Origin of the sequence: Parabacteroides faecis, from assembly GCF_014647375.1 — a bacterium.
Classification (GTDB): domain Bacteria; phylum Bacteroidota; class Bacteroidia; order Bacteroidales; family Tannerellaceae; genus Parabacteroides; species Parabacteroides faecis.
Genome location: NZ_BMPB01000024.1, coordinates 1 through 48,606, shown reverse-complemented (window position 1 = coordinate 48,606; position 48,606 = coordinate 1). Strand labels below are relative to the sequence as shown.

The following is a 48,606-nucleotide window of genomic DNA, read 5'->3' as shown; positions in this document are numbered from 1 at the left end:
CGACTATAAGAATACGATTGACTATGCCGAAGAAAGAGGGGTGGAAAAAGGACGGAAAGAAGGCATCTACTCCGTAGCAAAAGCCATGAAAGAGAAAGGTCTTCCTCTCCTGACAATTGCAGAGGTAACCGGCCTCAGCAAGACGGAGATAGAGACATTATAATTTCATAATAAATATGTAACGAAAACAAGGTGGCTTCATTCGAGACTACCTTGTTTTCGTTACATATTAGTTCTATTTTTTCCATATTCTAATCAAAAAGAGCAACAGTCATTCCCCTTAACTGAAGAGCCGACAGCAGTATAACCCCATAATCCCAGTACTACAGTCCTATCACAGTCAGCACTAGCATGCTGTTACGAGCAACACAGGTATGCTACGGATTCATTTAGTAGGTTTATTCAGCTTTCTGAATATACAAATGATCGGTCAGAACATTCGTATAAGTCTGAACCGGAATACCATCGTAATTATTCAGCTCGCCGACAAGGATCAACTCAGCCTCTTCCATCCATGGCTGGAAAGAAAATTCTTTTTTATAACTGACCTCCTGCAATAAGGTCGGATTGCTTTTCAAGACAACATAAGCATCTCCGTCCGCTACCTGCTTTCCTTCAAAAGCAACCATGCGTTCATACATTTTTTGCTTATTCGCCCCATTGATACGGATAGGAGCCAAACGAAACGAATTGTTCCCCTGACGCAATACCGGAGTCAGCAACAATGTCTGATAACGTCCGACGGACACGCCACTCAGTAAAAGATCCATATCCAACTTCAAACGGCCGTGCTCTACTTCAGCCTTGTTTTGTTTGATATTAACCAGGCCATTGTAAACTGTAGCCTGCGCTTGTGTCTGCGACTGCAACTGCATAGGGCACAACTGCATAATCAACAGAAAAAGGAATATATAGACCGGAGTTTTCATCGTTCACTTATTTAACTATATATACAATACTAACACCGAGCTTGGTCGGTCCGAAGTAGTTATTACGGTACTTATAAGCAGATTCGCCGTCTGCAGGGTAAGCCGATTTATCGTATTCAAAATGAACAAAACCGACTCCTGCTGAAAATTCGATGTTCCAATGCGGAGAAAGATACAACTGATATCCGTAAGAGAGACCACCGCCATATCCGTTACCGTCGTAGGCAAATTTCTTTTTCATCACCGACATGAAGTTCGAATTGGCAATGTCGTAATCGATATAAATACCATGAACCCCAAAGTAATGACCGTTAAACTTTTCGTGCAGCCAGTAGCGGGCTTCGGGTTGTACCATCCAATGCTTCCACGACTTGTCGCTCACGATATCCCATCCGTTATAGTTCCCGGAAATATCCAGCGACCAGTGTTGATTGAATCCCACTTCTACGCCCAGATTCACCGTTGCGGTTGCATCGTACAGGATATTGGACTTGACAGCTACAGTCTGCGCCTTTCCCTCCCAGCCCAGACAACACAAAAGCAATGCGATAAATAGTATTTTTTTCATATTAATTTCTTTTTCTCTACATGCTTTAAAATCAATTAGCACACAAAGATAGAAAAAAGAAATATAAATAATTAGATGCAAACAAATTATGCGTAACTTTGTTACGATAAAAAACAAGGCATGAAAATCAAATTTATCATTTATAGTTTCCTCTTTACTCTATTACTGGGTAGTTGTGACAAAGAAGAGATCAAGAGACCGACAGGAACGCCACAGCGTACAATTCTAGCCTATATGATTGCCAGCAATCTCGGAAGCGACATACGTGCTAACATCTCTCAAATGATGACAGTAGCATCCGATAAAGAACGGAATTGGGGGAATCTGGTCATATATTATTCAGAAAGCAAAAGCAGATCTTATCTGTTCCAGATAAAAGAAGATAAAAACGGGAATGTAGTAACAGATACTCTCCGTTTCTATGAGAATCAGAGTGCGATCCTACCAGAGACTATGCATAACGTGATAAAGGAAACGATCGAATTGTTTCCTGCAAAAAGTTATGGATTGATCTTATCCAGTCATGCAACCTCCTGGTTGCCGGGAAATTTTTCTTCTCTACGCTCTTTCGGGGCGGAGAATTACAAATATATGGAAATAACCGAACTGAATGAGGCTCTGGAAGGTTTCCATTTCGACTTTATGCTTTTCGATGCCTGCTATATGAGCGGTATTGAATGTGCTTACGAATTGAAAGACAAGACTGATTACCTTCTGGGATCACCAACAGAAGTACTCGCACGCGGATTTCCTTACGAAGACTTCTTACCAGCTCTGTTCAAAGAAAAAGCAGATCTGGAACAAGTTACCAAAAGTTTTTATGACTACTATAGTAACAATAGTTCTCCATACGGAACCGTGTCACTGATAAAGACAAGCGAATTGGACGAATTAGCCCTGATAGTCAATGAAATATTAAAAGACAAAACAGAAGAGGATATCTATGCTTTGCCTTTGTCTGATATGCAGATTCTGGAATATCTGACTACAAGCAAGCCGCATATGCTTTACGATTTCGATGATTTCATCCGGCATTTGGCAAGCAATGAACAGTACGAACGTTTCACCACCAGTATGGAAAAAGTTATTGTCAGTAAATATGCTACTCCATATTCGTTTTATGCAGCTATATATTCAGCTAAAAAAATCGATCACTATTCCGGCCTTTCGGTCTTCGTACCTCAACCTTCTCTGACCAGATTGTTTGATTGGTACAAGCGGCTTGCATGGTATAAGGCGGTTTATTAATAAAAAACAGAAGCCGCTATGACGAGACTTTTAGTTATAGTCTTTCATAGCGACTTTTATCCTATTTACAAACTTGCAATATTATTTATCTTTTTGTTTTAAATTCATCTTCATTCATAGGCATTACAATTATTTCGATTAAGGCTCTATGCCCATCGGAGACATACAAATGTAAAGCTTCCAAATATCTCCAACAAACATAAAGTGATATATTAATGAACGACTTATCCACACTTTTTACCGGGTCGGAAATATATGTTTATATCTTTTCACTGTGCCGGTAGTATGATATAACTCGGCATAGAAAATATAAATGCCTGTTTGCAGTTGCTTCCCGGATAAGGCATAGCCGTCCCAGGTCAACTGTCCTTTCATGCCTAACAGTTCGTGGTTGGCGATTTCGGCAACACGGATACCGGCCAGATTGAAGATAAAGACACGGCAGCTATATCCCGGCTGGTCGAGATAATAAGATATGGTATAATGACCGGAACTCTCATCCCACTGTGGAACCTCAATACCGGTAGGTTCATCCGGACTATCAGGATCATCCGGAGAAGAAATATCCGATTGAGAATTTTGATAACCGGGTGTTCCATAACCGGCTGTGGCCGAAGCAGAAGTCCAGTTTGCAGCCGATTGTGTTTCTGCCTCAGGGTCGATCCGTTCAAGAGCTACGCCTTTCTGGTCTTTCACAGAGGAAGCATGCCATTTGGAAGAATAAGAAACCTCATCGATCACAACTTCATCTTTCGTCCGAAATAACACGAGTGTAGAAGAAGTATTTGCCAGTATGGGGAGTTTGGGTACCTCAAACAGAGAAGAGGGGGACAAGATTGTATAAAAATCGGTGACACCCGACAGGTTCTTTGTCAGTAGTACATAACCGTCAGGTTCAATCATCGAGGCAACAGAAGATAGCGGATAACGGGTATTCAACGTTCCATCAGCCTTACGGACAGCAATCGATAAACCGGATACCGGCAAAGCATGTCCCGAACGGTTATACAGTTCGATATATTCACTACCACCGGTAAAAGGATTGGGAAGAAGTTCGTTGATAACAAACTCCCCCGGCTCGACAGTTATATCAGGGAGAGACGGCTCATCCGGAGTATCCGGTTCATCGGGTTCGTCAGGTGTAACAGGTTCATTTGGCTTTTCCTCTCCCTCGCCTGATGAATTAGCAGAGCCAGGAGTACCCCCACGCAGATCGGAAGAGAGATGCCAGCCGGAAGAAGAACGCTCCCAGGATTTGGCAGGGGTAGCTTTTTCATAGGTTACTTCATCGATGATAACACCGGATGGAGTTTTCAATGCTAAATGTTGCCCGGCATCATTTAAAGCATAAAATTTTTCTATTGGTATAACGACACCATCACCACTATAATCTATATTACTATTATATAACAACGCATATTCATGAGGTGGTAATACAACATCAGGTAATACCTTACGTTTATTCCCATTCCAAAGTTCTAATTCATTTAATGAAAATATACGATCTGTCGGATTATATAGCTCTACATATTCGAAGAAGGAACCGTCGCCAGGTTTAGCCATAATTTCATTAATGACAATTGCTTTTGAATCAGAAGGCTCCTCATCTCCTTCCCCTTCTTCCTCCACTGTTACTTTCTCTGAATAGCCGTCAAGTGTACTTCCTTTCTCATCCATTACGCCAGAATAGGAAATTGTATAAACCTCTCCTGTCTTCATTTCTTCCGGATAATGAGTATTTACAATCTTCCGACTTTCATCAGCATATGTAATACGGTCAGCATTCCCTATGTTGGAAACAGAAAATGTAGCCTGTTCCGTTTTAACCGGAAGATCAAACACAAATTGCAGATCAGAGAGAGTCAAAGGTTCTATTGACAACAGTTTAGGCAATGTGATATCGGGTTCTGAAGGATCATCAGGTTCTTCCGGATCTTCACTCGGTTCTGTAACTGTTGGGGTTATTTTATCTGAAACATAGATATTATCCAACAGAAAATGTTTGTTTCTACCTCCCGTATAAATAATATTAATAAGGAAATAACCAGAATCTTTAGCCGCTATTATTGGATAAGTACAGGAACCTTCTAGTTTATAATAAGTTTCATTTATTTGACGAGAGTACATTGTCCAGTACTTATTATCTTCCAACGTTACTTTAATGGCAAGATGTGTTTTATTACCCAAATTATTTTCTTGCCTTTCAAACATATCTTTCTGTTTACTCCTACGGAAACCGATTTTATTTTTTCCTGCAAAACCTATTTGTACATAATAGTAAATACCTCCTTCATCATAAAGAGCGATACGTACATTATTATTATCACTAGGATTTGTATTTATCTGCGCCTCAAACTCCCATTGCATATTTGAGGCATAAGGGATGATATGCTTCAATGAAGCAATGCCACTTTTCCCTCCAGGAGCATTTAATTTTAACTGTCCGCCTTCTATAAGGAAAGAATCACGACCACCTATCCAACCTGCATTAAGAATAGGCCCATCAAATGTTTCTGTAAACTGTGCAAATGCACAAACAGGAAGTAATACAAGGATAAATAGAATAAATTGTTTCATAGCTATATAGTTTTGTTATAAAATTATCTATCTTTGCACGCTAATAGTTTACAACTATCCACGTGTCTTGATTTTGGATGCTGTAAAGTTATAACATTTTTTTTAAATACAATTTTAATTAGTGCTCAAAATGAAAGTAGCAATTGTTGGTGTGAGTGGAGCTGTAGGACAAGAATTCCTGCGCGTACTCGACGAAAGAAACTTCCCAATGGATGAGCTTGTGCTTTTTGGCTCATCTCGCAGTGCCGGACGTGTTTATACCTTCCGTGGTAAACAGTACACCGTTAAGGAGCTTAAGCATAACGACGACTTTAAGGGAATCGATGTTGCTTTTGTTTCGGCCGGTGGCAGTACATCTGTCGAATTTGCAGAAACCATTACAAAACATGGTACTGTGATGATCGACAACTCCAGCGCATTCCGTATGGATAACGATGTACCTTTGGTAGTTCCTGAAGTGAACCCGGAAGATGCACTGAATCGTCCTCGCGGTATCATTGCCAATCCGAACTGTACTACCATCCAGATGGTCGTTGCATTGAAGGCAATCGAAAAGGTATCGCATATCAAGCGTGTACATGTATCCACTTATCAGGCAGCCAGCGGTGCAGGCGCAACAGCTATGGCAGAACTGATCAAACAGTACGAACAACTCTTGAAGGGCGAAGAACCTACAGTAGAAAAATTCGCTTATCAACTGGCATACAACGTGATCCCTCACGTAGATGTATTCACTGATAACGGTTATACGAAAGAAGAAATGAAGATGTATAACGAAACACGCAAGATCATGCACTCAGATATCGAAGTGAGCGCAACCTGTGTACGTGTTCCGGTTATGCGTGCTCATAGCGAAGCAACCTGGATCGAGACAGAGCGTCCGATCAGCGTGGAAGAAGCCCGCAAGGCTTTCGCTGAAGGCGAAGGTATCATCCTGCAGGATGATCCGGCAAACAAAGACTATCCGATGCCTTTGTTCGTAGCCGACAAAGAACCGGTTTACGTAGGCCGTATCCGTAAGGATATCAGCAACCCGAACGGTCTGACATTCTGGACTGTGAGCGACCAGATCAAGAAAGGTGCTGCCCTGAACGCTGTTCAGATCGCTGAATACCTGATCAAGGTAAAAAACATAGGATAACAACTTTATAATCTTTCTATATATGGAAAGGGACGGTCTTCAACAGATCGTCCCTTTTTGTTTAATATAAAACAAAAGTATCTTTTATAATCGATAAAACAGGAGCCTTTCTATCTTCTATAATCGATAAAATTGCACTATATTTGTCTTATATCAAAGATACAGCAGTATGGAAAAGAATGTAATTAAATCTCTAATCATTGAATATCAGCAATTCACCGAGAAGATAACATTGACTGAACGAGATATTCATTTATCAGATCAGCTAAATTACGTATTTGTTGGTCTTCGCCGCGCCGGTAAATCTTATCTGATGTATCAACAAATACAACATTTACTGAAAGAAGAAATATGAAGATGAACTTTACTTTTATCATCAGAATATTGAAGTCGACTTTTATATACCAACACAAAAATTGGCTGTGCAGGTATCATACAGTCTGAAAGATGAAACAACACGCAAACGGGAAGTGACTGCTTTATTAAAAATAGCCAAAGTCATGTACGTAGATAAATTATTCATTATCACTCGAGACGAAGAAGAAACGATTATGGAAGATGGAAAAAAGATCACCGTTATCCCCATCTGGAAATGGTTACTTGAATAGGACGGTCTGTCGGAGACCGTCCCTTTTCATTTCTATCCGGCTTTGTTGATTCCATTGTCAATGTTTTCATCGCATTCCTTCAGTAGTATCTTCTTTAGTTTTTCTACCTTTTCAGGATATTGCCCTGACAAGTCATGACGCTCCTGCGGATCGTCTTTCAGGTTGTACAATTCAAAGACATCTTTTGCCCGGTAATAACGCAGCTTCCAGCCTTCGCCGGTCAGAATGCCCGGACCGTAGTTGGAACCGAATACCACATATCGCCCGGCCGGTATTTTTTCTCCTTTTACCAGAGTAGGGAGGAAAGAAATGCCATCCTTCTTTACCGGAAGCGATACCTGAAGCATCTCTGCCATTGTCGGCAAAAAATCATAATTGGAAACCAGTTCCTGACTCTTTATCCCGGCAGGGATTATCCCTTCCCCATAAAAGATCAGCGGAATATGTACGCCGCCATCCAGATTACTCCGTTTCAGACCTGCCATACCGGCATTACCGTTAAAGATATCTCCTGCCAGGTCGCTGTAATATTTATCCGTATAGTCGTCGAACAGCGTTCCTGTTTGCATATTCCTGTATGGTTTCTCACACCGTCCTTTCTGCGAATAATACGTTTCATGGCCATTATCGGCAGCAAAAACAAGGATCGTATTCTTATCCAGTCCCAATCGGCGGAGTTCATTCATGATCGCTCCCACATTATCATCCAGCAATTTGACCATGGAAGCATATTCTTTCTCTATCGGTGTCAGTTCCGGATTATTCGCCAGTTCCGGATGCACCGCAGGGATAGCGACCGGTCCGTGCGGCAACTGTGTCGGGTGAAACAGGAAAAAAGGTTTATCCTTATTCGCACGGATAAAAGACAGTATCTTATCTAAAAAGAGATCCTGCGAATAAACCGCTTTCCCGTTCCTGTTCCATCGCTCCAGGTAAGCGGTTTCCGTTTCATTCTCTATACTCTTTCCACAATTCTTATGGGTATTTCCTTCGATCGTGACAATCTCTCCGTTGTCGAACAGGAACGGTGGATAGAATCCGTGACAGCGGACATGATCCAGATAACCATAATAATAATCCCAACCATGCTCCTTCATCTGTTTACGGGTAGCCGTAAACCCCCATTCCAGCTTACCGATCTCGGCAGTTACATAACCAGCCTGTTTAAACACCTGGGGAAGATAATAATCACCTTTACCCAACAGGATATCCTCAGCGTTTATCTCCTTTTCCACAGCAGGTATCGATGACAAATCATCCGTTGCCGGAATGAACTTACCTCCCCTCGATATCACCCACTTATCCGGATGACAATCATGGTAGCCTGTCAGCAATGAGGCTCTTGCCGGAGCCGACAACATACAACCATAGGCATTGTCGAAAGAGGTTCCTTTAGTAACCATTCGGTCAATATTGGGGGTCGTAAAATGACGTTGACCGTAGGCGGACAACATTCCTTTCCCCATATCGTCGGCATAGATATAAATCACATTCGGCTTTGCCGGAGCTTGGGCCTGACACGTCATAGATGAAATGCCAACAGACAATAATGCTATATTTGATAATGATAACTTTCTATTCATACTACATTTATTAAATATCTCCCACTCTATGAAATACAAATATATCAGATAAAAAACACATACAAACCGAGGTTGTACCAAAAGTTTGTGGAATGTCCCAACTTTCGATACAACCTCAGGGTACATGTCTAATCTATATAATTTAATCTAAGGTTTTCCTTACACCGATCAGTTCCATCCCGGATTCTGTTCCAGGTTCGTGTTCAGGATCAACTGTGTTTTAGGTATCGGATTCAGATAGAAATAATCTTTCCACCCTTTTCCTTGTGAAACATAATCTCCGACACAAACTACACGGCCTATATCATCGGAAGTAACAGATGCTGCCGCATTCACATCCGAAGCCTGTACAAAAACAGAACCGGCACCAAAATACTCACCTACCTCATCAGCAGCAACCCTGACACCCAGAGGACGCTGGTTAATAAAATAATCAGCCCGCTTCCAACGGCGGATATCATAGAAACCAAAGCCTTCACCCATCAGCTCGGCCATACGTTCACGACGGATTTCCCAGACAAGCGGTTCCACCTGCGGATCCCTGTCCGGATCGAATGACGCATTGATAGCAGAAACAACCATCGGGGCAACATTGGCACGGGTACGCAATTTATTGATCGTCAGATCGGCTATTGCCTGACTGAACTTATTCTGCTCATACATGACCTCGGCATAATTCAACATGATCTCTTCAATATGGAAGATCGGCATATCGGTAACCGCTTTTTGTCCGCCGGCCTGGATAGCCGCTTCATTGTAGGTAGTATAGAACATGTAAAAATAATAACCACCATAATTACGCATCGGTCCCCAGGAGTTGGGAGATGTTTGTATCATCGGAACACGAGACAGAAACTGAGGTTGCCAGGTGTACAACGGGAACTGATGGTCGGCATCATTGATCTTATTCATATAATCAATAAAATAACGGTCCTTTTCATCCATACCTTCTGTCCACCAGGAGTTCTTATTATCCTCCGTCACCGGATTTCCATTTGTCTTGTTGGTTCTGTAAGGCGGAATACAACGCCAGTATAAACGATGATCACGATTATAAAACTCATCATTTACAGTTGCATCCGCACCTTTTCCTTTATATAAACTACTGGTCGAGATCGGTTTGCCATCCTGGCAAAGATATCTTCCGACCGTACGGGCATGCATCCCATACTTCTGCGAACCACCTCGCTCCGCTCTCGGGAACGTAGTCATGATCAGGTCGTTTTCAAACTGTTTGTACAAGATGACTCCCGGAAAACCGGAAAGATTATCCGAAGACCACAAATCAACATAATTTGCGGCAATCGAAGGATAAGCATCGAGCAACGATTTCGAAACCCGTTCACATTCGGACAAATAGGTTTCACTGCCACCCAAAGCATGGTATTTGCGCCAGGTTCCTTCGAATAAGCAGAAACGGGATAATAAAGCCCTTACACAATCACGGTTGATCGTATTTGTATTCACTCCTTCCCCATTCTCTTTAATATGCCCCTCGGCATATTGCAGGTCGCGAAGGATATTCCCAGCCACTTCATCCCGGGATGAACGTTTACCATATAATATATCTTCGTCTTCGTCGCCAACCACATCTTCCAGCCAGGGCACACCTCCATAACGAGCCAGCAGATCGTAATAACGATATGCCCGGAAGAAAAGCCCTACCGAACGCCAATGTTCTTTATCGGTCTCATTCATTTCCGACTTATCGATATTTCGCAACATAATATTCACCCGACGGATATAATCGAAATTCCAACTGTCGTCCATATTCATCGTAGACGTGATATTATCCCATTGCCAGTTGTTATGCTGTGTATTCGTACTGTTACTGTTATACAGATAATTGGCATACACATCACCTTCCACAACCGTATTTACCGCAGCGTCCGGCTGCAGATATTGCCGCATCACTGAATTCTGGAATATACTATACAAACCCCACGTATATGTTTTGAAGTTCTCATAAGTGACAAAAGCCGTCTCTTCCGTCAACTCGGTTTTAGGGAAATATTCCAGATAGTCATTATTACACCCGGTAAAAGAAAGCAGAAAGGCAGAAGCCAGATATATAATATTCTTTTTCATAACTCTTTATAGATTAAAGTTGATACCAAATGAAATCGTTCTCGAATATGGATAATTCCAACTCAAATTCTCCGGATCGATACCTGTCGGTAAATGATCGAATGTAAACAGGTTCTCGCCACTCACAAAAGCTTTCAGGTTCTTCAGGCGGATCGCATGCAGATATTTATCCGGCACGGTATAGCTGAACGTAATATTCTTCACCCGCAGATAAGCTGCATTGTATAAGAATTTATCACTGATACGTTGATTCGCCCCCTGTGAACTACCGGCATTTTCATAGATACGCCCGTAAAAAGCATTCGGATTATCTTCTGTCCAGATCTGGCCTACCTGATGCTTATAAACCGTACCGTACTGATTAGACATCGGGAAAGTGATCTCGCCGCCAATCCAGGCATCCCTCTTCCCTACTCCCTGGAGAATAAACGAAAGGCCGAAACCTTTCCAGTTCGCATACCCGTTCAGGCCATACTGGAGACGTGCCTGGCTATTCCCGATAATCTTCCGGTCACCCGGATTATCTGCCGTATTGTCGCCTGTATCGATCACATTAACACTATTCTCGTCATCCCGCAAATTCTTATATTTGATATCGCCGACATGGGAAGTGACTCCGTTGATCCGGACCACACCTTCTTTCAAGGCCCCGTTATCCATAAAATCATCAGCGGTATAGAATCCGTCCGTCACATATCCCCAGATTTCTCCTATCTCCATACCGATCCGGTAACGTTTACCGTCCTGTGCTTCGTTACGGTCATAAAACAATCCCGTATCGTTTTTATAACGAGTGATATAAGAACGGGAATCATAAAGATTGAAAGCTACACCGTAATCCACCTTACCGATCCGGTCTCTCCAGGATAAAGACAACTCCCATCCTTTCGATTTAAGGTCAGCCGCATTCTGCAAAGGGGCTTTTGCACCTGCCACAGAAGGAAATTCTTCCGAAGGGCCTAACATACCGATCGTATTGCGGCGGTAGATATCGAACGATCCGGTCAACCGGTTATTCAGGAAACCGAAATCAAGCCCACCATTAACCGACTCCACTTTCTCCCAGGTAAAATTAGCACGGACCATACCCGGAGCCTCCAGTGTCTTCGGTACATTATTGCCGTATATCCAGGGAGCATTCGACACGCTCATTGTAGGATAATAACTGTAGGCACTGATGTTCTGGTTACCTAACGTCCCGTAAGAACCTCTTAATTTCAAGGCAGATAAGAAGGACGACGCTTTCTCCATAAAAGGCTCATTCACGATACTCCAGCCTGCAGAGACAGAAGGGAAAAATCCTCCCCGGTAATCCTTCGGGAATTTAGAAGAAAGGTCGTAACGCCCGTTCACTTCCACAAAATAACGTTGCATGTAATTATAACTTGCCCGGAAGAATCCGCTTCGCAATGCATATTCCGTATAATCGTCCTTTGTCTTCGGAGGCGTCACGCCATCCGAACCACTGAGCGAAGGCAATTCATTGCTGATCATGTTATAAGCCTGTGAATACAAATATCTGTAATCTGACTTTTCCTGGTTAAACCCGGCAAGAGCGGAAATGTTGTGGGTATTGATAAATGTCTTATTATAAGTGGCAAAAGCATTTATCGTCGTATATTTCGTTGTCTTTCTTTCCTGGGTAAAAGGAGTTGTGGAGGTGGAAGGTTTGATACTTTCTGCCAATCCCTGATGCATTTCGAAATAATTCGCATACGATTCAATATCCTGAAAACTTGCCTGATATGAATACTCGAGCACAGCTTCAAATCCATCGAACGGTTTCAACACCGAACGGGAAAGGATGCGGGTGTTATCCGTTACTGTCCGCTTTTTATCTGTTTGCCTGATTACATTCGCCGGAGTCATAACCAGATACTCTTCCCCATCCGTACCGTAAGGCAATGATCCTGTCGGATGATAAGATGGAAGATTTGTTTTCCATAAATTCCCCAACTCACTTGAACCATCCATGAACGGATATGTCTTATTTCCATTATTATAACTGATATCCAAAGAGGTAGTCAGCCATGAAGTTATATCACCACTCACATAACCGGTCACATTCGTTCGCGTAAACGCATCCTTATTAGTTACCAGAATCCCATTTTCATCGGTATATCCCAAAGACAAACGGTACTTGATTCTTTCGCTTCCTCCCTGGGCCGAAATATTATGTGTTTGTTTCCAAGCTGGTTCAAACATGTCTTTCATGACGGAGTTTTCCCGCAGGAAATACTTCGTACCGTTCACTTCTGTCCATCCTGCCGGATAAGCAGAAGGATTCCCGTTATATTCAGATAGTAACCCCATATACGTCTCCAGGTTTTGCCCCGACCAGATAGATGTGTAACCACCTTCCTGTAATGTCCTGATAAAATCGGCTGGAGATGCCGGTTCCAGTATATTCATGACTTTAGAGACAGCAAAATTGTTGTTATAATTGATCGTCAGCGTTTCGTTCTTCTTTGCCTTTTTGGTGGTGATCAGAATAACACCGAAAGAGGCACGCGCACCGTAAATGGCTGCGGAAGAGGCATCTTTCAAGACAGATACACTTTCAATATCTGCCGGATTAAGCAAATAGAGATCATTAAACACCACATTATCAACCAAAATAAGCGGAGCACCTCCGGTAATAGATTCCAACCCACGGATATTCCACTTGTTTTCTCCTCCCGGAGCTGCTGAAGTAGAGGCCGTAAATCCGGGTATCGCACCCTGCAAAGCCGACCCCAGTCCGGTAACGGGCCTATCACCCAAGACCTTATCCATATTCACAGAACCGACTGCCCCTGTCAGGTTTGCTTTCTTCTGTGTTCCGAAACCGACAACGACAACTTCATCCAACGTTTGAGAATCTTCTTTCAGGTTTACTTTCACCTGTTCCCGGTTCTTCGTTGAAATTTCACTCGGCATATATCCGATATAAGAGACCTGCAATACGGAATTACCGGAAATCTGCAGAGTAAAGTTACCGTCGATATCGGTAACGGTCCCATTGCTCGTACCTTTTTCCACGACATTGGCTCCGATAACAGGTTCTCCAAATTCATCCGTAACAGTTCCGGTTACAACCTTCTTCGTCTCTTGCTGAATGACCGGAACCGGTTTGATAAGGATCTTTTTTCCCTCAATAGAAAAAGTAGTCCCAGTACCGCTCAGTATGACATCCATAGCCTGATCCACCGGTTTATTCCTGATATCGACAGATACCCGATGATGCTTATCAATAGTCGATTCGCTGTAAGCCACCGACAACTTTGTTTGATTCTCAATCTCTTCAAACACCTTTGCCAATGTGATATCTTGTCCGGTTATATTCACCGTTTGTGCATATATATGAGTGGTTATGAAAAGTAGAAACAGATATATAAATATTTTGCATAAATATTTACAAGATAAAAGGTTATTCGTTTTCATGAATAATATTAATTTTGTTGTTGAATACTATTTTTGTAATTAAGCCTATAAAAAGTGTTCTGATTTCAAACCGGGGAGTTGAGCTGCAAACAAGACTCTCCGGTCCTTTTTTTCATGGTTCTCTCTGTTTTAATAATTAATAAATGTATACCTTGTCTCCCTCTATTTTATATTTGAATCCTGCCACAATTTGCTTCAACGTATAGAGAACTTCCTCCAATGTCTCATTATGCAGGAATTTAACCGTTAGCTTTTCATCATTCAAATCCCTGGCATTCAGATAAACCTGTACACCATAATGTCGTTCAATCTCTTTTATAACGGAATACAAAGAGGCACTCTGGAAAATCATCTGTCCTTTTTCCCAGGCAAGGACGTAATCCATCCGGGCACGCTTCCGTTCGCTTACCCCTGTGTTCTTGTCAAATACAACTTGTTCATCAGGGTCAAGAATAAATGTTTCATGACTGGACCTTATATCAACTTTTATCTTCCCTTCCGCAAGCGAAGCTGTCACCTTCTCCCTGTCCGGATAAGAGGATATATTGAATACAGTACCCAATGCCTCGACCGAGAGATCGTTGGTCTTAACGATAAAAGGTTTCTTCTTATCAGGAGTAACCATAAATTTGGCTTCTCCGCTCAGATAGATATCACGGTTCTTACCTTTAAATTCACTCGGGTAAAAAAGCGTACTCCCGGAATTGATGATGACAACCGAATGGTCCGGTAATACGATATTCCGGATTTCTCCTTTCGGGACAAAACATTCCACCAGAGCCAGTTCCTCTACAGGACGATCCTGTAGATATAACCAGGATACCCACGCACCCAATAAGGGAAGAAGCAGAAATGCAGCCACCTGCCCCCATTTCCGGAAAGAACTATGTATTCCCTTCCGTTTGGAGAATCCCAACCGTCTTTCGACAGTTTCATATGAACGCTCGGTCGATGAATCTGCTTTTACCTGGAGAGTATCCCAAAGTACGTGCAGGGTTTCCTCTTTATCTTTCGATGAAGAAGGATGGAAAAACCAACGAACGAAATGTTTCCGGATATCTTCCGGCTGATCTTTCCTGAAGAAATTTTCTATAATCTGATCTACTCTTGACATGGTACAATTTCCGTTATCTATAAATTAAGACACACGAAAACGGTCCTGCACCCAAAAAATTATTTAATAGATTTTCAGATGAAAAAAGAAGCAAACAAAAGCAAGGTCTTTCTGATTTCTTTCAATGCCAGATTCAAGTGGTTCTCTACTGTCTTCTTGGATATACCCATCCGTATTGCTATTTCGTCGTTCGATAAACCTTCCCTTCTACTCATTTCATAGATAGCCTTACGCTTCTTCGGCATACGACCTACAGTTAGTTTTTCCAGCAATTCCATTTCACGGGCATACAAATCACCTTCAATAGTCTGTTCGGTTTCCCCCTCATAATCTTCCAGATAACTCTCTTCTATATATTTATGCCGCAAGTGGTTCAGTGCGGCATTCTTGGCCATCCGGTAAACATACGAATTAAATGATTCTAAAGTGACAAGCCGCTCCCGGCGTTCCCAGATTTTCATAAATACATCCTGGGCCAATTCCTCTGCTATTATCTCCGATTTAACAAGATGCTCTATAAAATATTTGACTTTGGGAAAATAGTTCATAAACAGCCTTTTAAAGGCGTCATGACTTCCCAGGGCAAGTTCTTTTATATATAATACATCTTTTTCCATAAAGTATCTCCTACACAAATATAATACAAATACAATTACACGGAGTAATTTTATACGAATCATTTACAACCTATATAGTATAAAAATGAAGAAACCAGTGACAGCAATATATTTACTGCCACTGGTTTCTTTATCTATTCCTGAAAAAGCAACAATCAATGATGGAACAACCGTACGCCTGTAAACGCCATGGTTATACCATATTTATCACATGTATCGATCACATGGTCGTCACGGACCGAGCCGCCTGCCTGTGCGATATATTCCACGCCACTCTTATGAGCACGTTCGATATTGTCACCGAACGGGAAGAAAGCATCCGAACCTAAAGATACACCGTTCATAGTATCCAACCAGGCACGTTTTTCTTCGCGAGTCAGTACTTCCGGCTTTTCAGTAAAGAACTGTTCCCAGATACCGTCTGCCAATACATCTTCATGGTCGTCGCTGATATATACGTCGATGGTATTATCGCGGTCCGCACGGCGGATCTTTTCAACCCAGGGCAGGTTCATTACTTTCGGATGCTGGCGCAGATACCAAATATCAGCCTTGTTTCCAGCCAGGCGGGTACAGTGGATACGACTTTGCTGGCCGGCACCGATACCGATAGCCTGTCCGTCCTTTGTATAGCAAACAGAATTACTCTGCGTATACTTCAGGGTGATAAGGGCTATGATCAGGTCACGTTTGGCCTCTTCCGGGAAATCTTTATTTTGGGTCGGGATATTGGTCAGCAGGCTTTCGTCCAGCTTGATCTCGTTACGTCCCTGTTCGAAAGTGATACCGAAAACATCCTTATGTTCTACCGGAGCCGGTTTATAAGCCGGATCGATCTTGATGACATTATAAGTACCTTTCCGTTTATTTTTCAGAATCTCCAATGCTTCAGGAGTATAGTCGGGGGCAATGACGCCATCCGATACTTCGCGGTTGATCAGACGGGCCGTCGCTTCGTCGCAGGTATCGCTCAAAGCGATAAAGTCGCCGTAAGAAGACATACGATCCGCACCACGGGCACGGGCATAAGCAGTTGCCAGAGGAGTAAGCGGAAGATCGTCTACAAAATAGATTTTCTTCAACGTATCGCTCATCTCGATCCCTACGGCTGCACCGGCCGGACTGACATGCTTGAAAGATGCGGCTGCAGGCAGTCCGGTAGCCTCTTTCAGTTCTTTTACCAACTGCCAACTATTAAAGGCATCCATGAAATTGATGTATCCGGGACGGCCGTTCAATACCTCAATAGGCAATTCACCCTGCTGCATAAAAATGCGCGACGGCTTCTGGTTAGGGTTACAGCCGTACTTCAGTTCTAAAGAGTTTTTGTTTTCTGTGCTCATATTGCTTGTTATATATGATTCTATTTCATCTCTGCCATTCCTTCCTCCAGGGAATGAGGGGCGTATCCCAATATACGTTTTGCCTTTTCGATACTTAATCCGCTGAAACGGGGACGCGGGGTAGCTTCGTTCATCTCTTCCGTAGTGACCGGAACAATCAACGAACGGTCCAGTTTGAAATAATCAGCTACACGATAGGCTATATCGGCTATCGAAAGACATTCGTCTCCGCAAATATGCCAGATTCCATTTTGAGATATGTGCATAAGTTTCTCAACTCCGTCAGCAATATCCTGTACCCAGGTAGGTGTACGGTACTGATCGGAAACGACACGTATCTCCTGACCGGCTTGCAGACGATTCTTTACCAGTTGCAGGATATTGCCATGTTGCCCGGGTAATGCTTTTCCGTAAACAACAACAACGCGGACATTTGCATAATTACTGCAATTAGCCGCAACAGCCTGTTCTCCCTGATATTTAGATATACCGTAGTAATTTACAGGGGCCGGGGTATCCGTTTCAGTATATAATTCCGCTTTCTTACCATCAAATACAAAATCGGTCGACAAATGGATAAAACGGCTGCCCGCTCTTTCACAGCAACGGGCTATATTCTCTACTGCCAAAACATTTGCTGCGTACGCTTCCTCATGATGCGACTCACAATAATCAGGAACAGATAAGGCGGAACCGTTTATCACGACATCCGGACGGATTTCAGCGATCAACCGGTCAATTGCCGGATGATTATTCATATCTGCCTGAACGAACCGGTAGTTATTTCCAGGCAAAATATCCTCATGCAGGGAACAGCCGGTCAGTTCATAGATTTCCTGGCGGGACAGAGATTGTAAGATCCGTCTTCCAGTAAAACCGTTCGCTCCAATTATAAGTGTTTTCATCAGAATGAATATATTAATACACCTAACACACGGTGGTTCGTTACTGAATGCGTGCTATGGATACGTCCGTCGGCCTGCATTTTATCCTTGTCGCCATACCAGGCCAGGGACGGACTGTACTCCACTCCCAACTTCCAATGAGGCAGGACATACGACATCTGCAAATTAGTGGTAAAGACCTGGTCGACTTCCAGGCCGACACCATAAGTCGGTCCGACAATGTCCTTGCCCGCACCCAAATTTTTCAGATAACCGACAAACAGACCCGGTTGCCATTTCTTTCCGTACACTACATTCAGCCAGGTCATCGAATGACGGTAAGGCGTATATTCCTGTTCGCCGGTACGCTTGTCGATGCTGCTGACGCCATACCCACCCAACATACAAAGGTGAGCCAGATTGGAACCCAGCAACGTCTTTGCCGAAATCTTCCAGTTCTCATCCGTATAGCGGGCATGGGCTTCAAAAGAGACGGAAGTAACCCGTTCCTTTACCTTATATACATTATCTCCCACTGTCGATTTGACACGCGGTGCGATGGACAGGATATCGGCTCCTACCCCAGCCATCCAGTTATCTTTTTTGTAATCCGCTCCAAAATAAAATTCCGGTACGCAACCGTTCTTTATATATTCTTCGCTTTTTCCGTTCGGACCGGTAGATAAATACTGCAACTGCCAGATCGCTGCTCCGGTCAGGCTCCAGCCCTGATCCGTATACCGGTAACGTAACATCGGATTACGGCTGAAAGGCTGGAATGGTGCTCCCGTAGAGAGATTCAGCATTTGTGGGAAAATATCCCCGAACAACGGATGCCAGGTCTGACCGATCAAGACAGCCGATTTACCCCAATCGAGATTCACATAGGCATGCCGTACACGGATCATAGCAAAGTTACTCCCGGAACCACGAAAATCGACCTCCAGTTTGGCTGTCGTCTTCGCTTTACCGACACTCGGACCGGCAACATCTATTCCCAAACGGGAATAAAGCAGATAGAAACTGCCATTGGCCGTTGCATTCAAATCATTACCGTCAGCATCCGGATCGACATCTTTCGGATACAGATGGAACAAGCCGTCCACTATTTCCGAATTGGCACGTGAGTTGTAAAACAGGTCGCCACGTACCTGTCCGTAAAATTTGTACGAAAAATTCTTTTTCTGTGCATAACCGGACGTTGCCATCAATAATCCGGCCAATAAAAACATACCTAGCTTCGTTCTCATTTAAAAGCGTTCAAATTAGAAATAATACATAACCAATCCCAATATGCGGTGGTTGGTTACGGCGTGGGTGTTTCCCACTTTACCATTCTTCTGGTCGATCGTACCATACCAGGCTGTTGCCGGAGAATATTCCAGACCGATCTGCCAGTGAGGTAAATTATATGATAAATTCACATTTACAGTAAATAACTGGTCGATATCCAATCCCATACCGTAGACGGTTTTCGACGCAGTCAACTCATCGTCCGTACCGAGATTTTTGGTATATCCCACGAAAAGTCCCGATTTCCATTTCGTCCCATAGGTGAAATTCGCCCAGGTTGTCGAATGGCGGAAAGGAGTATATTCCTGTTCACCGGTCTTCGGGTCGACAGAGCTGATACCATAACCACCGATCAGAGCCGTCTGGTCCAGACAGGAAGCCATCAGGCTTTTGGCTGCAAAGGTATAATTACGTCCGGTATATTTCAAGTGAGCTTCATAGGAATATGTCGTCATCCGCTCATTTACTTTATAAACTTTGTCATTTATCTCCGATACCGTACGTGGTTTCAGGGAAATCAGGTGGACACCTGCTCCTGCCAACCAGCCGTTATCGGAAGTATAGTCCGCTCCGACATAAAATTCCGGCACGCAACTGTTCTTTATATAATCCTCACTCATCCCTTTCGGACCGCTCGACGTATATTGCAGCTGCCAGATGGCAGAGGCTGTGAGCTTCACCTTACCAGCTTTATACTGATAGCGGATTTGCGGACTGCGGTTGAACGGCTGAAAAGGTGCTCCCGTAGAGAGATTCAACATATCCGGGAAAACGGAGCCGAACAGCGGATGCCAGGTGTGACCGATCAAGACATTGCTTTTATCCCAATCCAGTGCAACCCATGCCTGACGGATACGTAACATCGTTGTACTCGACGAAAAGCCACCGAAATCCGTCTCAAGACAAGCGGAAGTACGTGCCGAGCCGACATTCGGACCGGTCACACTGATTCCCAACCGGGATGTAAACGTATAGAAACTGCCATTTGAAGTCGCATTCAGGTCTTTCCCGTCAGCATCAGGTTTTTCATCCAAAGGGAAAAGGTAGAAGTTTCCGTCTACCGGAGCCATATTCGCACGCGTGTTGTAAAACAAGTCACCACGCACAAAACCATAAAACTTGTAAGTGAAGTTTTTCTTCTGGGCAGTTGCGGAAAACAAAGTCAGTGCACTTACCAGTAGCAGAGCTAGCTTTTTCATTGTTGTTGTTTGTTATCTATTTGTCTAATTTGAAGGCACAAAGGTATATATTTTTGTTTATTCAATTTGAAGAATGAAATATTATTTGTTACTTTGCTTCCAAGTTGTAAGCCTTAAAGGCCAAATCGATTAATAATGTAAACTACATAAAGAATTATGAGTACTAAAAAGTTTTTATTGGAGGAGAAAGACATACCCACAGCCTGGTATAATATTGTGGCTGATATGAAGAACAAACCACTTCCTATTTTAAATCCGCAGACCAAGCAACCGATGAAAGAAGAGGATCTCTATCCTCTGTTTTCCAAAGCGGCTTCGCATCAGGAAATGAACACGACCGATGCCTGGATTGAAATACCGGAAGAAGTTCGCGAATTATACAAGGTATGGCGTCCCACTCCGCTGGTTCGTGCCTACGGACTGGAGAAGATGCTGGATACTCCTGCACATATTTACTTTAAGAACGAAAGTGTCAGCCCGATCGGTTCACACAAACTGAACTCTGCCATCGCTCAGGCTTACTATTGTAAGCAGGAGGGCGTTACCAATATCACCACTGAAACAGGTGCCGGACAATGGGGTGCCGCTCTTTCCTATGCAGCCAAGGCTTTCGGCCTGGAACTGGCTGTTTATATGGTAAAGGTCAGCTATCACCAGAAACCATACCGCCGTTCGATCATGCAGACCTTCGGCGCACAGGTCATCGCTTCACCGAGTATGAGTACAAAAGCCGGACGTAAAATCCTGACCGACCATCCGAACTACCAGGGAAGTCTGGGTACTGCCATCTCGGAAGCCGTAGAACTGGCTATGCAGGTACCTAACTGTAAATATACATTGGGTAGCGTATTGAATCACGTGATGCTGCACCAGACCGTGATCGGTCTTGAAGCTGAAAAACAGATGGAAATGGCCGGAGAATATCCGGATGTGGTAATCGGTTGCTTCGGTGGCGGTTCGAACTTCTCAGGTATCACCTTCCCCTTCCTGCGTCATAAACTGACAGAAGGTAAAGATATTCGTGTGATCGCTGCAGAACCGGCTTCCTGCCCGAAACTGACACGCGGACAGTTCCAGTATGACTTCGGTGACGAAGCCGGATACACTCCGCTGATTCCGATGTTTACATTAGGACACAACTTCGCTCCTGCCAATATCCATGCAGGGGGGTTGCGTTATCACGGTGCCGGTTCGATCGTTAGCCAGTTGATGAAAGACGGGCTGATGAATGCTGCCGACGTAAAACAATTGGATACATTCAAAGCCGCAACGATGTTTGCACAGGCCGAAGGCATTATCCCGGCTCCGGAATCTTCGCATGCAATAGCCGTTGCTATCCGTGAAGCAGAAGAAGCAAAGAAAGAAGGAAAAGCCCGCACAATCCTGTTCAATCTCTCCGGTCACGGTTTGATCGATATGGCTGCTTACGACCAGTATCTGGCAGGCGACCTGACCAATTATGAAGTGACAGACGAAGATGTTGCCAAGAATCTGGAAGAATTAGAAAAGATTATCGGATAAAACGATAATCTTTTACAAAATAAAAGTGGCGCTAATAACAGGGACTCACGTCTTTTGTTATTCGCGCCACTTTCGTGTGTGTGTCTATGAATGTTTTTAAAATAGGTTCTTACGAGAAAATCTCTTCGTAGCTTGTAGCCGGAACAATCATTTTTTGCTGGTTCAGGCTATAATCTTTTTTCTTTTTGTCCCACATTCCGTATTCGGAAGTTATATTTCCATCTTCATTATACTGATAAGAAATCAGATAATAAGGATCCCATATTTCTTTTGTCTTATTCCAGCGATACGCTTTCTTTTCAGCGACTCTGCCGTTATCATTATAGGTGAATTCGTATTTCACCTGTTTATTCAAAAGCCCTTCTTCCTGCAAGAATACTACTTTTGAAACAATCTTTCCGTTCTCCTCTTTCGTATCATAAAGATAGTTTCTGGGAGACGCAGCACTCATTGCCAGACTACAAACGAACAAAACAACAAGTGACAAAATTTCTTTTCTTAAAATTGAAGCTTTCATAAAATATATTACTTATAAGATTACTTTCAAATTGCGTGCAAATGAACATATTTTTCTGGTACAAACCAAATATTTTCTGACATTTTGATAGTAAAAATAAGCTATTTAACTATTTTAAACTACATCAAACTTACACAAATCACAAAGCAAACTTACAATTTATAAGAAAGAGTACTCAAAACATCAGAATAAAGCTATTTTATATTTGATATTTCTTAATAACCGAATAGAATATCACCAACAACTTACAAATTGACATTAAGAGTTTTTTTGAACATCCTACACATTCTTTAGAACTAAATATCTACTTCCATTTGTTATTTACAAATAAAGGAAGGATATTAGTACCTTGTTAAATCAATATATCATGGAGAGGAATATTTTTAAACTGGAAAAAGAGCAATTGAAAGAGATCGCTCTTTCATTACGACAGAAAGTAGAAGAGGGGTTAGCAAAAGACAATGCTGAAATACAATGCCTCCCGACATTCATTACCCCAAAAAGTAATAATATAAACGGTAAGGCATTGGTTCTTGACCTGGGAGGAACCAACTACCGTGTCGCTACCGTTAACTTCGCAAACGATAAAGCGACGATTCATCCTGAGAACGGATGGAAAAAGGATTTATCGGTCATGAAAACTCCAGGTTTCACCCGAGAGGAATTATTTAAAGAGTTAGCTGATCCGATCGGAGAGATCAAACGGGACGTAGAAATGCCAATAGGTTACTGTTTTTCATATGCGGCTGAATCACTTCCGGACGGCGATGCCAAATTATTGCATTGGACGAAAGGGGTTCACATCAAAGAAATGCTGGGACAGCCGGTAGGGAAACCATTGCTCGAATACCTCAATGAACGGAACGAACCTAAATTCACAAGCATAAAAGTATTGAACGATACGGTTGCCAGTTTGTTTGCCGGGCTTACGGATAGTAACTATGATGCTTATATCGGACTGATAGTCGGAACCGGAACCAACATGGCAACTTTCATTCCTGCAGATAAGATCACCAAACTTCCTGCTTCCATACAGGCAGACGGATTGATCCCTGTCAATCTGGAATCAGGTAATTTCCATCCGCCTTTCCTGACGACGGTCGACGAAATGGTCGATGCCTGCTCTGACAGCCGTGGTATGCAACGATTCGAAAAGGCTGTTTCCGGCATGTATCTGGGAGAAATACTGAAATCGACTTTTCCGCTCGATGAGTTCGAAGAAAAATTCGATGCCCAGAAACTGACTACCATCATGAATTACCCGGATATCCACAAAGAGAAATATGTACAGGTCGCCCATTGGATCTATAACCGTTCTGCGCAACTGGTAGCTTCCTCTCTGGCCGGTCTGATCTCTTTACTGGTTTCATATAACAAGGATATCAAAAAGGTTTGCCTGGTGGCTGAAGGCAGTATGTTCTGGAGCCTCAACAGAAATGATAAGAATTATAATGTGCTCGTAATGGAAGAATTGGATATTCTACTGAACGAACTTGGTATAGGTGATGTAAAAGTTCACGTTAATAAAATGAACAATGCCAATCTAATAGGTACCGCTATTGCAGCATTATCTTAAAAGAAGGCCCGGGTTTGCCCATTTAGTTTTTGGCAAGCCCGGTTTATTGCTCCTAAAAAACTATTAATTCAAATTTATTCGCTATTCTCATTAGAAATGCTACTTTTGTTGCGTACCAGTCATAAATATTTAAAAGAATACCTGAAAAAACTACAAGGGGAAAGGGATGATTAGCAGCACAGAAGAAAGAAAATTAGTAGAAGAGTTAAAGCATAATTCCTATAAAGCCTTCACACGGCTTTATAATAGCTATCTGCCTCACCTATATGGATTCATTTTTGAGGCACTCAAATCTCATGCCCAAACCGCAGACATCACACAAGAAACATTTATCCGTATTTGGGAAAACCGTACAATGATCAACCCGGAGTTATCATTTAAATCATTCATTTTTACGATAGCCCATAATTTAGTGATCAGTGAATACAGGAAACAAATAAACAGACCGGAGTTAATTGACTATATCGAATTTACCAATAATTCGAACCTTATTGACGACTCCACACAGCATAAGATAGACCTTGACGAATTTATCTCCCGCCTGGAAAAGGCCAAGCAACAACTGCCACCACGCCAAAAAGAAATCTTTGAACTAATAAAAGAACATGGGATGACATCTACCCAGGTAGCCGAGCAATTAGGAATCAGCGAACAGGTGGTAAGAAATCAGTTGTCGGTTTCTTTGAAAACATTAAAAAAAGCATTGAATGATTCTCTGATCCTCTTTCTACTTTTCTTTTCCAATTAACAGACAGCTCACACGTCTATGTTATAAAACATAAAACAGGTTATATTACAAAACCTATACTCACACGTATTACTTATAAATATTGTACAATGAACAAGAACAAAATAGATATATTACTAAACAAGTATCTGAAAGGGACAATATCCAGAGAAGAGGCTGAAGACTTACAAGAGTTATCTAATCTTTGCAAGAATAATGAACTTAAAGAAGCTTTTAGAAAACAATGGGATAAATACCAGCTATCTCCGGAAATGAATTTTCCGGAGATTCGAGATATCTCGAATAAAATCCATAAGAGCATACATGCAACACGTAAAAAATATATCATTAATATATGGACAAGAATCGCCGTATCCATATTACTTATAGTTACAACCGGATTATCTGTATTCTTAATGATAGATGATAAACAAATGCAGACATTAGGAGAACGAGAAATTATAACTCAGGTCGATAAAGGCCAACGGGCAAATATCACTTTGCCGGATGGAACGACCGTACAACTTAATTCCGAATCTACTTTAAGTTACCGGCAAGACTTCGGAATACAAAACAGAGAAGTAAAATTCAATGGCGAAGGCTTCTTCCAGGTAACCAAAAATCCTGATAAAAAATTCATTGTCAACACTCAATATATGGATGTCGAGGTACTGGGTACATCTTTCAATTTCTTCGCTTACGAATCAAAAGACATAGTTGAAGTCACACTGGTGGAAGGCAAAGTATTCCTATATACCAATACTTCCCCCAGGCAGACCACTATTCTTGAACCAAACAACAAAGCGATTTACAATAAAAATACAGGCAGACTGAATGTGGAACAAACCAATACTACATTCGAAACAGCCTGGCGTGCCACTGAACTGGCATTCCGTACCGAGCCATTAACAGTAGTATTGGCCAAAATAGAACGAAAATATGGAGTGATTATCAACATTGAAAACGAACAACTCTTCTCCGAATTTTATACCGGTGTATTCGAGAAAGAGGATCTGACAGAAGTCATGAAAGTATTACATGCACATTTTCAATTCACCTATAAAATAAAAGGAGATACTATCTCTATTAAATAAGAAAGAATATGTCTAACAAAAAAGAATGCTTATGAAGAAAACCTGAAAAACACTAAAATTTATCAGAAATGTAGTGACAAAACAAAGGCCGGAGAACTCTCACCTTCCCCGACCTATTAATTGTCAATACTTGTGACTTAGTCACAAATACCCAAAAGTAAAGTATCAACAAATTTTATTAAATCTATGATTCACAAATCAAATTTTGAAAACAACCTCAAGAACAAAGGTAATACTTTTAATTATTACCGACTTATAATAGCGTTATTATTTATTTTCGCTATTTCTGTTCCGACATTTGCGCAAAACAAGCAAATCTCCTTATCAGTACAAAATGCAACATTAAAAACAGTATTCTCACAAATAGAGAAACAAACCCCTTACCGCTTCTCTTATCGTGAAGCCGATATTGACAATCGCGCGAATGTCAATATTAAAATAACTGACGGAAGTATCGATACAGTATTGGAAAAGATTCTCCCCGCCAAAAATTTGCAATACTCGATATCTTCAAACAGAGTTATGATCACCCCTGCACAGAAAAAGACAGGAGAGAGTAAAATCAGAACTGGACAAATCAAAGATCAAAACGGTGATCCGATCATCGGAGCCAATATTTCCATCAAAGGGACGACTACCGGAACAATTACCGATATCGATGGTAATTTTAGTATAGAAGCTGCTCCGGGAATGACTTTACTGGTATCTTATATCGGATACACCAGCAAAGAGATCACCATTAACAATCAATCTGTTTATCAAATCAAGATGACAGAAGATACGCAGAATCTGAATGAAATAGTAGTAGTCGGATATGGTACCCAGAAAAAAGCCAACCTGACCGGAGCGATCTCACAGGTAAGCGGAGATGTTTTGAACAGCCGTCCTATCTCCAATCTGGGCCAAGGTTTACAAGGTATTATCCCTAACCTGAATGTAAAGACCGGCTCCGGTCTGCCAGGAGAAGGATCCAGCTACAATGTTCGCGGAAGCACTTCCATTGAAGATGGAAGAGGACCTCTTATTCTCATCGATGGTGTACAAATGGATCCCAACCTGATCAGTCCCCTGGATGTGGAAAGCGTATCCGTATTGAAAGATGCTGCTTCGGCTGCTATTTACGGAGCACGCGGAGGATATGGCGTAATCCTTATCACCACTAAAAACGGAAATCAAAACGATAAAGCAACAATTTCCGTCTCTGCAAACTGGGGAGTGCATCAGCCAACTTCCGTAGCAAGAACACCCAACTCACTGAACTGGGCGAACTACATCAATCAGGTAGCAGCGAACGCAGGACAACAGCCGGTTTACAACGACACTTACATGTCTTATGTGAAAGCTTACTACAATGATCCTCAAAATAACCCGGCAGTCTTTTATGACCCGGCAGCTAATGATCCCAAGCACTTAAATGATCCTACCGCCTGGTCCTACTGTGGAAATACCGACTGGTATGGAGAGACCATTCATTCACTGGCTTTCGATCAGCGTTACAATATTTCCATGCAGGGAGGTACGAACAATACAAAATATTATGTATCGCAAAGTTACAACAATAACGGTGGGTTAATGAAATATTATAATGACACATATCAACGGTGGAATACGAATGTAAAAGTCAGCTCACAAATCACTAAATGGCTGGAACTTACAGGTAAAGTAATGTATAACTATTCTGATCAGGATCTACCGACTCCCGGCATCTGGGGCGGATGGAGTAACCTATTCATGAATTACCTCTCTCCATTCATGCCGATCAAACATCCGGATGGAAACTTCTCTGGACAAGGGGCTGATACAAATCCGGCAGCAATACAAGAACAAGGAGGTCACGGACGTACAAAGATCAATGATGCCTGGTTAACCGGCGCCGTTAAGATCACACCTTTCGAAGGATTGACGATCAATGCAGATTATACCTTCAATTACTATAGCAAAGACGAAGACATCTTCGTTCGTGAATTCTATGAATACCGAAGGTTGCCGGGAACGGAAGCATTGTATCCATGGACAACTCCTAACAGTGTAAAAAACACGCAGAAAAACGATTACTATGGTGCATTCAATATCTATGCCCAATATGACAAAAGCATAGCCAAAAATAATTTCAGCATTATGGTCGGATACAATAACGAAACAAAGTCCAACCGCGGCTTCGGAGTAGAAAGACAAAAACTGATCAGTAATGATGTTCCTTATATCGGCTTGGCTTCCGGAGAGACCTACACGCGAAATGACGCCTCTACAGGTTGGGGAATAGAGGGTGCATTCACGCGAATCAACTATAATTACGATAATAAATATTATTTGTCATTCAATGGTCGATACGACGGGACATCCAAGTTTCCCTCCGGACACCGTTATGCCTTCTTCCCTTCTGTCTCTGCAGCCTGGAGAATATCCGGCGAGAAATTTATGGAATCAACGCATAGCATTCTCGACGACCTGAAAATCCGTCTATCGTACGGCTCACTGGGTAATCAATCCGGTGTCGGAAACTTCTCGTATTATCCGGGAATGGGGGTTAATACAAACTTTGGCTATTTAATGAATGGAGCCAAAATTTCAAAAGTTTCCGTACCAGGGCTAGTTAGTAACAGCTACACATGGGAGACTATCAATCAATTTGATATAGGGTTCGATTTTTCTCTCTTGAACAGCAGATTAAACGGTTCATTCGACTGGTACAACCGAATGACACTGGACATGTTAGCCCCCTCTCAACCTTACCCTGCTACTTTAGGGACATCCGCTCCCAAAGTAAATAGCGCTGATATGAAAACACTGGGCTGGGAGTTGTCTTTAAACTGGCAGGACCGCACCTCTTCCGGATTTAGTTATCGGGTTGGATTCGTACTCTCCGATTATCAGGCAGAAATCACAAAATATTATAATCCGACCGGCAATATAGATTCCTGGTACAAAGGAAAAAAGATCGGGGATAAATGGGGATATACCACTGTTGGTTTATTCGAATCACCCGAAGATGTGGCAGGCTGGATAGATCAGTCTAAGATATATGGTGGGCAATGGATGCCGGGCGATGTAAAATTCAAAGACCTGGATGGAGATAATCAAATTACATACGGCAAGAAAACCCTATCAGATCACGGAGACTTGTCTGTTATCGGAAACACTGAACCGCGTTTTAATTATGGCATCACTTTAGGTGGTGACTATAAAGGTTTCGACCTGGATTTATTCTTCCAGGGAATAGGGCGCAAAGACTTCTTCCCGGGCGGTAACGGTTTCTGGGGGTCGGTCAAAAATTATCAAATACCGACAGACTGGGCGGTTGAAAACAGCTGGACTGCAGAAAACCCCGGTGCCTATTTACCACGTCCAAGTATGGGAAACAGCTATAATCAGCAAACTCAAACCGGATATAAAGTAAACGCGGGATATTTACGGTTGAAAAACCTGACCCTGGGATATACTATCCCCAAAGCGCTTACACAAAAAGCCTATATCAGTAGAGCCAGAATATATTTCAGCGGTCAGAATTTGTTCTGTATCACCTCTCTCCCTCCGATATATGATCCGGAGACACTAGACTATAACAAATATCCGGTACAACGGACATTTTCCGTAGGGCTCGATATTAAATTCTAACCACAGTATCCTAATTAAAATAAGAATATGAATACAAAACATATAATAACAGGTTTCGCAGTGCTGTTAACAAGCCTCCCCTCCTGTGATGTGACAGATAAATACCCCTCAGATAGTTTTACTGATGAAAACTTTTGGAGTTCAACAAAAAACCTGGAACTATATGCCAATGGTTTCTATGAAACCTTAGGAGGAGTAGGTTCTCATCTGGATGAAGATACAGACATAAGAGCGACAGTCTCCATCAGTGATTATCTGGCAGGCAATTCAGTAGTTCCTCAGAAAGATGATGGGTGGAAATGGGAAAATATACGAGGTCTCAACCATTTTCTGGCAAACTATCAAAAAGTAACCGGAGACGAGGCGACTATCAACCAATATGTAGGTGAGATACGTTTCTTCAGAGCACTGGATTATTTCAGTAAAGTTAAACGCTTTGGAGATGTTCCATGGTACAACAAAGAGATGCAATTGAGCGATACATCTTTAATCTATAAAAAGCGCGACCCACGTGCACTGGTTGTAGACAGTATCATCGCCGACCTTGAGTTTGCTTGTCAAACCATTCCTGAACCTTCCAAAGTTGCAACAGGACGCCTACATAAGTATGTTGCATACCAGGAGCTGGCCAGAGTATGCCTGCATGAAGGTACATTAGAAAAGTACACAAGTGATCAGAAGGCTTTGAATAGCCGGGCTACTACTCTTCTGCAAAAAGCCTCGGATGCTGCAAAATATATCATAGAAAATGGTGGCTATGACATTGTCTCCATGAAATTTTATGCACCGCAAGTAGACGAAGCTCATCCGTTGGATTATGCAGCTCTGTTTTCACAAACAGAAGATATATCAGCAAGTAAAGAATGTGTACTGGCACGTGTTTACGCTCCCGGACTGGTTGTCAACTCCTTGTCACGTGATATGGAAGAAAGTCAGAAATCCGGCATGAGTAAAATGATGATAAACCAGTATTTATGTACAGACGGAAAACCGATCGGAGTTTCCGACAGTTATCAGGGTGACAACACGCTGACACAAGAAATAGCGAATAGGGACCGTCGGTTATATCAAACGATACAATGCGAATACCTGCCTTATAAATATGCAGACGGAACCGTTACACTTCCTAATAACCCGCCTGTTATAGCATCTAATTTACCGACAGGATTCAACATAATGAAATTTCATAGTCCAGATCCGGAACAATACACACTGGCTTACAATGCCCATGTACAATGGTTCCTGTATCGATATGCGGAAGTTTTGTTAATCTATGCCGAAGCGCAAGCCGAATTAGGTAAAATTACACAGGAAGACATAGATATCACTATAAACAAACTCAGAAACAGAGCCGGAGTAGCTCCGCTCGATATGAACAATATAACTCCAACGCCTGCTCAGTATAAGATGGATTATGGTTACAGCCTGTCAGATCTATTATATGAAATTCGCAGAGAAAGACTTGTTGAACTATATGCTGAAGGATTCAGATGGAGTGATATATGTCGCTGGCGTGCCGGAAAATTGTGTGAAACGCCTCTTTCCATCTATGGAATAACAGTATCGGAGGAAGTCAGAAAGCAATATGATGCAGTATATGGTTCTTCTGCTTCCCCTCATATGTTCGATATAGACGGAGGGAATGTAGCCACAGCCGTTTATAATGGCAAACGCTATGTAAAATTGTATCAAACCATGACAGACGGCGTAGGATATCGTTGGGATGATAAACTATATTTGAAACCGTTACCGACCGAACAGTTATCGCTCAATCCTAATCTGGAGCAAAACCCGGGCTGGGACTAAAATCCACTCTTGAAGGAGGAATGCCCAAAGGCATACATACAATACACTCTGGGTATTTCCTCCTTCTTTTTGTAATGTACATTGAAGCGTAATAAAAATCAGATAAACATGAAAAACAAAATTTCTTTATTTCTTATTCTATTCCTGCTCTTTTCATCAGCGGTGATTGCACGTTCACCTAAAAATATTATCATCCTGATCGGAGATGGAATGGGTATCAATCAGGTACAGGCCGCTTATACTCAAAACGGAGGATATCTGAACATGACTAACCGCTGTCCATTCAGCGGATTGAGGCAAACAAACTCAGCCAATAAATATACTACAGATTCCGCAGCAGGAGGAACAGCTATCGCTTGTGGCGAAAAAACAAATAATGGAATGGTAGGTATGTCGGCTGACAGTATCCCTATGAACTCCATTATTAGACTGGCAACCTTAAAAGGTATGTCAACCGGAGTAATTTCCACCAGTTCCATAACCGATGCGACACCCGCCTCATTCGTGGCTCATCAGCCCGTCCGGTCGATGCAGGAGGAGATCGCAGAAGACTTCCTGAATAGTGACATCTCCCTGTTCATAGGAGGAGGGCTAAAATTCTTCGAGAAAAGAAAAGACGGACGTAACATCTCGAAGGAACTCACCGATAAAGGTTATAAAATGGCCTATACACTGGAGGATGTACAACCGGTTGAAAATGGTAAATTAGGAGTACTGATGGCTGAGGACGGCTTAAAACCGGTAAAAGAACGTCCTGCCAATTTTCTTCCGGATGCGACTCAAATGGCTCTCGATCTGCTGAGTAAGAATAAAAAAGGATTTATCCTCATGGTAGAAGGTTCACAGATAGACTGGGCAGGGCATAACAATGATAAAGAATGGATGGTAAATGAAATGCTTGATTTCGATCATGCAGTAGGTATAGCTCTCGACTTTGCAGAACGGGATGGAGATACCCTGGTATTAATCACAGCAGATCATGAAACAGGAGGAGTCACAATTGCAAACGGTGATTATGAGAAAAAAGAAATCACCGTAAAATATAATACCGGAGGACATTCCGCCTCTCCGGTTCCATTTTTCTCTTACGGATCGGGAGCTGAATTATTCTCGGGTTTTAAAGACAATACTGCTTCATTTCACATTATGAAAAAACTTCTGAAACTTTAAGTTTCTCTTAACAGACAGACATCAGTTATAAAACATAAAATTCTCATGAAAGAAAAATTAAGAAACATCTGTGTTTTTGCTATTGTTATGACTTGCAATATATACAGTGTAGCTGCGCAATATACCGGACATGTTTTTGTCGATAATAATGGAAACCATCGCTATGACCGGGGAGAGAAAGTGCTTCCTGGCGTATCTGTCTCCGATGGACTGAATGTGGTGCAGACCGATAAAGACGGGAAATTCGAGTTGTCCGGCCATGCCCATGCTCGTTTTGTTTATATTACATTGCCGGCTGGATATCGCACGGATGCTTATTATCAACGTATCGCAGATGATATGAACAGCTACGATTTTGAGCTTCAGCCTGCCAATCCGAAAAGTATAAAATCCGATGGAACCCACCGCTTTATCCATATTTCTGATACCCATATGTATGATTCTTACCTTACAGCCCTCGACGGATATGCTGCCAGTTCTAAGGATTTGCGCGATTATGTAGAAAATGAGGATATCGCCTTTCTTATTCATACCGGTGATGTCGCACGTGAAGGATTTGCCTCTTACAAGTACTTTTTGAACAATGAAAATATGCCTGCGTCACAAGTCTTTTATTGCATAGGAAATCACGACCTGGGCAGTGGAAAGTATGGCGAGGAATCTTTTGAGAATCATTTCGGACCGGCATATTATTCGTTTGAAGTAGGTAATATTCATTACATTGTCACTCCAATGCCGGGGGGAGACGGTAAGCCTGATTTTACGCAGGAACGTATCGGCCAGTGGTTGAAGAACGATTTGAAGTATGTACCGGCCGGCAAACCGATAATTTCATTTAATCATAGTGTGATGAGCGGAGACGGACATTTCAGGTTCGGTAGTAATGAAACCGGATTTATTGATTTAACTGAATATAATTTGAAAGCATGGATCTATGGACATTGGCATCATGACCGGATGTACCATTATGACGGTTCAGACGTACTGATGATTTGTTCACCGGGACATGTACGTGGTTCTTACGACCATTCTCCATCTTCATTCCGTGTGTTGACTACAGGACCGCAAGGACAACTCTCTTCTGAAATTCGTTATCCGTATATTGACAAGTCCGTTACCATTTCTTCTATTGACAATGGAATGGCTGCAACTCTCTCTGACGGAACGGTTCCCTTGTCTGTCAATACTTATTCATCAGTATCTCCGGTACGGAAAGTTTCTTATAGCTGTTTTAGCCGGGGAAAAAAATACTTATCAGACCATCCGTTAAAACAAAACTCCGACTTTAACTGGAGTGATAATATAGCACTTCCATCTTCACTGGATAATCAAATTGTGACCGTGAAAGTGACTGCAACCTTTGCCAATGGGGAGGTGTCCCAAGAAAGCGCTTCCTTCTGTTATCGAAATGCTACAAATACACAGGTAAAAGTGAATAAGGATTGGACAAACCTGCTCCAAAACGCCGCACATGTCCCAGAATTAAAAGATACTTTACAATTGCCTTTACAATTAGCCTGGGTGCAAAATATAGGTGCCAACATCTATTTCTCATCACCACTCATCTATAAAGGAGCCATATATGCAGCTTCACTTGATGACAACGGTCTTGGTAAGGCTTCCGTAACTTGTATGGATGCACAAACGGGACAGATCCGCTGGCAGTATCCTTTGAGACATTCAGTTCGCAGCAGCATTGCTGCAGAAGATGGTTGCATTTTCGCACAAGATATAAACGGATGGCTGTATGCTGTGGATGCAGCAACCGGAAAACTGGTATGGGAAAAAGATCTGGAGATGGACAAGCAAGTACCGCTGGATAATGGACTGGTAACGTCCGATGGCGTAGTCTATGCCGGAACGGGTCGTTCGTTATGTGCATTCCAGGCAAAAACAGGTGAGTTGATTTGGCAGAACAAAGACTGGGATACCGGACATGGTACTTCCTCCACATTTTCTGTGAATAACGGTATACTGGTCGGCCAGGCTTTCTGGGAAGCGGCCTATGCCAACGATGCCCGTTCGGGACAGAAGCTGTGGAGCAGAGGAGGTTATGGATTCGGTAGTTCGGCAGCCATGCATGGAGGACTGATATATTCCATCTCGAACCGTTCGTTATTTATTGTCGATGCAAAGACTGGCAAGCGGTTAATACAAAAAACATACGATTTCGAGTTGAAGAACCTTTCCACTCCGTTGGTAACGAATGATGAAATTATTTTCGGTACGGCAGAAAACGGAGTAGTGGCAGTTGACCGCAATACTCTGGAAGTGAAATGGCGTTTCCGGACAGGACGGGCCATGATCTATACTGTCCCTACCTTAGGAGATCCGGCCTCACCGGTAGAAGCAAGTCCGGTTTTGAGCGGAGATATTGTTTACGTGGGAGCATCTGATGGTGCATTATATGCCCTGAACCGTAAAGACGGTCAGTTGTTGTGGAAGCATGCAATGGGTGCTCCCGTATTGGCGACGGTGGCAGTGAGCGGAAATGCTTTGTTTGTATCAGACTTTGCAGGTAATGTATACGGATTTATTTCAAAATAAGCCCTTTACATCTCCATGAAAATAAAATGTCACTAGAAGAAATAAGAATAAAAACATCAACAATTATGTTCTTACTATAATAAAGAACAATCTATATGTAAGTATGAAACGAACGATCTATCTACTGGCCTGTATCTTTTGCTTATTGCAGGCCTCTGCACAAAACAACGATTTATCCTGGGAAGAATTACAAAAGCAATATCAATTCCCCCAATGGTACACTGATGCCCGGTTCGGTATTTGGGCAACAATCGGACCGCAATCCGTTCCTTTACTGGGTGGAGGATGGTATGCACGGCATATGTTCATGCAAGATGTGGGTTCACAGCAATTCGGTAAAAACGCATACGAATATCACCGTAAAACTTTCGGACCACAATCCCAGAAAGGATACACGGAAGTTATCCATCAATGGAAAGCAGAACGGCTGGACACCGATGAACTTGTCAGATATTTCAAATCGATCGGTGCCAGATATATTGTTGTTCATGCCAACCATCACGATCATTTCGATAACTTTGCGTCTACCTACCATCCCTGGAACTCAGTAAACATGGGGCCTCACAAAGACATTGTAGGTCTCTTCGAAAAGTCGACCCGCAAATATAAACTACCGTTCGGAGTCAGTTCACACGACGACCGTTTCCTGGGCTGGTGGTTACCGGCATTCGGGGCTGACACATCGGGTGTTTATAAAGGCATTCCCTACGAAGGCCGGATGACTAAAGATGATGGAAAAGGAAAATGGTGGGATGGTTACGACCCAGCCCAACTGTATGGCCTTCCTCCGGAAAAAAGAACTCCGGAATACGAAGCAGAAGTAAAAAAGAACTATATGCTCCGCCAGCAGGAACTTGTCACAAAATATAATGTCGACCTGTTATGGGTAGACGGTTACGGATTTCCATATGGCAATTACGGAAAAGAAGTATTCCGTACGCTATTCAATAACAGCCTGAAACGTAATGGTAAAATCGATGCCGTCGGAATTGCAAAAGTCGATAAAGAACCAATGTTGGTCAAGGATATAGAAGCAGGTGTGGCGGAAGAAATTCTGCCTTATCCCTGGGATGGAATATTTACCTTCACCCACTGGTTTTACAAAGAAGATAATCCGCTGATGCATAATGCCCGTTCCATTATAGAACTGACAAGCGACATTATCAGCAAAAACGGCAACATGCTCCTGAATGTCGAATTGAAAGGTGACGGAACGATTGCTCCCGACCATAAAGAGATACTGGACGATGTAGGCAAATGGATCAATATCAACAACAAGGCGATCTATGCCAGCAAACCATGGGTAATTTACGGTGATAATCTCAATTCGTGCAAACGGGAAATAGAAAGGAATATAGTGAATGCCGATAAGGACAACGTTATGAAAGAGGCTCAAAAGGAAAATTTCAATGCACGCACAGCAAATAGCGCTCCTTACGGACATGATGAAGTACGCTTCACTACACACGGGAAGAACTTGTATATTTTCGTGCTCAACCCGGCCACGGGTAGTATCGATCTGCCTTCGTTGGGACTTACATCGCAGGAACATCCCGGCAAGATACGTTCAGTCAAAATGCTAGGCAGCCATGAAAAGATCCACTTCAGACAGGATAATGAGAGGTTAACGTTCGATATACCCGATAAACGCCCTACCCCTTATGCTGTTGTTTTCGAGGTGCAGGGGGCTATACAATAAACAGACACTAACCTACCAGATAATCAAAAGGTATCAAAAGATAAAGTCTCCGCATCCCGCTCCAGACTACATCTTTTGATACCCTCCGATATAGGATAATGATATTATGCTCTTCCTAAAAACTCATCCACCGTATAATTCAGGAAATTGTTGAAAGGGAGAAGTTCCTGGAAAATCTCGATCGTCTGCTCCATCCAGTCATCCTGCATAAAGAATTCATCCGGCTTATTAGCGGCAAAGCAAAAATCCTTATGCCGCAGAATTTCATCATATTTAAAATCAGCAGGATAACCTGCCGGCATACGCTTCAATACTTCACCTTCCATCACCGGATATGCTTCCTTAAATGATGGCTTTTCGATAATACTTACAAATTCGTCGATATGATCATATATATCCTGGCGAAGCATTTTCAACAGTTTGGGAGGAGGGCACCAGACACCACCCGACAACATGCTGTTACCCGGTTCGAGATGAATATAATATCCTCCCCGCTCACTGGCACGTCCGCCTTGCGCCATATAAGCTGCAAAATGGACTTTATAAGGAGTTTTGTCCGGCGAGAAGCGCAAATCCCGGTAAATACGGAACTGGCAATCCTTTGCTTCCAGTCCTGCTACCTGCGGGTCGAACAAAGCGATTCGGTTAATCACCTGCTGGACCTCGTCGAGAAAGGCTTTATGCAACACATCGTAGCGGTCTTTATTAGCCTGAAACCACTCACGGTTGTTGTTCACACTTAATTCCTTCAGGAATTGTATAATTTCTGCATTCATAAATAGCTGTTTATTTTATCAGCAAAGATAAGGAATTATATTATTCATTATCCCAGTTTCTGTCCGTCCGGAAAGGTGCGACCGGCAATCCCTCTTTATTGAACAGGTTGCCGACAGTTGCATCATCAAAACAATATTGCACCATAACCGGATTTTTCACTTTGGGAGAAGAAACGACAACCGTATTCTCTTTGATCTGAGCTTTTGCCGGCTCGAAGACGCCGTCTTCACCAGCTATCCGGAAGCCAACGATTTGTTTCTCCTTACACATTAACCCGTTATCGGCATGAAGGAAAGAAATAACGGCTTTATTTTTATTGACTGTCATCCCTTCGAACACCGGAGATTCAAAACCGGACTCAAGCCGCCCGTATGTTTTCCCTAAGGCCAGATTAGCCAGACGAAGTCCGACACTCTGTTTGTCTGTCGGATGAATATTCTTCAGATCAGCTACACAGTCGGAGATAGCCACCATTCCGCAACCCGGAACCGTACGTGCTACCCATTCCTGATGTTCACGAACCAAAGCAGCACCGTTATCTCCGGCATTATAGGTAAAAGGAGCGATCTGTACCAGATAGAAAGGGAAGTCTTTCTTAAAACTTTTCCGCCAGCTCTCGATCATTGTTTTCATCAGGATTCCATAAGAATCCGGATGGTCGCGGTTGGACTCACCCTGATACCAGATAGCACCGGCCAGGGCATAAGGAGTAACCGGATTGATCATCTGATTATATAACACACCCGGTTCGACCGGCCACCACGGGTAGGTCTTATCCGGCATCGCATCACGTAAGCGGGGATTATCCATTACCAGTTCTTCCGGCGTCCATACTTCGGCCGGAGTTCCTCCCCATGCCGAAACGATCAAACCGATGGGGACATTCAGGTCTTTTTGCAGATCGCGCCCGAAAAAGTATGCCACAGCACTGGTATTCTTCATCACATCGGGTGTACAGGTGGCCCACGACGCTTCGCAATTATTCTGCGGAGTGGCGGCTCCACGCTTGGGGATATGGAAGAAACGGATATTCGGATAATCGGCAGCAGCTATCTCTTCGTCGCGATTATCTATGTTAGCCATCGGAGTCCACTCCATATTGGATTGTCCGCTGCAAAGCCAGACTTCCCCTAACATTACATCTTTCAATTCACAATTGCCATTTCCCAAAACAGACAGGGTATAAGGTCCTCCGGCTGCTGCCGTCTTCAATGTCGTATCCCAACTGCCGTCCGAACGGACTGTTGCCGTCGCTGTATCCTTCGGAGCCCAGCTACCGACCACTTTCACTGTCGCACTGGCATCTCCCCATCCCCATACGGGTACTTCACTCTTTTGCTGCAATACCATATGGTCGGCAAAAACAGACGGCAGACTGATTTGAGCCTGCATACCGGCCATCAATAAGGAAAGGGCGGCAGCCATTCCCATCATTCGTGTAAGTTTCATGTATTTCTCTGTATTTGATTGATTAACGGATTAACAAATGTACAACAAAAATCAGAAAGTGAACCCCAGATTCAGATAAAACTGAAGGCTTGTATTCTGATTCGACATGCTGAAATTCGCGCTTAGCGGACCAGCTATACTATTATAAGCATACCCCAAGCTTCCACCCCATACACTTTTCCCTTTCAGCAGATGGAAAAAATCATTGTGATGAAGCGCATAGTTACCGATCAGGGAAATATAGTTATTCCCCGCAATCCGCTGCCGGAAATGCAAGCGGGTTACAACAACCGAATTATCGAATATCTCCATCCGGTTGATCCCGGCAAAAGGCAACTGCTGAGGAACATAACGTCCCTCTGCCTCACCGCCGACCGCATTCAGAAAAGGATACGCCAGATTTCCCCCGATCAGCACACGTCCGTACAGAGAAGGGAGAACGCTGAAATGAGCAGTAACAGGAATGACGGAAGTAAAATTCAACCCGATAGCCGAGAAAGGAGCGTGTCCGTTATAATTGACAAAGTTATCCGTATATACAGAATAATCGGCTTTCAGGGAAACACCTTTCGTCGGAAAATACCGCCGGTCGAGTGTCTCCAGATGAGCCATCGCAAAATAACTGATAAATCCCTCCGGCTTTACTTCAAATTGGTTGTTATCCCCCGTATACAGGAAAGAATTATAATCGTAATATTCATAACGTAACCCCAGTTTGAATTTGAAATTCAACCAGTTCATATCCGAATAGCCGAATTCGGCAAAATGATGGGTGTAACTGGTATTAAACGTTTTATGCCCTTTCCTGTAAATATCCAGGTCCTGATAAGTGAACTGGTAAGCCAGGTTCAGGTTACGTAACGGATTCCTTTCGATGGCATAATCCAGACGGGCATACGAGGTTTTTCCCCCGACACGCCCGGTAAATCCCAACTTGGAATGGTTACGTGCCCGGTAATCGAAAGTCGCATTCACCAATACACCGATGATCTCTTCCGAATCGAAACGCAGGCCAAGATTCACGGAACTAACCGATTTCTTTTGTGCCGTCAGTACCAGATCCTGCTGTTGCTCTCCCGTCAACATATAATTCACATTGGAGTAAGCATTGGAACCGATCAGCACAGACATCGCATGGTGAAGTTCCTTCAACGTGATCCGGCTGTTCTCACGCAAGCCACTGATCTTCATCAGCCACTTCTCGTCTCTCGGATCCGTGCCGGTAAAAGAGATAGTACGGATATAAAAGCTATCGGTAGGCAACGCCGGATAGGACTTCCGGAAATGCCCGTGTTCTTCCGGACGGAAATCTTCTGCTATCCCGATCTTCTCTTTCAATGCGATGATCTCGTCCCAATGGGCATAAGCCTCCTGTTCTCCACGCCTGATCAGGGTATCCAACGCAACCGTAGTGAAACTGGCAGCATTATAAGATGTCATATTCGGACGGAGTAACAGATCTGTCTGCTCCTTGTTCTTCGCATATTTTTCATATCCATGCAGGGCGATGATCTGCCCTACCACATCACCGGGCGTATTCAGGGCTTCCAGCTTCTTCAAATCGCTGGTTCCCAGATCCACACCGATAATGATATCGGCTCCCATCTGCCGGGCGACATCAACCGGAAAGTTGTCATTGAGTCCGCCGTCTATCAAGACCATACTATCCAGGCGGACAGGAGCGAACACAGCCGGTATCGCCATACTGGCACGCATTGCCAACGGCAGGCTACCTTTACGAAACACATAATCCTTCCCGTCGACAGCATCCACCGCGACACAGGCAAAAGGAATATTGAACTTCTGGAAATCGACGGAATCATGATAACCGATTGTCAGATTGGAAAACAGATTCATCAGGTTTTGCCCTTTGATCATTCCCTGGATGACACGGTCTTTCTTTTCTTTTCCGAAAGGCAGGGATAGAATATACCGTTCGGAATTTTCTTTTTCCGGAAAAGTCAGGCTATTCCGTTTGATACGGTCGCTGAGCAGCATTGTCCAATCCTGCTCCAACACCATTGTATCTATTTCAGCCGGAGTATATCCGATAGAATATAATCCTCCGACAATAGCTCCCATACTGGTACCCGCCACGTAATCGATCGGAATACCAGCTTCCTCCAACACTTTCAACACGCCTATATGAGCTACTCCTTTTGCTCCTCCGCCACCAAGCACAACCCCAACATTCTTCCGTTGGGCCGCTAAAGATGGCAAAACAGCCAGCACCATCAGCAAAAAGCATAGTAACTTTTTCATCTCCACTCTATTTATGACAAATGTAATCGGTTTATATCAAAGATGCAAACAAATCACTTCAAAGCCGATAAGTACATAAAAATAGTAAATAAGCCATTATCCTCTCCGATAAATGTACTACTTTTGAACCAGTATTCTCACTATAGAAAAACACTCAATATGCAAAAAAGTACATTATGCCTGTTACTATGCTGCTTTACCCTACAAAGTCATGCGATAGTAGAGCCATTGAAAGGCTACCAGTATGCCACAGAACAAGCGCCAAAAGGGAATGAATGGGAATCGCCCGAAAACATTGCGCTGAACAAAGAACAACCCCATGCCTATTTCTTCTCTTTCCAGGATCAGGAAAGCGCCCGGAAAGTACTACCGGAAAACAGTACTTACTGGCAATCGCTGAACGGAGACTGGAAATTCAACTGGGTACCGACTCCCGAAGAACGTCCGAAAGATTTCTACCAGACGAACTTCGACGTATCGGGTTGGGATAATATCCCCGTACCGTCGAGCTGGAATATCGTCGGTCTTCAGAAAGACGGAACACAGAAATACGGGACACCTATCTATGTGAACCAGCCCGTTATCTTCCAGCATAAAGTGGCAGTCGACGACTGGCGCGGCGGTGTGATGCGTACGCCGCCCGAAAACTGGACGACTTTCAAACATCGTAACGAAGTAGGTTCCTATCGCCGCGAGTTCACTATTCCCAAAGACTGGGAAGGAAAAGAAGTCTTTATCAACTTCGACGGAGTGGATTCTTTCTTCTATCTCTGGATAAACGGCCACTATGTAGGTTTCTCCAAAAACTCACGCAATACGGCCAGCTTCAATATCACTCCCCACCTGGTAAAAGGGACGAATATAGTGGCAGCCGAGGTCTATCGCAGTTCGGACGGTTCGTTCCTGGAAGCACAGGATATGTTCCGCCTGCCGGGTATTTACCGCAATGTTTCGTTGACTGCCGTTCCTCAACTGCATGTCCGCGACCTGGTCGCTACTCCCGACCTGAATACGACTTACACAGACGGTTCGCTGACCATCTGCGCCGATATCCGCAATCTGGGGAAAAAGGCAGCCAAAGATTATTCACTGACCTACTCGCTATACGCCAACAAACTATATTCCGATGAGAATACAAAAGTAGAAAATGTAACGGCATCCGTTCCCGTCCCTGTACTGGCAGCCGGACAGGAAATCGGGACCGAAGCTGTTTTAAAAATACAAAACCCGAATAAATGGTCTGCAGAACAGCCATACCGCTATACATTGGTCGGAGAACTGAAAGACAAAAAAGGCCGTACGATAGAAACCTTCTCTACGATTGTCGGCTTCCGCAAAGTAGAGATCAAAGACACGCCTGCTTCGGAAGACGAATTCGGATTGGCAGGACGTTACTACTATGTAAACGGCAAAACGGTTAAACTGAAAGGTGTCAACCGTCACGAAAGCAATCCGGCAGTAGGCCACGCCATCACCCGTAAAATGATGGAAGATGAAGTCATGCTGATGAAACGTGCCAATATCAACCATGTCCGCAACTCCCATTATCCGGATGATCCGTACTGGTATTATCTGTGTAATAAATACGGGCTCTACCTGGAAGATGAAGCAAACATCGAATCGCACGAATACTATTATGGTGCCGCCTCTCTGTCTCATCCGAAAGAATGGAGGGATGCACATGTGGCCCGTGTATTGGAAATGGTACATGCCAATATCAACAACCCGTCTATTGTGATCTGGTCATTAGGAAATGAAGCCGGTCCGGGACCGAATTTTGTAGAAGCTTACAACGCACTGAAGAAAGTAGACCTGTCACGTCCCGTCCAATATGAACGAAATAATGATATCGTAGACATGGGCTCCAATCAGTACCCTTCCATCTCATGGGTACGCGGTGCCGTGAAAGGCGATTATGATATCAAATATCCGTTCCACATCTCTGAATACGCCCATTCGATGGGAAATGCCTGCGGTAACCTGATCGACTATTGGGATGCCATGGAATCGACCAATTTCTTCTGCGGCGGCGCTATCTGGGACTGGGTAGACCAGTCTCTCTATAACTACACTCCGGATGGCAAACGTTATCTGGCTTACGGAGGTGACTTCGGCGATACGCCGAACGACGGGCAGTTCGTAATGAACGGTATCGTATTCGGCGACCTGGAGCCGAAACCGCAATATTATGAAGTAAAGAAAGTATACCAGCATATCGGTGTATCGGAAGTCAATACGGAAAAAGGTCTTTTCGAGATATTCAACAAATACTATTTCAACGACTTATCCGGCTACGATGTCAAATGGTCGCTTTATGAAAACGGCAAAGAAGTGGAAAACGGTTCACTGAATCCGGGCAAAGTGGCACCACGTACCCGCGTACAGGTTTCCGTACCTTATACATACAGTAAATTGAAGGCCGACAACGAATATTTCGTCAAAATCCAATTCCTGTTGAACGATAATACACCATGGGCTCCAAAAGGCTACGTAATGGCGGAAGAACAACTTCCGGTAAAAGCAGCAACAGGTAAACCCGCGATCAGCGAAGTGGCGAATGCCTCTGCCGGAGAACCGGTTATCGAGATACAGGCCGACCATCGCCTCACAATCAAAGGAGATAACTTCGTCGCCAAATTCGACAATGAAACAGGAACGATCTACAGCCTGAACTATGGAGGCGAAACCATTATCACCGACGGTAACGGTCCGAAACTGGATGCTTTCCGTGCCTTCACCAACAACGACAACTGGTTCTACGGAAGCTGGTTTGAAGCCGGACTGCACAATCTGAAACATAAAGCGACTTCCTTCAAAATGATCAAGAGGAAAGACGGTGCTGTCGCATTGTTCTATACTGTTGAGTCGCAAGCTCCTAATGCAGCCAAGATATTAGGCGGAACATCGAGCGGTAAAAATAAAGTAGAAGAACTGACCGACAAAGTATTCGGCGAAGACGACTTCAAATTCACTACCGACCAGGTATGGACGATCTACCGCGACGGCTCCATCGAATTGCAGGCAAGCATTACTTCCAACAACCCGAGTCTGGTTCTGCCACGTCTGGGGTATGTGATGAGAGTTCCTCAACGTTACGAAAACTACACCTATTACGGACGAGGTCCCGTTGAAAACTACGCCGACCGCAAAGCCGGACAGTTCATCGAAACATACCGTTCGACTGTAGCCGATCAGTTCGTAAACTTCCCGAAACCCCAGGATATGGGTAATCACGAAGATGTACGCTGGTGTGCACTGACCGACAAGGCAGGTAAGGGAGCCATCTTTGTAGCAACCGACCGTCTCTCTACTTCGGCATTACAATACACAGCACTCGACCTGACATTGGCAGGACATCCGTATCAATTACCGAAAGCCGGTGATACGTATCTGCATCTCGACCTGGCCGTTACAGGTCTGGGAGGCAACAGTTGCGGTCAGGGTGGCCCGCTGATCCATGACCGTGTGTTTGCCGGACAAAACAATATCGGTTTCATCATCCGTCCGGCTTCACCGGATTTGTCGGCTGCGGCACAGGTATCGGCTGCCGGCGACATTCCTTTCTCCATTACCCGCAGCCGTACAGGGTTGGTTGAATTGTCGTCTATCGACAAAGAGGCTGTTTTCTGTTACACAATCAATAAGGACAAGAAAGCAAAAGAATATACCGAAGCAATTCCTATGCGGGAAGGCGGAACGATCACAGCCTGGCTGAAGAATAACCCGGAGATCAAGTCGGTGAAGACTTTCAACAAACTGGAAAGTATTCAGACGGAAGTGATTTATGCCAGCAGTGAAGAAGTGGGTGAAGGGGATGCCAAGCATTTGGTAGACGGCGATCCGAACACGATCTGGCACAGTATGTATTCTGTTACCGTTGCCAAATATCCGCACTGGGTAGATCTGGACGCCGGTGAAGAGAAGGCTTTCAAAGGCTTTATCTATATGCCGCGCAAAGACAGCAACAATGGCAATATCAAAGAATATTCCATTCAGGTAAGCCAGGACGGCAAGAACTGGGGGGAACCTGTTAGCAAAGGCATATTCGCCAATAACCGGGATGAAAAGAAAGTCCTCTTTGACAAACCGGTAAAAGGACGTTATATCCGTTTCACAGCATTAAGCTCACAAAACGGACAAGATTTTGCCACAGGGGCAGAACTTACGATCCTGAGTGAATAAGAGAATAGAACGATACTTTCCTTTATATATTAATAGCGAAAGCCCCGGCAGTAATTCCGCCGGGGCTTTGTTTTTACCTGTCATATTGATAGAAGTAGTAAAGTCATACTTACCGACAGTAGTCAGGTTAGCCACTTTAACTGCTGTAGGATCAGCATTTCCTGTTTTTGTTATACTCACTACATTATATACACCGACCGTAGCTGTTGTATCCAACAAGCATGTAAAGCCTTCTTTTGTTTCACGGTTTGTGAAAGTAATCTCGTTTGTTTCCGTATTTACTTCAGAAATAACAAACTGATACTGAGGAGTAGACAGGTTGACTACAGCTGTACCCTGTGCAAGGAATTCGAAATTACTCAAACCACTAGCAGCTGCAGAAATACCGGCACCCAGATATTTACCCAGTTCTCCTTCAGCCTTTCCGCTATCTGTGCCTGCGCTTATACTATATAACATAATCCTCCCATATAAAATGGTAGATACACTTATACATAGTCAGCGCAAGCATTTACTGTCCATTACTCCGGTGTGTTTAAAATTTGCTAGATTTTATGTTAGGAATAATCTTCGTAAAATGCTTACAATATGTAATTGAAACTGTTCATTGCGAGCCGCTGCCCACTACGGAATCGTTGCAAGGGTAAAGAGGTTTTCCGAATCAACAAGAAAAACAGTCATAATTTTCCGAAATAAGAGGATTATAAACAAAACAACACTATTTACGCAACAAATGCCTCTGTTTGGGGGATAAACACGATGTGGCGCACGACAGGCTATAAGATGGAAGTCTTCAGGTTTGGTCTCAGTGAATGACGCTCATCTCTGAAATGTCGGATATTGTGACCTGGAACTTATCCATCGAAGTGAGCAAAAAGCTATTAGCGACCGCAGATTTATTTTATCTGTCACAACTGCCACTTTGCAGGCTTACTACCTGTTTATCATATCCTGACAGAAAGAGGACCGCCTTCATAAAACTAAGGTTTTTTTCTAAATTGGTACATTGACTCATTATTGGACTGCGAAGCCTACCTGTCAACTGTCACTTGTCAACTGAAAAAGGTTTCACCTTTTTCTATAACTTCTCTATTTCCTCTGCCGACAATCCCGTACAGCCGGCAATGTTGGCAACTGCCATCCCCATACGTTTCATATTGGTTGCGGCTTGGCGTAAAGCTTCCGCTTTCCCTTCAGCAAGTCCTTCTGCTTTCCCCTCAGCAAGACCTTCTGTTTTTCCTTTAGCTTCCCCTTCGGCCAGCCCTTCGATCCGGCCTTCCCATTTGGCGGTGTCGAGCACATCGTTCTGGATCATGATCGCGTTCAGATGTTCATCGTAGGCATGTCGTTCAACCGCAGACATGGAGTAGTATTTCAATTTCTCGCGGGCTTCACGAAGACCCGGAGCTGTCGTATCCGGGCGGATCGTACCGTCTTTCAGATATTCGATCCATTCGTCAAGCGGCGTCATGGCTATTTTATCGAACTCGTTCACGCGAACCAAGATGTATTCGGGGAAGATCTCCGCCGGCAGGCGGGTGATCACAGCATCACGGTCGCGGGTGTTAATTCGCAGGCGGTCGCCGGTATGTACTCCCGTGAAATGGTTTTGCCCGTGGTAGATATAATCCGTCCCCACACCCAGGTCGAAATAGAGGATGCTGATGGAGTAGACTTTCTTTACATTCTGATAGCCTTCGCCCAGCGAGATATGTTCGGTAATGGCTTTGGCTACACCGTAGAGGATGCGTTCGAGATAATGTACTTCGCGGGTGTTCTGTATTTCAACGATGATGATCTCGCCTTTACTGTTCTTGGCCTTGATGTCGACACGGTTAAATTTGTCATCGGCACTCTCCCGGTTGCCTTCGCTTTCGAGGATTTCAAGGATCTTGACCTCTTCACGCAGCATGACGGTAAGGAAACCCTCGAGCACACCGAAGTTGGCCTTCTGGCGCAACAGGCGCTTCACTGCCCAATCGAAGCGGATATACCGGTCTTGCAACTCTTGTCGTTCATTCTCTGCCATAGCTTTAGGATCTAATTCTCTCATAATTAAGTGTTTTATGTTAATAGCTCTACAAATATACGTATTATTCATGTACAACGAGAAATAATAAGGGATAATCTTATTAATAATTTGCCAATATACCAATGTGCCAACGGAGAATGCAAGATATCTATCAGCATGACAGAAGGCGGCAATCCGAAAGATAATGCCGTTGCTGAACGGGTGAACAATACAATAAAGAACGCTTCTTAGAGGTATGGTATTTAAGATATCGGAGGTAAAGTTTGCCGTAAAACTGCCATAAAGTTCTATAACCATGAACGCCCCATTGGAGTTTGGACGGTGGTATGACTCCTTACCAAGCGGCCGGACGCAAAGGGGAACTCAATAAAAGATGGGTGAGCTACAGGGATAAGGCGATAAAAAAGCTGAATACGATAAGTCAGACAGGATAAAACCAAGCCCGAAGGAAAGAAGCATGGCAAACCTCAGCGGTGTTTTTTTCATAATTCTTTTAGAGATAATTGGGAGCTTGATTATTTTTGTCGAATAATAAAGTCTACCCAATTCATCTATAAGAATAAAAAGGGTCAACCTGGAGTAGTATTAAGTACAAACCGAGTCTACCTGTATTATACATAAGACACCAAGTGGTCAACTAAAATCGTTAAACGACACGAACAAAAAGTTTCGTAGGGACAAAACAATAGTTTCCTGCCTACGAAACTTTTGTTTCCTACTTGGAAAACTAAAGTTTTTCAGGCAGAAAAACTGGCACTTCCTGAAGAGACTTTTCCCATTTCTACGACTTTCCTAAGGAATGGGAGCAAAAATAACACAAAAAGATGGTAGATACAAGTAAAAAGTGATAGGTGTTTTTACATCTACCACCACTCATATATTAATTGATTTATAAGTCATATAAAGATATATGGCAGATATGGTAGATGTTTTTGAAAAATAGAATATCGAAACCGGGGGGCGTAAAATAAACTGTGTCATGCGCTGTTTTTCTTTCAAGCTCATCGGTCGGGGATC

At 43.3% G+C, this 48,606-nt stretch carries 32 protein-coding genes; 14 read left to right on the top strand and 18 right to left on the bottom strand.

Annotated elements, in window-relative coordinates:
* Positions 1 to 398 precede the first annotated feature (398 nt).
* Together IEY67_RS25015 and IEY67_RS25010 are read right to left on the bottom strand one after the other, a co-directional pair.
* Positions 399 to 929, bottom strand: a complete 531-nt coding sequence (locus tag IEY67_RS25015) for a DUF3868 domain-containing protein (protein ID WP_183671318.1) — start codon at positions 927 to 929, stop codon at positions 399 to 401.
* 7 nt (positions 930 to 936) lie between these two features.
* Entirely contained in the window at positions 937 to 1,497 is a 561-nt protein-coding gene (locus IEY67_RS25010; protein WP_183671319.1) for a DUF3575 domain-containing protein, read from the bottom strand.
* Positions 1,498 to 1,617: 120 nt separating this feature from the next.
* Here IEY67_RS25010 and IEY67_RS25005 point away from each other — a divergent pair, with 120 nt between their 5' ends.
* Positions 1,618 to 2,745 carry a clostripain-related cysteine peptidase gene (locus IEY67_RS25005; RefSeq protein WP_183671320.1) on the top strand — a complete coding sequence of 376 codons (1,128 nt, stop codon included), beginning with the start codon at positions 1,618 to 1,620 and terminating at the stop codon, positions 2,743 to 2,745.
* 237 nt (positions 2,746 to 2,982) lie between these two features.
* On the opposite strand, the gene IEY67_RS25000 is transcribed toward IEY67_RS25005, so the two are convergent.
* Complete coding sequence (locus IEY67_RS25000; protein WP_183671321.1) at positions 2,983 to 5,322, bottom strand: lamin tail domain-containing protein; 2,340 nt, start codon at positions 5,320 to 5,322, stop codon at positions 2,983 to 2,985.
* Between the two features lie 130 nt (positions 5,323 to 5,452).
* Between IEY67_RS25000 and IEY67_RS24995 the strand changes: the two genes are divergently transcribed.
* From IEY67_RS24995 to IEY67_RS24985, 3 genes are all read left to right on the top strand, one after another.
* Positions 5,453 to 6,463, top strand: coding sequence for an aspartate-semialdehyde dehydrogenase (locus IEY67_RS24995; protein WP_122351943.1), 1,011 nt, complete (start codon positions 5,453 to 5,455; stop codon positions 6,461 to 6,463).
* A 169-nt stretch (positions 6,464 to 6,632) separates the two neighbouring features.
* Positions 6,633 to 6,818 carry a P-loop NTPase family protein gene (locus IEY67_RS24990; RefSeq protein ID WP_122375143.1) on the top strand — a complete coding sequence of 62 codons (186 nt, stop codon included), beginning with the start codon at positions 6,633 to 6,635 and terminating at the stop codon, positions 6,816 to 6,818.
* 67 nt (positions 6,819 to 6,885) lie between these two features.
* The gene (locus IEY67_RS24985; RefSeq protein WP_229801203.1) at positions 6,886 to 7,071 is read left to right on the top strand and encodes a hypothetical protein; all 186 of its coding nucleotides are present in this window, start codon (positions 6,886 to 6,888) and stop codon (positions 7,069 to 7,071) included.
* A 32-nt stretch (positions 7,072 to 7,103) separates the two neighbouring features.
* Here the strand turns inward: IEY67_RS24985 and IEY67_RS24980 are convergent, their stop codons facing one another.
* The 9 genes from IEY67_RS24980 to IEY67_RS24940 all read right to left on the bottom strand — a co-directional run bounded on the left by IEY67_RS24980 (position 7,104) and on the right by IEY67_RS24940 (position 20,615).
* Positions 7,104 to 8,654, bottom strand: coding sequence for a sulfatase-like hydrolase/transferase (locus IEY67_RS24980; protein WP_183671322.1), 1,551 nt, complete (start codon positions 8,652 to 8,654; stop codon positions 7,104 to 7,106).
* A 168-nt stretch (positions 8,655 to 8,822) separates the two neighbouring features.
* The gene (locus IEY67_RS24975; protein WP_122375145.1) at positions 8,823 to 10,742 is read right to left on the bottom strand and encodes a RagB/SusD family nutrient uptake outer membrane protein; all 1,920 of its coding nucleotides are present in this window, start codon (positions 10,740 to 10,742) and stop codon (positions 8,823 to 8,825) included.
* A gap of 6 nt (positions 10,743 to 10,748) precedes the next feature.
* On the bottom strand, positions 10,749 to 14,069 hold the full coding sequence (locus IEY67_RS24970; RefSeq protein ID WP_229801202.1) for a TonB-dependent receptor: 3,321 nt from the start codon (positions 14,067 to 14,069) through the stop codon (positions 10,749 to 10,751).
* A 232-nt stretch (positions 14,070 to 14,301) separates the two neighbouring features.
* Positions 14,302 to 15,279, bottom strand: coding sequence for a FecR family protein (locus IEY67_RS24965; RefSeq protein WP_122351948.1), 978 nt, complete (start codon positions 15,277 to 15,279; stop codon positions 14,302 to 14,304).
* A gap of 74 nt (positions 15,280 to 15,353) precedes the next feature.
* A complete protein-coding gene (locus IEY67_RS24960; protein WP_158583151.1) occupies positions 15,354 to 15,896 on the bottom strand; it encodes an RNA polymerase sigma-70 factor in 543 nt (180 codons plus the stop codon).
* 155 nt (positions 15,897 to 16,051) lie between these two features.
* A complete protein-coding gene (locus IEY67_RS24955) occupies positions 16,052 to 17,239 on the bottom strand; it encodes a phosphoribosylaminoimidazolecarboxamide formyltransferase (protein ID WP_122351950.1) in 1,188 nt (395 codons plus the stop codon).
* 20 nt (positions 17,240 to 17,259) lie between these two features.
* A complete protein-coding gene (gene rfbD / locus IEY67_RS24950) occupies positions 17,260 to 18,147 on the bottom strand; it encodes a dTDP-4-dehydrorhamnose reductase (RefSeq protein WP_183671348.1) in 888 nt (295 codons plus the stop codon).
* Complete coding sequence (locus IEY67_RS24945; RefSeq protein ID WP_122375147.1) at positions 18,144 to 19,373, bottom strand: DcaP family trimeric outer membrane transporter; 1,230 nt, start codon at positions 19,371 to 19,373, stop codon at positions 18,144 to 18,146. The genes rfbD and IEY67_RS24945 overlap by 4 nt, the downstream gene beginning before the upstream one ends.
* Positions 19,374 to 19,388: 15 nt before the next feature.
* Complete coding sequence (locus IEY67_RS24940) at positions 19,389 to 20,615, bottom strand: DcaP family trimeric outer membrane transporter (RefSeq protein WP_183671324.1); 1,227 nt, start codon at positions 20,613 to 20,615, stop codon at positions 19,389 to 19,391.
* Positions 20,616 to 20,771: 156 nt separating this feature from the next.
* Here IEY67_RS24940 and IEY67_RS24935 point away from each other — a divergent pair, with 156 nt between their 5' ends.
* The gene (locus IEY67_RS24935) at positions 20,772 to 22,136 is read left to right on the top strand and encodes a TrpB-like pyridoxal phosphate-dependent enzyme (protein ID WP_075559306.1); all 1,365 of its coding nucleotides are present in this window, start codon (positions 20,772 to 20,774) and stop codon (positions 22,134 to 22,136) included.
* A gap of 109 nt (positions 22,137 to 22,245) precedes the next feature.
* Here IEY67_RS24935 and IEY67_RS24930 read toward each other — a convergent pair whose 3' ends face one another.
* On the bottom strand, positions 22,246 to 22,653 hold the full coding sequence (locus tag IEY67_RS24930; protein ID WP_183671325.1) for a DUF3836 domain-containing protein: 408 nt from the start codon (positions 22,651 to 22,653) through the stop codon (positions 22,246 to 22,248).
* Positions 22,654 to 23,020: 367 nt separating this feature from the next.
* Between IEY67_RS24930 and IEY67_RS24925 the strand changes: the two genes are divergently transcribed.
* From IEY67_RS24925 to IEY67_RS24890, 8 genes are all read left to right on the top strand, one after another.
* Positions 23,021 to 24,229 (top strand): hexokinase family protein, encoded by a 1,209-nt coding sequence (locus IEY67_RS24925; protein ID WP_183671326.1) that lies wholly within the window; start codon positions 23,021 to 23,023, stop codon positions 24,227 to 24,229.
* 166 nt (positions 24,230 to 24,395) lie between these two features.
* The gene (locus IEY67_RS24920) at positions 24,396 to 24,977 is read left to right on the top strand and encodes an RNA polymerase sigma factor (RefSeq protein ID WP_122375149.1); all 582 of its coding nucleotides are present in this window, start codon (positions 24,396 to 24,398) and stop codon (positions 24,975 to 24,977) included.
* Positions 24,978 to 25,066: 89 nt separating this feature from the next.
* Entirely contained in the window at positions 25,067 to 26,050 is a 984-nt protein-coding gene (locus IEY67_RS24915; protein WP_183671327.1) for a FecR family protein, read from the top strand.
* A 186-nt stretch (positions 26,051 to 26,236) separates the two neighbouring features.
* Positions 26,237 to 29,665, top strand: coding sequence for a TonB-dependent receptor (locus IEY67_RS24910; RefSeq protein ID WP_183671328.1), 3,429 nt, complete (start codon positions 26,237 to 26,239; stop codon positions 29,663 to 29,665).
* Positions 29,666 to 29,692: 27 nt separating this feature from the next.
* Positions 29,693 to 31,471: a RagB/SusD family nutrient uptake outer membrane protein gene (locus tag IEY67_RS24905; protein ID WP_122375152.1), complete on the top strand. Its 1,779-nt coding sequence runs from the start codon at positions 29,693 to 29,695 to the stop codon at positions 31,469 to 31,471.
* Positions 31,472 to 31,579: 108 nt separating this feature from the next.
* Positions 31,580 to 32,641: an alkaline phosphatase gene (locus IEY67_RS24900; RefSeq protein WP_183671329.1), complete on the top strand. Its 1,062-nt coding sequence runs from the start codon at positions 31,580 to 31,582 to the stop codon at positions 32,639 to 32,641.
* Between the two features lie 45 nt (positions 32,642 to 32,686).
* Positions 32,687 to 35,188: an outer membrane protein assembly factor BamB family protein gene (locus IEY67_RS24895; RefSeq protein ID WP_229801201.1), complete on the top strand. Its 2,502-nt coding sequence runs from the start codon at positions 32,687 to 32,689 to the stop codon at positions 35,186 to 35,188.
* Between the two features lie 103 nt (positions 35,189 to 35,291).
* The gene (locus tag IEY67_RS24890) at positions 35,292 to 36,887 is read left to right on the top strand and encodes an alpha-L-fucosidase (protein WP_183671330.1); all 1,596 of its coding nucleotides are present in this window, start codon (positions 35,292 to 35,294) and stop codon (positions 36,885 to 36,887) included.
* A gap of 104 nt (positions 36,888 to 36,991) precedes the next feature.
* Here IEY67_RS24890 and IEY67_RS24885 read toward each other — a convergent pair whose 3' ends face one another.
* From IEY67_RS24885 to IEY67_RS24875, 3 genes are read right to left on the bottom strand one after another with little or no spacing between them, the layout of a single operon-like run.
* Complete coding sequence (locus IEY67_RS24885) at positions 36,992 to 37,663, bottom strand: DUF2461 domain-containing protein (RefSeq protein ID WP_183671331.1); 672 nt, start codon at positions 37,661 to 37,663, stop codon at positions 36,992 to 36,994.
* 40 nt (positions 37,664 to 37,703) lie between these two features.
* Positions 37,704 to 39,113 (bottom strand): sialate O-acetylesterase, encoded by a 1,410-nt coding sequence (locus IEY67_RS24880; RefSeq protein ID WP_183671332.1) that lies wholly within the window; start codon positions 39,111 to 39,113, stop codon positions 37,704 to 37,706.
* A 51-nt stretch (positions 39,114 to 39,164) separates the two neighbouring features.
* On the bottom strand, positions 39,165 to 41,375 hold the full coding sequence (locus IEY67_RS24875; protein ID WP_183671333.1) for a patatin-like phospholipase family protein: 2,211 nt from the start codon (positions 41,373 to 41,375) through the stop codon (positions 39,165 to 39,167).
* Between the two features lie 159 nt (positions 41,376 to 41,534).
* Between IEY67_RS24875 and IEY67_RS24870 the strand changes: the two genes are divergently transcribed.
* Positions 41,535 to 45,557 carry a glycoside hydrolase family 2 TIM barrel-domain containing protein gene (locus IEY67_RS24870; RefSeq protein WP_183671334.1) on the top strand — a complete coding sequence of 1,341 codons (4,023 nt, stop codon included), beginning with the start codon at positions 41,535 to 41,537 and terminating at the stop codon, positions 45,555 to 45,557.
* On the opposite strand, the gene IEY67_RS24865 is transcribed toward IEY67_RS24870, so the two are convergent.
* Positions 45,501 to 46,016 (bottom strand): hypothetical protein, encoded by a 516-nt coding sequence (locus IEY67_RS24865; RefSeq protein WP_122375158.1) that lies wholly within the window; start codon positions 46,014 to 46,016, stop codon positions 45,501 to 45,503. The two genes, IEY67_RS24870 and IEY67_RS24865, sit on opposite strands and share 57 nt — an antisense overlap.
* Positions 46,017 to 46,635: 619 nt before the next feature.
* Positions 46,636 to 47,610, bottom strand: a complete 975-nt coding sequence (locus IEY67_RS24860; protein WP_183671335.1) for an Rpn family recombination-promoting nuclease/putative transposase — start codon at positions 47,608 to 47,610, stop codon at positions 46,636 to 46,638.
* Positions 47,611 to 48,606: the final 996 nt, after the last annotated feature.

Coding starts and splice junctions, on each gene's coding strand:
- IEY67_RS25015 (WP_183671318.1), bottom strand. CDS start 929: ATGAAAACTCCGGTCTATATATTCCTTTTTCTGTTGATTATGCAGTTG.
- IEY67_RS25010 (WP_183671319.1), bottom strand. CDS start 1,497: ATGAAAAAAATACTATTTATCGCATTGCTTTTGTGTTGTCTGGGCTGG.
- IEY67_RS25005 (WP_183671320.1), top strand. CDS start 1,618: ATGAAAATCAAATTTATCATTTATAGTTTCCTCTTTACTCTATTACTG.
- IEY67_RS25000 (WP_183671321.1), bottom strand. CDS start 5,322: ATGAAACAATTTATTCTATTTATCCTTGTATTACTTCCTGTTTGTGCA.
- IEY67_RS24995 (WP_122351943.1), top strand. CDS start 5,453: ATGAAAGTAGCAATTGTTGGTGTGAGTGGAGCTGTAGGACAAGAATTC.
- IEY67_RS24990 (WP_122375143.1), top strand. CDS start 6,633: ATGGAAAAGAATGTAATTAAATCTCTAATCATTGAATATCAGCAATTC.
- IEY67_RS24980 (WP_183671322.1), bottom strand. CDS start 8,654: ATGAATAGAAAGTTATCATTATCAAATATAGCATTATTGTCTGTTGGC.
- IEY67_RS24975 (WP_122375145.1), bottom strand. CDS start 10,742: ATGAAAAAGAATATTATATATCTGGCTTCTGCCTTTCTGCTTTCTTTT.
- IEY67_RS24965 (WP_122351948.1), bottom strand. CDS start 15,279: ATGTCAAGAGTAGATCAGATTATAGAAAATTTCTTCAGGAAAGATCAG.
- IEY67_RS24960 (WP_158583151.1), bottom strand. CDS start 15,896: ATGGAAAAAGATGTATTATATATAAAAGAACTTGCCCTGGGAAGTCAT.
- IEY67_RS24955 (WP_122351950.1), bottom strand. CDS start 17,239: ATGAGCACAGAAAACAAAAACTCTTTAGAACTGAAGTACGGCTGTAAC.
- IEY67_RS24945 (WP_122375147.1), bottom strand. CDS start 19,373: ATGAGAACGAAGCTAGGTATGTTTTTATTGGCCGGATTATTGATGGCA.
- IEY67_RS24940 (WP_183671324.1), bottom strand. CDS start 20,615: ATGAAAAAGCTAGCTCTGCTACTGGTAAGTGCACTGACTTTGTTTTCC.
- IEY67_RS24935 (WP_075559306.1), top strand. CDS start 20,772: ATGAGTACTAAAAAGTTTTTATTGGAGGAGAAAGACATACCCACAGCC.
- IEY67_RS24930 (WP_183671325.1), bottom strand. CDS start 22,653: ATGAAAGCTTCAATTTTAAGAAAAGAAATTTTGTCACTTGTTGTTTTG.
- IEY67_RS24925 (WP_183671326.1), top strand. CDS start 23,021: ATGGAGAGGAATATTTTTAAACTGGAAAAAGAGCAATTGAAAGAGATC.
- IEY67_RS24920 (WP_122375149.1), top strand. CDS start 24,396: ATGATTAGCAGCACAGAAGAAAGAAAATTAGTAGAAGAGTTAAAGCAT.
- IEY67_RS24915 (WP_183671327.1), top strand. CDS start 25,067: ATGAACAAGAACAAAATAGATATATTACTAAACAAGTATCTGAAAGGG.
- IEY67_RS24910 (WP_183671328.1), top strand. CDS start 26,237: ATGATTCACAAATCAAATTTTGAAAACAACCTCAAGAACAAAGGTAAT.
- IEY67_RS24905 (WP_122375152.1), top strand. CDS start 29,693: ATGAATACAAAACATATAATAACAGGTTTCGCAGTGCTGTTAACAAGC.
- IEY67_RS24900 (WP_183671329.1), top strand. CDS start 31,580: ATGAAAAACAAAATTTCTTTATTTCTTATTCTATTCCTGCTCTTTTCA.
- IEY67_RS24895 (WP_229801201.1), top strand. CDS start 32,687: ATGAAAGAAAAATTAAGAAACATCTGTGTTTTTGCTATTGTTATGACT.
- IEY67_RS24890 (WP_183671330.1), top strand. CDS start 35,292: ATGAAACGAACGATCTATCTACTGGCCTGTATCTTTTGCTTATTGCAG.
- IEY67_RS24885 (WP_183671331.1), bottom strand. CDS start 37,663: ATGAATGCAGAAATTATACAATTCCTGAAGGAATTAAGTGTGAACAAC.
- IEY67_RS24880 (WP_183671332.1), bottom strand. CDS start 39,113: ATGAAACTTACACGAATGATGGGAATGGCTGCCGCCCTTTCCTTATTG.
- IEY67_RS24875 (WP_183671333.1), bottom strand. CDS start 41,375: ATGAAAAAGTTACTATGCTTTTTGCTGATGGTGCTGGCTGTTTTGCCA.
- IEY67_RS24870 (WP_183671334.1), top strand. CDS start 41,535: ATGCAAAAAAGTACATTATGCCTGTTACTATGCTGCTTTACCCTACAA.
- IEY67_RS24865 (WP_122375158.1), bottom strand. CDS start 46,016: ATGTTATATAGTATAAGCGCAGGCACAGATAGCGGAAAGGCTGAAGGA.
- IEY67_RS24860 (WP_183671335.1), bottom strand. CDS start 47,610: ATGAGAGAATTAGATCCTAAAGCTATGGCAGAGAATGAACGACAAGAG.